This window comes from Nostoc sp., assembly GCF_036919555.1.
In the GTDB taxonomy this organism is placed as follows: domain Bacteria; phylum Cyanobacteriota; class Cyanobacteriia; order Cyanobacteriales; family Nostocaceae; genus Nostoc.
Window position 1 is genome coordinate 1 of record NZ_JBALCS010000073.1, and the last position, 57,671, is coordinate 57,671.

General features: G+C 41.6%; 44 protein-coding genes and 1 pseudogene (1 of these 45 running past the window's edge). 16 read left to right on the top strand and 29 right to left on the bottom strand.

The annotated features are described in order from the left end of the window. The 7 genes from V7K36_RS19825 to V7K36_RS19855 form a co-directional block, all read left to right on the top strand. Positions 1 to 213 (top strand): hypothetical protein (locus tag V7K36_RS19825; RefSeq protein WP_335118776.1); only part of this gene is annotated, 213 nt, incomplete at its 5' end. A gap of 172 nt (positions 214 to 385) precedes the next feature. Next, on the top strand, positions 386 to 634 hold the full coding sequence (locus tag V7K36_RS19830; protein WP_335118504.1) for a helix-turn-helix domain-containing protein: 249 nt from the start codon (positions 386 to 388) through the stop codon (positions 632 to 634). A 138-nt stretch (positions 635 to 772) separates the two neighbouring features. Further along, on the top strand, positions 773 to 1,051 hold the full coding sequence (locus V7K36_RS19835; protein ID WP_335118506.1) for a hypothetical protein: 279 nt from the start codon (positions 773 to 775) through the stop codon (positions 1,049 to 1,051). 84 nt (positions 1,052 to 1,135) lie between these two features. Beyond that, positions 1,136 to 1,423: a hypothetical protein gene (locus tag V7K36_RS19840; protein WP_335118508.1), complete on the top strand. Its 288-nt coding sequence runs from the start codon at positions 1,136 to 1,138 to the stop codon at positions 1,421 to 1,423. A gap of 117 nt (positions 1,424 to 1,540) precedes the next feature. After that, positions 1,541 to 2,536: a hypothetical protein gene (locus V7K36_RS19845; RefSeq protein ID WP_335118509.1), complete on the top strand. Its 996-nt coding sequence runs from the start codon at positions 1,541 to 1,543 to the stop codon at positions 2,534 to 2,536. 229 nt (positions 2,537 to 2,765) lie between these two features. Then, the gene (locus tag V7K36_RS19850) at positions 2,766 to 3,245 is read left to right on the top strand and encodes a hypothetical protein (protein ID WP_335118511.1); all 480 of its coding nucleotides are present in this window, start codon (positions 2,766 to 2,768) and stop codon (positions 3,243 to 3,245) included. Positions 3,246 to 3,687: 442 nt separating this feature from the next. Next, positions 3,688 to 4,935, top strand: a complete 1,248-nt coding sequence (locus tag V7K36_RS19855; protein ID WP_335118513.1) for an alpha-L-fucosidase — start codon at positions 3,688 to 3,690, stop codon at positions 4,933 to 4,935. Between the two features lie 147 nt (positions 4,936 to 5,082). Here the strand turns inward: V7K36_RS19855 and V7K36_RS19860 are convergent, their stop codons facing one another. The 3 genes from V7K36_RS19860 to V7K36_RS19870 form a co-directional block, all read right to left on the bottom strand. Further along, the gene (locus V7K36_RS19860) at positions 5,083 to 5,490 is read right to left on the bottom strand and encodes a hypothetical protein (protein ID WP_334825935.1); all 408 of its coding nucleotides are present in this window, start codon (positions 5,488 to 5,490) and stop codon (positions 5,083 to 5,085) included. 123 nt (positions 5,491 to 5,613) lie between these two features. Further along, a complete protein-coding gene (locus tag V7K36_RS19865; protein ID WP_335118515.1) occupies positions 5,614 to 6,264 on the bottom strand; it encodes a hypothetical protein in 651 nt (216 codons plus the stop codon). 200 nt (positions 6,265 to 6,464) lie between these two features. Continuing rightward, entirely contained in the window at positions 6,465 to 7,565 is a 1,101-nt protein-coding gene (locus V7K36_RS19870) for a D-alanine--D-alanine ligase family protein (protein ID WP_335118517.1), read from the bottom strand. A gap of 315 nt (positions 7,566 to 7,880) precedes the next feature. Between V7K36_RS19870 and V7K36_RS19875 the strand changes: the two genes are divergently transcribed. Further along, a complete protein-coding gene (locus tag V7K36_RS19875) occupies positions 7,881 to 9,572 on the top strand; it encodes a potassium channel family protein (RefSeq protein WP_335118519.1) in 1,692 nt (563 codons plus the stop codon). Between the two features lie 667 nt (positions 9,573 to 10,239). Here the strand turns inward: V7K36_RS19875 and def are convergent. After that, positions 10,240 to 10,770: a peptide deformylase gene (def, locus tag V7K36_RS19880; RefSeq protein WP_335118757.1), complete on the bottom strand. Its 531-nt coding sequence runs from the start codon at positions 10,768 to 10,770 to the stop codon at positions 10,240 to 10,242. 95 nt (positions 10,771 to 10,865) lie between these two features. Then, a complete protein-coding gene (locus V7K36_RS19885) occupies positions 10,866 to 12,125 on the bottom strand; it encodes an HhoA/HhoB/HtrA family serine endopeptidase (protein ID WP_335118521.1) in 1,260 nt (419 codons plus the stop codon). Positions 12,126 to 12,288: 163 nt separating this feature from the next. On the opposite strand from V7K36_RS19885, the gene dnaA reads away from it, so the two are divergent. After that, positions 12,289 to 13,671 carry a chromosomal replication initiator protein DnaA gene (gene dnaA / locus V7K36_RS19890; RefSeq protein WP_335118523.1) on the top strand — a complete coding sequence of 461 codons (1,383 nt, stop codon included), beginning with the start codon at positions 12,289 to 12,291 and terminating at the stop codon, positions 13,669 to 13,671. 608 nt (positions 13,672 to 14,279) lie between these two features. Here dnaA and V7K36_RS19895 read toward each other — a convergent pair. The 3 genes from V7K36_RS19895 to V7K36_RS19905 all read right to left on the bottom strand — a co-directional run bounded on the left by V7K36_RS19895 (position 14,280) and on the right by V7K36_RS19905 (position 15,707). Next, complete coding sequence (locus V7K36_RS19895; RefSeq protein WP_335118525.1) at positions 14,280 to 14,648, bottom strand: DUF5615 family PIN-like protein; 369 nt, start codon at positions 14,646 to 14,648, stop codon at positions 14,280 to 14,282. Continuing rightward, on the bottom strand, positions 14,645 to 14,941 hold the full coding sequence (locus V7K36_RS19900; protein WP_335118527.1) for a DUF433 domain-containing protein: 297 nt from the start codon (positions 14,939 to 14,941) through the stop codon (positions 14,645 to 14,647). Before V7K36_RS19900 ends, V7K36_RS19895 begins: the two co-directional genes overlap by 4 nt. A gap of 304 nt (positions 14,942 to 15,245) precedes the next feature. After that, positions 15,246 to 15,707: a hypothetical protein gene (locus V7K36_RS19905; protein WP_335118529.1), complete on the bottom strand. Its 462-nt coding sequence runs from the start codon at positions 15,705 to 15,707 to the stop codon at positions 15,246 to 15,248. 608 nt (positions 15,708 to 16,315) lie between these two features. On the opposite strand from V7K36_RS19905, the gene V7K36_RS19910 reads away from it, so the two are divergent. Beyond that, positions 16,316 to 18,766: an ATP-binding protein gene (locus tag V7K36_RS19910; protein ID WP_335118759.1), complete on the top strand. Its 2,451-nt coding sequence runs from the start codon at positions 16,316 to 16,318 to the stop codon at positions 18,764 to 18,766. A 243-nt stretch (positions 18,767 to 19,009) separates the two neighbouring features. Continuing rightward, the gene (dnaN, locus tag V7K36_RS19915; RefSeq protein WP_335118531.1) at positions 19,010 to 20,173 is read left to right on the top strand and encodes a DNA polymerase III subunit beta; all 1,164 of its coding nucleotides are present in this window, start codon (positions 19,010 to 19,012) and stop codon (positions 20,171 to 20,173) included. Between the two features lie 441 nt (positions 20,174 to 20,614). Here dnaN and V7K36_RS34200 read toward each other — a convergent pair whose 3' ends face one another. The 5 genes from V7K36_RS34200 to V7K36_RS19935 all read right to left on the bottom strand — a co-directional run bounded on the left by V7K36_RS34200 (position 20,615) and on the right by V7K36_RS19935 (position 26,475). Then, a complete protein-coding gene (locus tag V7K36_RS34200; protein ID WP_442948491.1) occupies positions 20,615 to 20,839 on the bottom strand; it encodes a DUF6888 family protein in 225 nt (74 codons plus the stop codon). A gap of 176 nt (positions 20,840 to 21,015) precedes the next feature. After that, positions 21,016 to 23,793, bottom strand: a complete 2,778-nt coding sequence (locus tag V7K36_RS19920) for a GAF domain-containing protein (RefSeq protein WP_335118533.1) — start codon at positions 23,791 to 23,793, stop codon at positions 21,016 to 21,018. 255 nt (positions 23,794 to 24,048) lie between these two features. Continuing rightward, the gene (locus V7K36_RS19925) at positions 24,049 to 25,236 is read right to left on the bottom strand and encodes a TRC40/GET3/ArsA family transport-energizing ATPase (protein WP_334942964.1); all 1,188 of its coding nucleotides are present in this window, start codon (positions 25,234 to 25,236) and stop codon (positions 24,049 to 24,051) included. Positions 25,237 to 25,370: 134 nt separating this feature from the next. Next, positions 25,371 to 26,114: a peptidoglycan-binding domain-containing protein gene (locus tag V7K36_RS19930; protein ID WP_335118535.1), complete on the bottom strand. Its 744-nt coding sequence runs from the start codon at positions 26,112 to 26,114 to the stop codon at positions 25,371 to 25,373. Positions 26,115 to 26,337: 223 nt separating this feature from the next. Then, complete coding sequence (locus tag V7K36_RS19935; RefSeq protein ID WP_335118537.1) at positions 26,338 to 26,475, bottom strand: hypothetical protein; 138 nt, start codon at positions 26,473 to 26,475, stop codon at positions 26,338 to 26,340. 8 nt (positions 26,476 to 26,483) lie between these two features. On the opposite strand from V7K36_RS19935, the gene V7K36_RS19940 reads away from it, so the two are divergent. The 5 genes from V7K36_RS19940 (at position 26,484) to V7K36_RS19960 (ending at position 30,275) form a co-directional block, all read left to right on the top strand. Further along, positions 26,484 to 26,624 carry a cadherin repeat domain-containing protein gene (locus V7K36_RS19940; RefSeq protein ID WP_335118539.1) on the top strand — a complete coding sequence of 47 codons (141 nt, stop codon included), beginning with the start codon at positions 26,484 to 26,486 and terminating at the stop codon, positions 26,622 to 26,624. Between the two features lie 590 nt (positions 26,625 to 27,214). Further along, a complete protein-coding gene (locus V7K36_RS19945) occupies positions 27,215 to 27,733 on the top strand; it encodes a hypothetical protein (protein WP_335118541.1) in 519 nt (172 codons plus the stop codon). Positions 27,734 to 28,464: 731 nt separating this feature from the next. Then, positions 28,465 to 29,529 (top strand): HlyD family secretion protein, encoded by a 1,065-nt coding sequence (locus V7K36_RS19950; RefSeq protein ID WP_335118543.1) that lies wholly within the window; start codon positions 28,465 to 28,467, stop codon positions 29,527 to 29,529. 207 nt (positions 29,530 to 29,736) lie between these two features. Beyond that, complete coding sequence (locus V7K36_RS19955) at positions 29,737 to 29,895, top strand: hypothetical protein (RefSeq protein WP_334968125.1); 159 nt, start codon at positions 29,737 to 29,739, stop codon at positions 29,893 to 29,895. A gap of 254 nt (positions 29,896 to 30,149) precedes the next feature. Then, entirely contained in the window at positions 30,150 to 30,275 is a 126-nt protein-coding gene (locus tag V7K36_RS19960) for a hypothetical protein (protein ID WP_335118546.1), read from the top strand. Positions 30,276 to 30,720: 445 nt separating this feature from the next. Here the strand turns inward: V7K36_RS19960 and V7K36_RS19965 are convergent, their stop codons facing one another. The 16 genes and pseudogenes from V7K36_RS19965 to V7K36_RS20040 all read right to left on the bottom strand — a co-directional run. Continuing rightward, positions 30,721 to 31,068, bottom strand: a complete 348-nt coding sequence (locus tag V7K36_RS19965; protein ID WP_335118548.1) for a hypothetical protein — start codon at positions 31,066 to 31,068, stop codon at positions 30,721 to 30,723. Positions 31,069 to 31,087: 19 nt separating this feature from the next. Further along, the gene (locus tag V7K36_RS19970) at positions 31,088 to 32,443 is read right to left on the bottom strand and encodes a pentapeptide repeat-containing protein (protein ID WP_335118550.1); all 1,356 of its coding nucleotides are present in this window, start codon (positions 32,441 to 32,443) and stop codon (positions 31,088 to 31,090) included. Between the two features lie 20 nt (positions 32,444 to 32,463). Next, positions 32,464 to 32,781, bottom strand: coding sequence for a hypothetical protein (locus tag V7K36_RS19975; protein WP_335118552.1), 318 nt, complete (start codon positions 32,779 to 32,781; stop codon positions 32,464 to 32,466). A gap of 54 nt (positions 32,782 to 32,835) precedes the next feature. Next, a pseudogene (gene cobW, locus V7K36_RS19980) lies at positions 32,836 to 33,672 on the bottom strand (cobalamin biosynthesis protein CobW); the annotation flags it as partial. A 55-nt stretch (positions 33,673 to 33,727) separates the two neighbouring features. After that, entirely contained in the window at positions 33,728 to 35,860 is a 2,133-nt protein-coding gene (locus V7K36_RS19985; RefSeq protein ID WP_335118554.1) for an acylase, read from the bottom strand. A 37-nt stretch (positions 35,861 to 35,897) separates the two neighbouring features. After that, positions 35,898 to 36,677 (bottom strand): thioesterase II family protein, encoded by a 780-nt coding sequence (locus V7K36_RS19990; protein WP_335118556.1) that lies wholly within the window; start codon positions 36,675 to 36,677, stop codon positions 35,898 to 35,900. Positions 36,678 to 37,517: 840 nt separating this feature from the next. Then, a complete protein-coding gene (locus V7K36_RS19995; RefSeq protein ID WP_335118558.1) occupies positions 37,518 to 37,745 on the bottom strand; it encodes an MbtH family protein in 228 nt (75 codons plus the stop codon). 54 nt (positions 37,746 to 37,799) lie between these two features. Beyond that, complete coding sequence (locus V7K36_RS20000; protein WP_335118560.1) at positions 37,800 to 39,302, bottom strand: aspartate aminotransferase family protein; 1,503 nt, start codon at positions 39,300 to 39,302, stop codon at positions 37,800 to 37,802. 113 nt (positions 39,303 to 39,415) lie between these two features. Then, a complete protein-coding gene (locus V7K36_RS20005; protein ID WP_335118562.1) occupies positions 39,416 to 40,180 on the bottom strand; it encodes a class I SAM-dependent DNA methyltransferase in 765 nt (254 codons plus the stop codon). A gap of 30 nt (positions 40,181 to 40,210) precedes the next feature. After that, positions 40,211 to 41,140: a cupin-like domain-containing protein gene (locus V7K36_RS20010; RefSeq protein WP_335118564.1), complete on the bottom strand. Its 930-nt coding sequence runs from the start codon at positions 41,138 to 41,140 to the stop codon at positions 40,211 to 40,213. Between the two features lie 82 nt (positions 41,141 to 41,222). Continuing rightward, positions 41,223 to 42,095: a TauD/TfdA family dioxygenase gene (locus V7K36_RS20015; RefSeq protein ID WP_335118566.1), complete on the bottom strand. Its 873-nt coding sequence runs from the start codon at positions 42,093 to 42,095 to the stop codon at positions 41,223 to 41,225. A 220-nt stretch (positions 42,096 to 42,315) separates the two neighbouring features. Next, complete coding sequence (locus V7K36_RS20020) at positions 42,316 to 47,553, bottom strand: beta-ketoacyl synthase N-terminal-like domain-containing protein (RefSeq protein WP_335118761.1); 5,238 nt, start codon at positions 47,551 to 47,553, stop codon at positions 42,316 to 42,318. Positions 47,554 to 48,025: 472 nt separating this feature from the next. Further along, on the bottom strand, positions 48,026 to 52,903 hold the full coding sequence (locus tag V7K36_RS20025) for an aminotransferase class III-fold pyridoxal phosphate-dependent enzyme (RefSeq protein WP_442948492.1): 4,878 nt from the start codon (positions 52,901 to 52,903) through the stop codon (positions 48,026 to 48,028). Between the two features lie 12 nt (positions 52,904 to 52,915). Beyond that, positions 52,916 to 56,185 (bottom strand): non-ribosomal peptide synthetase, encoded by a 3,270-nt coding sequence (locus V7K36_RS20030; RefSeq protein ID WP_335118570.1) that lies wholly within the window; start codon positions 56,183 to 56,185, stop codon positions 52,916 to 52,918. A 175-nt stretch (positions 56,186 to 56,360) separates the two neighbouring features. Continuing rightward, on the bottom strand, positions 56,361 to 57,116 hold the full coding sequence (locus tag V7K36_RS20035; RefSeq protein ID WP_335118572.1) for a class I SAM-dependent methyltransferase: 756 nt from the start codon (positions 57,114 to 57,116) through the stop codon (positions 56,361 to 56,363). 113 nt (positions 57,117 to 57,229) lie between these two features. Further along, positions 57,230 to 57,671, bottom strand: partial view of a TauD/TfdA family dioxygenase gene (locus V7K36_RS20040; RefSeq protein ID WP_335118574.1) — the 3' end only. 605 nt of this gene lie beyond the right edge of the window; the window shows 442 of its 1,047 coding nt (coding positions 606-1,047); its start codon lies off the right edge, out of view — the gene reads right to left on this strand; it ends in the stop codon at positions 57,230 to 57,232.

The following is a 57,671-nucleotide window of genomic DNA, read 5'->3' on the forward strand; positions in this document are numbered from 1 at the left end:
GAGATTGAAACATTATTGGCAAACCACCGTGTTGAAATTGAGACAGGAAAGTTGAGGGTATTCCTGATTGATGAGTGTCATTTAATGTGGGGAGAGTCCTATATTGTATTTAGAAATATTAGGACTTCTGCGGATAAAGCGATCGCTTCCCATGTTTGCAGAGCAGTTCTGGGACAAAGGAGAGCGATCGCTGTTTGGCAACTTTTCCTCTAAGAATTCAAGTTCGGCATCACTTAAAAAATTACCTTCATTAAAGTAAGAAATTTTTATTAGAAAAACATAAATTAGGCGTATTTACTGATTGTAATGGAGATTTTGCATGGTTAAGATATAGCAAATAATACAGCATCGGCTGCTTAAGCTAGAAGGTAAAGTTTCAAAGTAAATGACTATCAAAAAACCCTTGGCCATCAAACAGCCAGAGGTGGGGCGGATCATGCGTGATTTGCGGCTTGCCTTCGGGCTAACGCAAGAACAGTTTGCAGCCCAGTTGCGTGTGACATATAGCACAATCAACCGTTGGGAAAATGGACGCTCTAAACCCTCGCCGTTAGCGATGGAGAAGATTGAGGGGATGTTGGAAAAGATGGGCGGCGAGGGTCAGGATTTGTTGGCTAAGTATTTGCCGAATTAGCTCCTTGCTCAGTTTTGGTGTGAGCGATGGCGATTTAAGCTGCCAAGAAAATTAGCGCAATTATTTTAGTTTCTATATCTAACTGTTGACAGCAATTTTAAACATCATGTGAGGCATCTAATGAACGGTGATACAAACATGAGAACTAATCAGCAAGTCGTTGAAATCACAGGCGCTCCCGCCCAAGTTTGGGGAAATATCTTAGTGCCAGCAAGAGGAACAATTATTGTCAAAGTTACAGGCGATACTCTTGTTGGGACAGCAAAAACTGGGTTAGAAAAGAGAGACACTTGGATACGCATTCAAAATATTGATTCAGTAGAAACATTAGAAGCCCCTATTTATGCATTATTGGGTTTTGGAGGATTCCTAGCTTTTTCAGCTTTGGGTGCATTTAGTAACTCTTCTGTACTATAGGACTCCTATTTGATTTTTGAACAAAATTAGGTATTGTAGAGTGTGTTAGAACGGAGTTCGTAACGCACTATTATCACGGGTTTGATGCGTTACGCTGTCGCTAACACATCCTACGCATATTTTCAGAAATCAAACCGGATTCCTATAGGTTTCATTTTACTTGTTGCCGCAGTCGCCCTAATTGTCTATGCAATAACTAATAAACGTCGATATTTAGCATTTTACAGTCATCGCAATGCAATTGTTATTTTTATGAATAAGTCCCCAGAACTTTATCAACAGTTTGCTATGAATGTATTGGCATTATCTCGCAAGTTAAATACACCTAGCAATACACCAACAAAACAAGCTCAAACTTCAATTCAAGCTTAGATATTTATCAACGTGTACATGAGTTGAGAGGTTAGCGATCGCGCTTGGCCTTTTTAGTAGTCAGTTCATATTCCGTCCGCTCAATGTTTAGCCTGAAATTAGAAGGGTGAGTAATTAATGAAGAGACAAACATTGGTTGGGATGATAGCAAGCTTAACAGTTTTGGGTGTAAGCTTCCTACCAGTTATAGCTCAAAAAACAACAGCCAGTCAACCAAATTCTAACTTGGTCAATGGTATCGCAGAGACTATTCGTAAAGAATTTGCAGATTCTGATTGGAATGAGATTAAAAAGGATATTACATTTAAATATACTGAAATAGATTTAAATAAAGACGGTACTAAAGAAACTCTTGTTAGCATTCAACACGGTTTTCCTTGTAATAATCGTCATTGTCCCGTGTATATTTTTCAAAAAAAAGGTAGTAATTATCGCTTCATTTCATATATATTTACCTCACGAGGTGAATTGCAAGTAGCCATACTTCCCAGTCACAGCAAAGCTTGGATTAATATTGCTGCCCCCGTGTTCACCTATGAACCAAGAGAAATAGCTTGGAGAGTCTTTAAATTTGATGGAAAAAAATATCAACTTACTTCCCAAAAATTAAGTTCAGCACCTAAGCAGATTGTGTTGGGAAAAAATCTTATCTCTACATTTAATCTAGCAGATTTCGCAGAAAATAATCAAAGCTATATTGGTCTACGCTACTACGATAGAGATTTACGTAAAGGTCTTCAATACTTAGGAGGTTGGATAGTAGGAGAACCTAAAGATAATCCTACCTATTCAATAAGCCAGGTTAAAAATATAAATCAGGAAATGTTGTGGTTTGAAACCCTTGTAGCACTGGATAGCCAGGGAAAAGTAACTGCTCAAGTAGTAGATGTACTTAATTTACCTAGACTAGGAAAATCAGAGCAGATTGGACATGGTGGATCATGTATGCGAAGTGGAGTACGTGACCCTGAGTTGATAACAATTGCTAAATATGAAGATACTGAATATTGGAAGCAGATAACAAAAGCATGGCGTTCTAATCGGAGCTTAGGCAAGTTTGAAGAAGTTTCTACTGGCAACATTGTATGCGAAAACCCAGGATGGGGAGTATAAATTGAAGCTACACTGAAAAAATTGCGTAGATATAGACATCGTTCTCCCCATTCTTAGAGGAAATTTAAAGATGCGATCGCTGCCTTTAGGCTAGAATCCCCTAGCCTAAAGGCAGGGGTGTTGACAGGGAATTTCTAATTTTTGGCTCATGTCACCTGATAATTCAGGTTTTATAATTAAAGTTAAAGGGCTTAGAGCATTAAGCAAAGCATAAATGAGGTTAAAGGCTGTGAAGAAAATAGTTGTTGCTGCAATATTTAGTTTAATCGCTGGCTCAACATCTTTACTTTTTCCCCAAGCCGCTAAAGCTGATAGGGTTGTTTATTGTCATCCTGTTACTGACAATAGGGTGCTCAAAGAATCGGCGGCTGACCACCCCCATGCTTATGCAAATGGTTTTCGAGAAGGAGAACAAAGCGCTCGGAATAGAGTTGCTTATAAACCTCGGACTGCGGGAGGTGAATTTGCTCGTGGTTTTCAGGATGGTTATTTGAATCTACCTTATGCTGGGCAAGAGAATGTTGTACCTAAAACAATTGTGCAACAGACTACTCAGGTTTGTAATGAAGATGGTTATTACACCGTAGCGCCTCCTCCTGCTTACATCTACAACCCCTATGCCATCTACGGGTCGCCCTATCCTACTTTTGGCATCAACTTCGGATTTGGAAGAGGGGGCTACAGATGGGGTCACTATCGAAGATGGTAGAGGGTGGGGAATTCCGCACTAGCCAGTTGTGGCGTTCGCGCAGCGTCTCGTAGAGAAGCGATGACCGAGGGCTGTGGGTTAGCTGCTGAGTTATTCTACAGCTTTGGGTCAACAACTGGGGATTTGTGACTGTTGCGTTCTCTTCATATCTCATTTAAATGGTAATTCAGAGACAAGTGATGCCAAATTGCCAGAACTTTTGAACCTGGCGCTGTAACTTCAACTTTTTCAAGCGTTCGCGAGTAGCGTCTCGTAGAGAGGAAAACAGACATAGCGACGCCGAATAGCCCTGTTTCGTTAAGTGTTTCCTCGCTTGAAACTGAAGGGGGCGATCGCATTTTCACCTCAGCCAACAAATAATAGCAACCAAAATCTGTATATGTACTAAAATGCATTCGGAGCTATTTCTCCGAATTAAGCAGAATTATTGCCAAATTTAACCATGATGAATAACTGGTTTGATACAGCTCGATTGGGAATGTTTATTCATTGGGGACATAGTTCTCAACAAGGATGTGAGTTATCTTGGCCGTTAGTTGGGGGTGTATTCAGCCTTCCCTTTTGCCAAGATATTCCAGTTGAGAAATATCACTACACAGCTAATACTTTCAATCCACAACAATACAATCCTCAAGAATGGGCACATTTAGCAAAAAGTCTAGGAATGAAATATGCCATATTAACAGCCAAGCATCATGATGGTTTTGCCCTATTTCATACCCAACAATCAGACTTTTCAATTGCATCTGCACCTTATAAAAAAGACATTGTAGGTGAATTTATCGAAGCGATGCGCTCTGTAGGATTGCGTATTGGTCTTTATTTTTCTCTTAGTGACTGGCATCATCCTGACTATCCGGCTTTTACAGAGGCAGATAAACCTTATCGCTTTGACCAACTACCTCAACCTACACCACAACAGTGGGAGCGATATATTCAGTTCCTGTTCAATCAGATACGAGAATTATTGACCAACTACGGTCAAATTGACATCATTTGGTTTGATGGGAGTTGGGAACGCACTCCAGAGCAATGGCAAGCTCAAGAATTAGCAAAAATGATTCGTGATTTACAACCTAATATTCTCATTAACGATCGCCTACCTAATTGTGGAGACTTTGAAACTCCTGAGCAGTTTATTCCTCCTCACCCACCTGCTCATCCTTGGGAAACCTGTCTGACTATTAACGAGAGTTGGGGATATAACCCAGATGATTGCAACTTCAAATCCTCTCGTCAATTGATTCATACCCTTTGCGAAGTAGCAGGCAAAGGAGGCAACCTCTTGCTCAATGTTAGTCCAATGGGTAATGGACAAATCCCTCCTGAGCAGTTAGAGCGTCTCAAAGATATAGCCGATTGGATGTCTAGCCACTGTGAAAGTATACTTGATACAACCCCAGGATTAGAACCGTGGCAATTTTATGGCCCCTCAACTCGTAAGGGCGATCGCATTTATCTACACCTATTAATGAAACCTTACGAGACAATATCAGTTAGGGGTATACCAATCAAACGAGTAAAATCTGTGTTTGTTCTTGCTGACGGCACAGCACTAACCTATACAAGTCGTTGTGCAATTATTGATTCTATCTTCAATTCTAATCCGTTAGGAGAATTAACAATTGATGTACCTGAATCAGTAATTAATCCATACGTTACAGTGATTTGTATTAATATTGATTCTTGAGTAATTAATGTAACGTCAGTTCTGGTTAAGGACTCAAATTTGATTACTTGGACAAAAGAATAAGGCTTTTACACTGTCAAAACTAACGACAGAATAAAGGTTTCAGCTTATCCCGAACTCAGGTTAATTTCTATCATTAAGTACCAATTACTGGATGAGATAGCTACGCCAAATTGATTGAGTACCTTTACTACCTTTTTCTGGAATTAGCGATCGCCAAGTTTTACCTTCTTGCTGAATTTGCAGATAAACGTCAAAGGGTTGTTGTGGTTGCGTCAAGCGCCGTTTTGGTAGCTTGAGAATCAAGTCGTAGGTTCCCCGAACCCGGAAAGCTGGTAAATTTTCAATCGTCAGGGGTTGTTCCTGGGTAATTGATAGCCGCTTGATTTCAAATCCTTGAAAATCTAGATCCAACTGTTGGCTAAGTTTTTGTTGAGTTTGCTCTAGCCCAAGTGCGATCGCTTTTTGCACTAACTCGTTAGTCGGTAGCAGTCCAATACTGCCACAAGCTGTCACTAGCACCAACAATATTGCTGTCAAAACTAACCGCACTATGTTATTCACTCTAATCATTCGTCATTAGTTATTGGACAATATAGACACTAGTAAAGGCACAGTAGAACCGTGCCCTAATTCGCAAAAAGTATTATTTTGACAGGTTTTTGCTTTACAGTAAATTTAATACTGGCGTAAAAGTGCAGATAATGAACTATCTTTACGAAGATCCATCAATTCTGCCAAAGGTTCTGTGCGCTTATCCAAGTGGTGCTTGTGTTCTGCTGGTAGAACTGTCACCAGATGTTTTGTTTTCGGTTGCATCTGCATAAGGGGCATCAGTTGTTGCTGTGGCACAAAAATTGGCTGGTTCTTGGGAAGCTGTGGTTCCAATTTTTGGTAATTGCTCTGTGCCAAGCGTACCTGATGGCGGTTAATCTGTTTTTGGACTTTTTGCGGCTGCTTCATCCACTTGAGCATTCGGAAAATGAGCAAGCAACCACTACCACAACTGAGGACGATCGCCGCCACCATCCATAAAGGTGTAGGATTACTGTTCTCAGAGGGCGCATTGATTGGTTCTTCAACTATAACTGGGATTTTTTCTGGTTCTTCTTGTGCTACCGGGCCAGCGTTACCTAAGCTATACAGCGCAAAGGCACCACCTGCCATAAACATGGCTAAAAATCCAGTTAGCAATAGCCAAGGATGATGTGCAACCAAATATATCAGAACATTCGAGCTTTTTCTTAGTCTCGATTTCCTGTTTGTCAGCTCTGGAGTAGCCCGTCTTAGTTGGGTTGGCTCGCGCTGTACACTCTGACTTTTTTCCATGATTACTTTCAGATTTGTACCCCTCTAGTCAATAAATTGTACTGGAGGAGTCAAGCATCAGGTATCCGTAAAAAAAATTCAGATTTCAGTAGCTTTTTTGTAAAATATACGTTACCAAATCTGGCTAACTTTTGCCACAATTCTGTATTTCTGATGACTTTTTGCCGTAATAACTGAAATCAGTTCGCTTATTTTCTCCATCAGCTAGGAGAATGCCTAGCGATCGCCAGTTGAATTAACCGATCAACTAATTCTGGAAAGGAGACTCCACTATCAGCCCAGAGTTGGGGATACATACTCGTCGCAGTAAAGCCTGGTAAGGTATTGATTTCGTTAATCAAAACTTCTTTTGTCGCTTCCACATAGAAAAAATCTACCCTTGCCAACCCCGCAGCGTCAACAGCTGCAAAAGCTTGCAAAGCCATGTCCTGAATTTGACGAGCGATCGCATCTGGAATTGGTGCAGGTATCAGTAAATCTGCCTGACCTTCAGTATATTTAGTTTCATAATCATAAAAATCGCTGTCATAAGTAATCTCTCCAATGACAGAGGCTTGGGGTTGATCATTACCTAAAACGGCACACTCGACTTCCCTGGCGACGACACCAGCTTCTACAACTAGCCGTCGGTCATAACTGGCAGCATTATCTAAGGCGGCTTCTAATTCTGGACGCGATCGCACTTTGGCGATACCCACTGATGAACCCAAATTAGCAGGCTTGACAAAAGCCGGATAACCTAATGCCGCCTCAATTTCATCACAGAGTTTCGGAAATACGCAAGGATTAGACCAAACCTGCGCTCTAGTTATTGCCTTGTATTTTACCTGTGCTAGTCCGGCTTGCTCAAAGGCCATTTTCATGGCAATTTTATCCATTCCCATTGCCGAACCTAACACCCCAGAACCAACAAAGGGGACTTGCATCAAAGTGAGTAACCCTTGAATTGTCCCGTCTTCACCGTTGGGGCCGTGGAGAATGGGAAACCAAACATCCACTTGGGCAACTTGAGAGGGAGATTGCCATTTACTCAGGATTTGGGCTTGAGGGTTGGATGTCAAATGTCCTTCAGAAGTTGATTGTTCAGATTCCAGTAGTGGACTGCCGGTTTCCAAAACCTTTTGGGGTGCTTCTCCGGCAAGCCAGTGTCCATCTTTTTGGATGTAAAAAGGCAGTATTTCGTACTTACTAGTATTTTCCTCTGCACTTAAGGCTTTAGCGATCGCCCGTGCTGAATTGATTGAAACTTCATGTTCTCCCGAACGACCGCCAAACAGTAACCCCACGCGCAGCTTAGTCATTTTCGGTTCCTCGACACTTCTCAAGGAGATAGCGTATCACAACCTACAAAAGTTGCCATATTTTTCTATATTATTTTATATCCCCGTCTAAAACTCTCTTCTCTACGAGACACTGCACTTCGGCAAGGTGACACAGTGAGCCTGTGGAACTGCTCTGTTACCACCCGAACAATTTTGAATTTTGAATTGTTATTGCCTCTTGCTTCCAATTAAAACAATCGTGTTATCAGCTACAGTTATATTGCAGGAAAAAGGGCAACAATATTGATAAATAACTAGAAATGCAGCTTTAACTATAAAAGATGCTGCCGTTTCATGAAACCCCGAATTATTGTTTGTGGCTTAGGACGTACCGGATATAAAACCTTTCGTTTGCTGAGACACCAGGGAGCCTCCGTTGTTGGCATTCATCACCAATCTATCCCTGGCGAAACAGCACCAGATGTAATTGTTGGCGATTTACAAGCAGCTTCTACCCTAACAGCAGCCGGAATTCAACAGGCAGACACTTTAGTAATCGCTGGATCTAAAGATGCTCTGAATTTGTCAATAATGATGCAAGCGCGGGTGCTGAATCCCCAGATTCGGATTATCAACCGTTTTTATAATACAAATTTGGGGGAGCGCCTAGATCAAAGTTTGCCAGATCATTTGAGTCTGAGTGTTGTAGGATTAGCAGCACCCGTATTCACTTTTGCAGCACTGGGAAACCGAGCGATCGGACAAATCAAATTATTTCAGCAAACTTGGCCAATTCATGAAGAATACATTGATGAAAACCACTTCTGGAAAGGTCGAAAGCTGAGTGAATTGTGGGAAGATCGATCGCGGATGCTAATTTATTACTTGCCAGTAGAAGGTGAGATGGATTTGGTGTCAGGTGTAATATCTGGACAAGAGATCAGGATGGGCGATCGCTTAATTATTGGTACACAACCCCGTATCCGTTCTCCTCGAAGATCATTAATTAAGAAACTGCTGAAAGTCCTAACTAATCTGAGGCAGTTTCAGCAACACGGGCGATCGGTAATCGTGGGTGCGATTGTACTATTGGCGGTTATTGGGATTGCGACACTCACCTATATGTCGGCTGAGTTGAGTGTGTCTCCTGTCGATGCTCTATATTTTTCTGTAGGCATGGTTACGGGAGCGGGTGGTAATGACAAAGTAGTAGAAAATGCTCCTAACAGTATTAAGTTATTTACCGTTGTGATGATGCTGGTTGGAGCAGTGGTAATTGGTATTTGGTATGCAATGCTCACCGATTTTGTCTTAGGAAGCCGCTTTAAGCAATTTTGGGATGCAGCCCGAATTCCCCAGCGATCGCACTATATTGTCTGTGGATTAAGTGGTATTGGGCTAAGAATTGTCCAGCAACTCCACGCCAGTGGACATGAAGTTGTAGTAGTTGAACCCGACTCCAACAACAAATATATCAACACCGCCCGCGAACTCGGTATTCCTGTGATTCAGGGTGATGCCAGTTTCCGCACAATACTTAAAGCCAGCAATATAGACTCTGCCGCCGCAGTCCTTGCTGTTACTAGCAATGATGCTACCAATCTGGAAATTGCCCTCAAAGCCAAAGGCTTGACACCCAGCATTCCGGTGATTGTTCATTATGCCGATCCCGATTTTGCTGGCATAGCGCAACAGCTATTTGGCTTCGAGGCCGTACTGAGTTCGGCTGAACTAGCAGCCCCAGCTTTTGCTGCTGCTGCACTAGGGGGACGCATCCTTGGCAATGGCATCACAGCAGATAGTCTTTGGGTGGCTTTTGCAACTGTGATTACACCTTCACACGCCTTTTGTGGTAAGTGGGTGAAAGATGTAGCTATGTCTGCTGAATGTGTCCCTTTGTACGTAGAGAAAAACCACCAAAGCCTTCACGGCTGGGACTTATTAGAAACTAACCTCGATATTGGAGATGTTTTATATATGACGATGCCAGCAACGCGGCTATATCAATTGTGGCGCGACGAACGAGTTTGCGAATCACAGACTTAAGGCGATTTTCACAGTCATTGCACCCCACCCCGCTTGTGGGGCTACGGTGTAAGTGGTTATGTAAAATTTTATATATTTCTTGAACCTGGAATCACGGTTTCACAAGTATTTCAGGCGACGTGGATATAAAATTAATTTTGTGTAAGTACTTAGACACAAGTCCGCAGCCATATCTTTATTTATTAATTTAGGACTTACGCACTGTACAAAATAATCATGTTGTGTATTAACGTAAATACGCCGTTTCAGGTTTTTATTAATCAATTCATTGATGGTAAATAGACCCGCGTCGTAGGGGCAATTCATGAATTGCTCCTACGACGAATGTGGTTTTTCAAATCATCTATACTTGGTCTTTTCTGTCAATGCGTAAGTCCTATAATTAATAAATCTCGCACTGCGTTTCTATCCCGCCTCGGAATGAATTCCGAGTCTCATAGCTGAAGTCCACAGAAGTGGACTAAATGATCAATTCAGTCCACTTCAGTGGACTTTCGCTATCAGCCCAGAACTAAAGTTCAGGGCGGGATTGCCTGTCTGCGTGACAGACAGTTTTTAACGCACCACCCGAAGGTTTTGGTGCCGTACTCTCGGCGATAATACACCCTACAAGAATCATCCCTTGATTCAGCAACGCCAGCAATCCTTATTTCCCACCTACTCTCATTTAATTTTTAACGACTCGTTCTTGGTATTCCTGCTCAGTGATCAGATCGAGAGTGTTTTCTAGGCGATCAACAAATACGATACCGTCGAGATGATCATACTCGTGTTGAAAGATCCGAGCGATAAAATCGGTTAATTCTTGCTTTTGTAAATTGCCTTGAGAGTCAGTGTATTCGACTTCAATAGCTTTATACCGAGGAACTAACCCCCGAATTCCTGGAACACTTAAACAACCTTCCCAATCTTTGACAACTTCAGTTGAATGAGCAATGATTTTGGGATTAATCATGGCAGTAGGTTCCATTTTCGGGGCGTTGGGATACCTAGCATTAGGATGGGAAGCCACAATAAATAAACGATAGGATTGTGCTACTTGAGGCGCAGCAATTCCTACGCCGTTAGCCTTGGCAACAGTGGCGATTAAGTCTTCAATTAATTTTTGGATATGCTCATCTTGAATATTCTCTACCCGAGCAGCTTTTTGGCGCAATGTTGGATTGCCTAATTGAATAATTGGCTCTAATTCAGTCATCATAAAACTCCTTTAGGTAATGGGGCATTGGGCATTGGGCATTGGGCATTGGGCATTGGGAGTAGGAAAATTTTTATAACTTTTAACTCCTAACTTTAGCCTTCACGTCTCATGGGCAAAGCAGCAGGTTGGACACCTACTTGGACAATTTGCCCATTGCGTTCAACTTCTAATGGTAACTTAGTACCGATTTTGCTATTTTCTACTAGCTTTTGTACTTGTTCAATTTTAGTAACAGGCTGGTTATTAATGCTTTTAATCAGATCACCAACTCGTAGTCCAGCTACAGATGCAGGCGATCGCGGCACAATTTGAACCAGCAAAACGCCCTGATCTGCTTTAAGATTTAAGCGATCGCCTGCTTGATTTTTTATTCTTTCTTTAATTTCTGGTGTCAGTGTCACCATCTGAACACCCAAATAAGGATGATCAACTTTGCCTGTAGCAATTAATTCTTGGGCAATTTTTTGCACAGTATTAATGGGAATAGCAAATCCTAAACCTTGAGCGCCTTGAATAATCGCTGTGTTCATCGCAATTACTTGGCCACGCGTATTTAACAGCGGGCCACCAGAGTTACCAGGGTTAATCGCAGCATCCGTTTGGATGTAATCAACCCGCTTGTCACTAGCACCGATATCGCTACTAGAACGACCTGTAGCACTAATAATCCCAGAAGTGACGGTATTATTCAAGCCTAATGGATTACCAATGGCAATTACAGCCTCTCCTGGTTGCAAAGCATCGGAGTTACCCACAGATAGAGTTGGCAGATTATTAGCATCAATTTTGATCGCCGCCACATCCGTTACTGGGTCTTCACCCAACACTTTACCATCAAAAGTCCGGCCATCTTTGAGTGTGACAGTCACTCTATCAGCACCATCTACCACATGAGAATTGGTCACAATTTGACCTGAAGAATTAATGATAAATCCAGAGCCACTACCCCGCTCTACCCGTTGTCTAGCTTGTGGCGTACCGTCTCCAAAAAACCGCCGGAAAAATGGATCTTCGTTAAATTCGTCTGGTACGCGAGAAGTGATTGTTCGGGAAGAATCAATGCGAACTACCGCAGGTCCCACCTGTTGCACTACTTTCACGATAAAATTAGGATCTCCAGAAGAGATAATTGGCGGGGCGACAATTAGTGGATTAGGTTCTATTGTCTTTTGGGCTTGAATATCGCTTGGCTGAGTCTGAAAGGTCTTGGCTGGTACAAGAGAGCAGCTTCCCAAGAACACCACTGCTATCCCATATGAGAGTATCCCCAGAATATTATTTGCTCCCCATCTGTGGGGCAAACCCCTGGTATGAATATTTTTGGGCGCTGAGTGATGGTTTGTGATCTTCATGTGTCCTTGCTTCTCCGTGTCAGTCGGTGGGTGTTAGGATCTTGCCTACTGAGTGTGTCCCAAAATCATTACAACTTAAAGCTTATTCTAGGTCTAGCGTGTCTCAATGCTAAATTAGTGCTTTCTCTTCTATTGTGACGATTAGCAGCAAAGGTGGTGGATAATGGAAATTCCCATAGAAAGTCTGTGGAGTCAGGTACTAGAGCGCCTACAGCTTGAACTATCTCGCCCCACCTTTGAAACTTGGATCAAAACTGCTAGTGCAGAGCGATTAGAAAATAATTGCTTGGTAATCCGCACTCCTAACCCATTTGCTCGTAATTGGTTACAGAAGTATTACATCAACACCATTGCTCATGTAGTACAAGATATTCTGGGTCATCCTGTGGGAATTTACATTACCGTTGCTCAAGGTGATGAAGTTTCTCATTTTAGTGAACGAGAGGTTTCTTGGGAATCACTAAATCCCAGCAGTATTTCTGAAGCTATTCCTAATCACAATCAAAAAACTACTCAATTAAACTCTAAATATGTCTTTTCGAGATTTGTAGTTGGTGCTAACAATCGGATGGCTCACGCTGCTTCTTTGGCAGTTGCAGAATCTCCAGGTAGGGAGTTTAATCCTTTATTTTTATGCGGTGGCGTAGGTTTAGGTAAAACTCATCTTATGCAAGCTATTGGTCATTATCGCTGGGAAATTTCTCCTGATTGTAAAATATTTTATGTTTCAACTGAGCAGTTTACTAATGATTTAATTACAGCAATCCGCAAAGATAGTATGCAAACGTTTCGAGAGCATTACCGTGCTGCTGATGTTTTATTAGTTGATGATATTCAGTTTCTTGAAGGGAAGGAATACACCCAAGAAGAATTCTTTTATACTTTTAATACTTTACATGAAGCAGGTAAACAAGTTGTGATTGCTTCCGATCGTCCTCCTAACCAAATTCCTAGTTTGCAAGAACGTCTTTGTTCTCGGTTTTCTATGGGGTTAATCGCAGATATTCAAAAGCCGGATTTAGAAACTAGAATGGCAATTTTGCAGAAAAAATCCGAGGATGAAAATATTAGTCTTCCCCGCGATGTAATTGAGTATATTGCTTCTAACTATACTTCTAATATTCGAGAATTAGAAGGAGCTTTAATTCGGGCAGTGGCTTATATTTCCATTTGGGGCTTACCGATGACGGTGGAAAATATCACACCAGTTTTAGAACCGCCTAACGAAAAAATAGCAGCTACCCCAGAAGCCATTTTAAAGGTTGTAGCTGGTAATTTCGATCTTTCAATAGACGACCTCAAAAGTAACTCACGACGAAGAGAGATTAGCTGGGCGCGTCAAATAGGAATGTATCTCATGCGTCAACACACGTCTCTGAGTTTGCCGAGAATTGGAGAGGAGTTTGGTGGTAAAGACCATACGACGGTGATCTACAGTTGCGATAAAATTACCCAACTTCACCAGAGCGATCGCACTTTAGCACAAACCCTACGCCACCTGAGCGATCGCATCAATATGACTAGCCGTTCTCAAAAACCATCCTGAAGATGTATTTTAAGTTTTCCACAACCAGCACTCTGATTATGAGCTTTGACGGCTAAATAATTACTCGTAAATATTAAGTAATGTATAAAAATTGATTAAATTTAACTTAGATTAGGGAAAAAACATTACTTTTTGTGGAAAAATCTGTCGAAAACTTGATATTTTCTAGTAAAACTTAATTAAGTATAATTACCTTGTGGAAAAGTATCTGAGTTTTTCCACAAGTTTTCCACAAGGTAAACTTGCCTAATATCATATCCCATTGAACACAAATTCCTGACTTTAATCCCTCTCCTTGGTAAGGCTACGGTGTACACACTAGTATTGTCCGTATAGTTCTAGCCCCATAAATACCACAATTTTAGGTGACTTGAAACTCCACTTCTCCTTAGAATTTAAAGGTTAGGGCAACGAAACCAAGTTTCAGGTGGAGTTTTAGACTTATGTGTACACGTACAATTTTCAACACCATAGAGAAGAGGATAAGCGCAGCTTTGGCGGGGTGGGGTTCAATGGGTATTAAGGGTAAGTTAGCAAAATTGAAAGTGCGATCGCGCTGACTATTCAAAGCATACAGAGATTGTGAGTAATTGGCTATGATATTACGTTTATTCCCCTATCCAAGTGCTAAGAAACTCTACTTGGTTTTCCATTGACTCTGCTGACTTAGCTGTAACTAATCTCAAAATACCACGCATCAGTTCTCCGATTGAGTAAAGTTGCTGCTGTACTAAAATCATTCCTGAGTGAGGTTGTTCTTGAGTCAAGAAAGCTGTGTGTAAACTATAAAAATCTCGAATATTAGAACTATACAAAACGCGACCTTGCGACCTTGCCCAGATTAATTGTTCTTCATCAGGAAAGCTCAATCTGTTAACATTTAGAGTCGTGATCACATCTATATGCCGATTTTTCAGAGCTAACACCAATGCAGTATCACCAGAATCCTCATCCATATACAAACGAATTCGACTCACGACTGTCTGCTTGCTCTATGTAATGATTCTATCCGGTCAGCTTCTGCTTCTTCTTCAGCAATATCATTATCAATTTCTTCTCGATTTATATGATAGTAAGTTAATGCCGCATAAACTTGTGCAATGCTTAAATGCCCAATTCGTACAGCAATCTCTTCTGCTCTCAAACCTTGCTTATACCAGATGGCAATTCGTCGCACTGTCACACCAGTTCCAGCAATAATCGGACAGCCCCCATGAATTCCAGGGTTGCGGGTAATGAGAGTCCCAATATCAATAATAGTAGTTGACATAGTTGATAATAACTGTTATTTTACTATCTATTTTAGTCTCATTTAGGAGATTGTGACGATACCTTCGGTGAGGTTCGCTAACGCTTTGAAGTTGATGGTTTTTCAAATAATCCATATTTGGTCTTTCCTGTCAATGCGTAATATCATGTCCGCTGAATTGCTCATAATAAAAGAACCTCACCCCGCCTGTAGCTTTAGCTATAGGCTCCCCTGCCCTACTAGGGGAGGGGCTGGGGGAGAGGTCAGGCAGGAATCACAAGTAATTTACCGGACATGATATAAGTCCTATCCTATTGGATTTTAGCTAACTTACGATCGCAGGCGATGCCCCATTCATAGATCCATTTACAGAAGAAAGCTGAACAAAATCAATTGTTAAAAGATTAGTGAGTTTGGAATTGCCTAGTGTACCTCGTTTCTTTTTGGTATTACCTCGTCGCGCACCACCCGCCATCTCGTATTCCTGGCTGGTTTTACCGTAACGGCTGGCAACTCCTAGTAACATTTTTTCTGATATTGCGATTACAGCCTGTTCTGCGTTCTTCACGTCATCTGTGAGTTTGTCAATGGTAGATAAAGCAGTGTTGTAGGCAGCAAGCTTAGACCGTAGATCGTTAATTGTCACGGTGTAAGCTTGTATAGTCAGTCCCTCTCTACGAGACGCTGCGCGAACGCCAAAGTCAAGTTCTACACTGATAGATTGTAAACTTTCAATTCGGCGATCGCCTCGTTCTAAAACGCTGGAATTTCTTTTTCGAGGTGCCATAATGCATCTCTGCTACTAGGTTTATAGTACTATTTTATACAAAATATCTTTGATTGTCATGGGAAAATATAACAAATCAGTTGCGTAGGCGTAGCCCGTCGTAGACATCGCATCTCAAAAAGTTTAGTTAATTTCACTTAGACTTTTTTGATGTTTCAAGTAGCTAATAGATTTATAAGTTCATTACAATAATTGCTGCAATGATTTAAGTGTTTCTTATACATAAAAGAGACTTTGTTGCAAAGTATTAAGTATTTCCAGCAACTGCTTATAGATTTGTCAGAAATTCTTAAGTGTTTCTTATATATGAAAGAGACTTTGTTGCAAAGTATTAAGTATTTCCAGCAACTGCTTATAGATTTGTCAGAAATTCTTAAGCGTTTCTTATAAATGAAGCAATATTAGCTGCAAACGTTTAAATTTTCTTAGAACTACCAACATATATATGGCTTTTATCGTGCCGACTACTTAATTCTTGCAATTGCAGATGAAGCAAACGGTGAATTTTAGGGAAAACTGAGCTTATAAAGAAAGGCAGTCTCGGTGAAACTTGTTTTATCGTAACTGCCTTCTGAATGCTTTATTTTCCCTATTTTCCGGCGCTAATTATGAGTCAGCAATCGGTTTCAATGTCTCCCCTGTCCCAGAGTCTCACTTCACAAGAAACTTGGGGGTTCGGATTTAGCGGTTTGCTTTTATGGTTAGGGACAGCTCCTGCTATGCATGCCGCACTAGGCCCACAGGCGCTCTGGGTGTGGTTGCCTGGAACCATCATTGGTATGCTGCTCAACCTGCAAGTTAAGCGGTTAGGAACCTATTTCCCAGAGGTGGCTGGAGGCACCCCCAACTATATGACCCGCTTGCTCCACCGATTACCAAACTTGGCTCGCTATGGGGCGATCGGCTACCTGCTCGGCTGGGTCTCTGTTCCGCCCATGAATGCGATTATTCTGACCGATTTAATCAAGACGAATCTAACTCCACTGGGCATTACCTGTCCAGAGACCCTACTCAGAATCGGGTTTACAGTTCTGCCCTTCATCGTTGCCTTTAGTGGAACTCGCACGCTAGGCATTTTGCACTCTTTCTTTGTATTTCCGGCGATCGGGTTTCTTCTGACCTTTTGTCTCCAAGGCATTGTTTGGTTGAGTTTTGCCCCCACTAGCCCTGGGGTGTTGCCCGATCTGGGAGCAGGCATTTCCCTGATCGATTGGATGAAATGGTTCTTTATCGCCGTCTATGCGGTTTATGGTTGCGAGACGGCATCTTCATTTGTGGCAGATAGCCGCCAACCCAGCGTTACCTTACGGTGCTTGCAGGTGACTGCTGGATTGATTCCAATCGTCTATCTCGGTGGATCATGGGTTTTAATGCGGTTAGCCACAGCCCCCGGATTAGGGGATAGCCCCTATCTCAATCTAGTGGCAGCAACCCAACCATTCTGGGGCGCATTCGCCCCCGCCCTTGTCACTTTTCTAATTACGTCAGGGTGTCTCCTCAGCTCTGCAACCGCTGTTTCTAACTGTCCCCGGATTTTGTATCAGTTAGCCAAAGATGGCTACTTACCGCCCGTATTTGCCGTACTGTCTCGCCAGGGAGTGCTCAAACCCAGTTTAATTTTTACCCTCGGGCTGAGTCTAATTTGCTTGGGGTGGGGCAATGTGGCACGGATTGTGATGGTGACGGGCACCGGCTACCTGACTTCGATGATGGCAATTCACTTAGGTGAGTGGGTCAGTCGGCGGCGACCAGAAGCCCAATACCCCTGGTGGTCGCTGGGTTTCTTTGGCATTGAAGCGGCTGTTTTAGTAGTAGGTGGGTTGGCATGGGGCTGGCAAGACTTAGCTATTGGATTGCTCCTGCCTGGGCTGGTAAGCATGGCAGGCACTCGATTACCGCGCCTAAACGTCTCCCTATTCCATCCCGATGGATGGATGCAACGGTATCACCAGCAAACACATACCGACAAAACAGATTGGTTGGCATTTCAGGTGATGATCTTAATTGGCTTAGTGTGCAGTGCGATGAGTATTGGCTGGTGGGTGAAGGCGGCTTTAGATCATGTGAATATGGGGCAACATATGGCGTTGTTTAGCATTTTGTTCGTGACGATTGCCTTCGTGGGAGTGGCGATCGCCTGTTGGACAAGTCTGCCCCAAATTGCCGCCATTACTGAAGCCCGAGAACAGGTCGAACGCACACTGCTGGATTTGCAACAGTCCCAAACGCAACTCGTGCAGGCAGAAAAAATGTCAAGTTTAGGGCAATTAGTGGCAGGGGTCGCCCATGAAATCAATAACCCCCTTAATTTCATCTACGGCAATCTGACCCATTTGCAGGAGTACACGCACAATCTGATGGATCTGATTGAACTCTATCAGCAGCACTACCCTAACACTGCCCCTGATATTCAAGCTATGGTGGACAACATCGATTTAGAATTTTTGCAGAAAGACCTACCGCAAACCCTGGATTCGATGCAAATCGGCACTGATCGCATTTGTCAGATCGTGCTGTCATTACGCAACTTCTCCCGCCTCGATGAAGCTGACTTGAAAGCCGTTGATATTCACGAAGGGATTGATAGCACCCTCTTGATTTTGGGACATCGCCTAAAAGCCAGAACCGATTTCCCGGAGATCAAGGTCACTAAGGACTACAGCCTCCTACCCTACGTTGAGTGTTACCCTGGACAACTCAACCAGGTGGTGATGAATATCCTGGCAAATGCGATCGATGCGCTCGAAGAAAAAGGCATCGGAAAAACATATGCACAACTCCAAACTAATCCGGGGCAGATTACTATTCGCACCTCACGGATAGAGGCTGAGTGGGTAGAAATTGCGATCACTGACAACGGAGGCGGTATTTCCGAACAGATTCAACAACGCATCTTCGAGCCGTTCTTTACAACCAAGCCTGTGGGCAAAGGAACCGGTATGGGTATGTCCATCAGTTATCAAATCATCACGGCAAAACATGGTGGTCATCTCAAGTGTTTTTCTACGATCGGGCAAGGAACTGAGTTCGTGATTCAGATTCCGATCGTAACTGCCTAGTACCGCAAGGCGGAAGTCAAAAGTCAAAAGTCAAAAGTCAAAAGTCAAAAGAATTATATTCCTTGCTCTTGCACGATTTTGAATGGTAGGTTTATTTACGCCGTGCTGTACTAGCTGTAGCGAACTGCAAACATCGAGGCGAGATACAATTGTGGACATAGCTAAGACACCCTTGAATTTTTCTTCTTATTCCAGTCTCAGTTTTTTTGCACCTTTTTCAACCCGTCGAACTCCCATTGACTTATGAAATTAGTTTGCTCCCAAAGCGATCTCAGTACAAACCTCTCACTCGTAAGTCGTGCTGTCCCTTCACGACCAACTCATCCGGTACTCGCCAATGTGCTGCTCCAAGCGGATGCTGAAACTAACCAAGTAAGCTTAACAGCCTTTGATCTCAGCTTGGGAATCCGCACCAGCTTTAACGCAGAGGTATGGCAAGGAGGTGCGATCGCACTTCCTGCTAAATTACTTGTAGACATCACCTCTCGTCTTCCAGAAGGCGAAATTACTCTAGATGATGAATCAGCCCTCACAGGTGCAACATCCGGTGGAGAAGGTTTAATTGTCACACTCACACCCAAGAGTGGGCATTACCAAGTACGAGCAATGGAGCCTGGAGAATTTCCCGAACTACCTATAATTGAAAATACGGAAGTAATCTATCTCACCACCGCCTCATTAATTGAAGGCTTACGCGGTTCATTATTTGCTACTAGTGCAGATGAAACCAAGCAAGTATTAACTGGCGTGCATTTAACAGTTAAACAAGATACCCTAGAATTTGCAGCTACTGATGGACATCGCCTAGCAGTGGTAGAAACTAGCAACGAGCGTCCTTTAGGCGGAACTAGTGAACTAGAAGTGACAGTACCAGCTAGAGCATTACGCGAACTCCAACGAATGCTAGCTCATAGCGCCTCATCAGATGAACCTGTAGCTTTATATTTCGATCAAGGTCAAGTTGTGTTTGCATGGCAAAATCAACGCTTGACTAGTCGCACATTAGAAGGGCAATATCCTGCTTATCGACAACTAATTCCGCGCCAATTTGAGCGACAAGTGACAATTGAACGGCGACAATTTGTCAGCACTTTGGAGCGAATTGCTGTACTAGCCGATCAGAAAAATAATATTGTTAAACTCAGTATTGATAGCGAAGCTCAAGAAATTACCTTATCTTGTGAAGCTCAAGACGTGGGAAGTGGTAGAGAGTCAATGCCAGCACAGATTTCTGGGGAAAACATTGAGATTGCCTTTAACATTAAATATTTAATGGAAGGCTTGAAAGAATTGCCATCTTCCGAAATTCAAATGCATTTAAATCAAAGCCTGACTCCAGTGATTTTTACACCACTGGGTGGTTTGAAAATGACCTATTTAGCTATGCCTGTGCAACTTAGAAGTTAAAAAGAATCGTATTGAAAACACTTTGCTGATTTCATGGTCAATCATGGTAATATATAGATAAATTCCCAGAGCCGATGACCTAATTTAGTCAGGTGAAAATCCTCTCTAGTTGGCGTTTGGCATAAGCCTATAATCTCTCAGTAGTTAACCTATAGTCTAGAAAAAAACTTAAACTAAATTAGCGAGGTAATCAAATCAGGAATGGTCAAAAGCAGTCCTTAATACATTTGTAGATAGGATAGAGGCTGTGTAGTTCAGTCATGAAGGTAAAACTTCTAAACTAATAATCTGGATATTTGTCTATATTGTTAGCAACTATAAACCCAACAAATGCTTTATTACCCAATACGCTGGGGTTAAGATTTGATCCTCCCTATCCCTCCTGAAAAAGGCTACGGTGTACACACAAGTCATCGAATTACCCAAAACAAAAGAAAAACCTCACCCTGCTGTCCTGACTTTAATCCCTCTCCTTACTAAGGAGAGGGACAGGTTTTGCACAAGCAAAACCAGGGTGATGTTTCTTTGGGCTATTCGATAAACCGTAAATTGCCTCATCAAAGACTTGTGTGTACATCGTAGCTGAATGTAAATATTACCAGTGCGTTCATCGATTCGGACTATAAAAATCGGCAACAATAGACTTGTAACATTTTGACAAAGGATAAAACACGTTTCGTTCTACTCTGAAGTGGGATAAAGTGGGCTTCTCATTATAATTGTTGCAATATTTTTCTCCACAATAATCAAATTCCCATAAATTGCTCGCATTAACTAATGGCTTTTGTGCGTCAAACGCCACTCGCATCAAGCCTCTTAACCCGTGGCAGTGGCTGCCCAACCTACGGAAGTTGATGGTGCGATTTAGTGATTTGTTTAATCGGAATTTCAATCCAAAATTCTGTACCTAACCCTGGCTCTGAATCACATTTAAACACACCACCGTGTTTATCTACGATAATCTGATAACTAATTGACAACCCCAAGCCAGTGCCTTTTCCCACTGCCTTAGTAGTGAAAAATGGGTCGCAGATTCTTGCCTTCAGAGCTTCGGGTATTCCTGGTCCATTGTCTGCAATGCGAATTACTACACTCTTGACATTGCCTTCCATCTCTCCAAGAGCAGTACTGATGGTAATTTGACTGCTATGAGGATTTGATTGAGATTCGCTGTAATCTTCTAGAGCATCGATCGCATTGCTTAAAACATTCATAAATACCTGATTGAGTGGTCCGGCATAGCACTCTACTAAAGGAAGGTCGCCGTACTCTTTGACTAATTTAATATCCGGGCTTTTCGGTTTTGCTTTCAAGCGATACTGCAAAATTAACAAGGTGCTATCAATGCCCTGGTGAATATCTACTGGCTTCATTTCCGCTTCGTCAAGGCGAGAGAAATTCCGTAAACTCAAGACAATCTGCCGAATGCGATCAACCCCAACTTTCATGGAAGATAGAGTTTTGGGCAAATCTTCTTTGAGAAATTCTAAGTCGATCTCGAATATGCGATCGCTAATTTCAGGGCTGGGGTTGGGGGTATTTTGCAAATAGAGGTCTAGTATACTCAGTAAATCTTCGGCGTAATCGTTGACATGATTGATGTTGCCATAAATGAAGTTCACCGGGTTATTAATTTCGTGGGCAACACCAGCTACCAGTTGACCCAGTGAGGACATTTTCTCAGTTTGAATCAGTTGGGTTTGAGTTTGCTTTAAATCATCCAAAGCTTCAGCCAGCTTTTCTGTCTGCTCCTTGGACTGATTATGCAATTGGGCCTGTTGGACTGCAACCCCCATTTGGCCTGCAATCTGACTGAGAAAGTTAACTTCAGAGGCTTTCCATTGCCGAGATCCAGTGTGTTGATAAGTTGCCAACAAACCCCAAAGTTTTTGTCCAACAAAAATCGGAGCAAGCACAAAAGCGTAAATTTGAAACTGCTCTAGATTGTCGATATGACACTGAGCAAACCCCATCTTGTAGATGTCATCGGCTGCAAATGTTTCATTGTTGCGGTAGCGTCCTCCCTCTGTATCTTGTAAATAGGTGTCATTCCAAATTGTATTAATACCTAGTTCGGACTCATTCGACCAGTGTGGACTAGCAGCCTCGAAATCCCCGACAAATTGACCACCCCAATCAGAATCGAAACGATAAACAGAAACGCGATCGGCTTTGATTAATTGACAAACCTCTTTAGTAGTGGTTTGAAAAATAGTAGCTGTGTCAAGAGATTCCCGAATCTCGGTAATAACTTTAAACACAGCCTGTTCTTGTTCAGATGTTCGTTGTAACTCAACTGTGCGTCTTTTAACTTGTTTTTCTAAATTTTCATTGAAGGCTTGTACTTGTTGGTATAGTTCATACTGCTGAACTGCTGAACCAAAGTGTTTACCCAGTTCTCTAGCCAGTTCAATCTCTTCAACCGTCCATTTTTGAGCTTGTGCTTTTTTAGATTCGCGCCAAACCTCAAAGGATAAACGGGGGTACAGTTGCCTTTGATCGCTGTCATACTGCCCCGCCCAGAGAGTCTCTGTATCTATTTCGTCACGGAAAATACTTAAGTAGCCCAGCAACTTCTGACGATACTGGAGTGGGATAATCAACATACTGCGAATTTTAGTTGGTTGAAAAGCAACTTGCAAAGTTCGCAAACTAGAGGTTTTATATATATCTAAAATCGCCCAAACATCGTAGTTACTGGACTTGTAGTGTTCCTGCCAAACACTATACTGCTCGATCAGTGGATATATAGTTTGTTGTGGCAGCACAGGTTGCTGTCCACAGATATAAAGCTTGAGACAATTATTTCCTGGTATTAAGCATTCTGTTAAACTGGTGACGTTGCTATTGTCGGAATCAAAAGCTGCATTTCTAATGCAAAGCCTGCCACCAACACCATTAAAGGCAGCAACAACCGCTTCTAGGGCTGGTTGTAATACAATTGTCGGTAATGAATGTAATAGGGTAGCAACGCGGTTAACGATCGCTTCACGTTCGGCTGTTTTGCGGACTTGAGTCAGAAGGGTACTTTGAGCGATCGCTATTGACAGTTGATCCACTACCATCTGTAATGCTTCTAGTTCATATTCTGAAATCAAACGCGCTTGGGAATTATGAGACACCAGTAGTCCCCAGAGTTGATTTTGATAGAGAATAGGCGCTATTACAGAGGACTTTACCCCCATTGCCGTCAAATATTCAACATGGCATAAGTCTACAGAGCGGTAACGGATCTCCTCTGATATAGTTTCTCCATTATCCAAATCACGCAGGTGAATTTGACCAATTTCTTGAGTATCAACATTCACAACAGAACGCACCCGTGATTTAATAAATAATTCACGGGCGGTGAGTGGAATATCCTCAGCAGGAAAATTCAGCCCCAGTAGCGATGGCAACCGATTTTCGTAAATTGACTCAGCAATCACTTCACCACTGCCATCGGCATGAAATTTGTAAATCATCACTCGGTCAGTTTTTAATAGCGATCGCACTTCTGCCGTTGTCACAGTGATAATTTCTTCTAACTCTAAGCTTCGTCGGATACGGTTTGTTATGCGGCGTAGTAAACTTTCTTCATGGCGACATAAGGACAAATCTTGTTCAGGGTTCGAGGTCATCGCTTACAGTAAAATAAATTAATAATTTGCAAACTAACATAATTAAATCTAAAGCTATTTTGGTTGTTTTTTAATCAATTTGTCTTCAGTAAAAACACGGACAAATCATTACTAAAAATCTTTATTTACCTTTTATCAAGCTTTACCAAAACATCACAAAAACAGACGCTAAAAAATTGCGTCTGTACTAGCTAAAATAAAAGATTTTTGCTTTTTAGTTTTAAGTTTTTGTGGAACATTGCCCTAGCAACAAACTTAAACTCTTATATTGTCACCAAAGCGGATTTTAAGATAGTCATCTTCCATCTTTGCCCCTCCTGGTTGTAGTGCTGCTAAGGCTTGCGGTAAAACTAAGTTACGACGGTGGTTGCCAATAGTAATGTTTAATTCATCTCCATTCTTACTCAGTTGAATTTGGTTTTTAGGAATCCCAGGTAAGTAAAGTTCTAAGCTGTATTGGTTCTCCTCTTGTACAATCCTCATAGTCGTTTCTTTATAATAAACCTGAGTCGGATCTTCATCTTTATAGAGGGTTTCCTTCAGGCGTTCTAATGCAGCCAATCCGCACATTTCCTCAGAAAATAGGGGAACTTCTTTGACAGGTAGAGGATGAAAATTATCATGAATTTCCTGGCGATATTGCTCCTGACTTTCCTTCCAACGTTGGAAAAATGGGTCTTGGACAACGCTAGGAATAATCCGATTAGCCACTATTAAATCTGTTGCAACATTATACAAACTCAGATAAGCATGGGCACGTAAAGACTCTTTAATCACCATCTTTTCGGGATTTGTTACCAGACGCACTGAGGTTTGAGTATTGTCTGTTAATACTTTTTCCAGAGCTTCAATTTGTTCATAAAACTCATAAGGTGCATCCATCACCTCTTTGTCAGGTAGCGAAAAACCGGCAATAGGTCTAAAAAAAGGTTCAACCAGAGGCCGAAGTGCTACGGAGATGTTTTGAAATGGTTTGTAAAAACGGCGCATATACCAACCACCAACTTCAGGTAAACTCAGCAAGCGCAGTGCAGTCCCGGTGGGGGCTGAGTCGATAATTAAGACATCAAACTCACCTTCATCGTAATGGCGTTTCATCCTTACCAAGCCAAAAATCTCATCCATTCCTGGTAAAATTGCCAATTCTTCTGCCTGTACGCCGTCTAAACCCCTGGCCTGTAAAACTTGAGTAATATAACGTTTCACAGCACCCCAGTTTCCCTCTAGTTCTTGCAGCGCATCCAGCTCAGCACCCCACAGATTTGGGCGAATTTTTTGGGGTGCATGTCCCAGTTCCATGTCAAAGCTGTCTGCTAGGGAGTGAGCAGGATCTGTACTTAAAACCAATGTCTGATAGCCTAGTTCCGCACAACGGAGTCCAGTTGCAGCCGCAACGGAAGTTTTGCCCACTCCGCCTTTCCCAGTCATTAAAATTACACGCATAAATGCTTCTGTCCTGCCTGATGATTTTTACATTTATTTACATTATCGACTGTTTAACGAAAATAAATGCTCTTTCACCACGTCTAGGCGTGAACAATATTCTCAATATAACCGTTAAGTTGACACTAATGAGTTTACTTTTTATTCCAGAGACTTAAAAATGCTTGAGAGATGGCTGGGGTCATCTGACTTTGTAAGTGAGTTAGTGCATCACGATGGTTTTGATTGTTATCATCATAATAAGTGAAGACATTTGTCAGCTTGACAAGCTCAGGATTTTGATCATTTGTCCCCCTCCATTTGTTAGTAACTTTGTGTAAAACGTCCTGGGGTAGATTTTGTTGTAAGTTATTTAGGGCTGCGATGTAAGAAGGATTTTGAGGATTCTTTTTGAATTGCAAGCACAAATCTATCAGCTTGAGTTGGGTCTGTGGCTGAGGCTGCGGCTTATCTGTTAGACTCGATTGTTGTAGAATTTGACGCTGTTCAGTAGTGGCAATGCCATTTTGAGTTAAACCCTGAGATTTCTGAAATTTCTTGACTGCTGTATAAGTGGCTGGTCCATAAAGAGGCAAGTCTTGAGGAATTTCGGCATTGGTTGCAAAACCGTGAAACTTCAATCTATTCTGAAGTCCTTTGACTGTATCTTCCATTACAGTTCGAGTCTCAGAGTCAGCGTTACCATTAACCACAAGTTTTTGTGAGTACTGTTTCTGAAACTTTTTAATTGCTTCTTCAGTAGGATCATCTGTCAAGGAGTTGTTATTCCGCTTCCAGGGAGCAAATTTTGTGAGATCCGGTTTAGGATCAATCTCAGGAGCTAAATATCCCAGCCCGATCAATATATGACGGATGACTTCAGGGCTACTAATGGCCATTTTTTTTGGTTCCTTTGCTACTAAACTAGCATTTAATGTATCTTGTTTTACAAAAACTACGTGCGTATAAATAAACAAATTTAACATATCTTGTTTGCAAGGCGTTCCAAAAGTTAAGCGATGTGTGACGACAAGCTGCAACTCTTTGAGACGTTCGGCGTAGGCGACTACACACCGGGAAAAAGAAAGATGGTTTTAAGTCTTGGTGGGCGATCGCTTCTTCTCAACTATTGATGATGATACTACGCAATGTTTCCTTGACACCAGTTTGCAACCGCTCTCCGTACTTGTGCGATCGCATTACCTTTGACCCCACAATTACCAGAACTGTCATTGATGCTAGTCGTATAGTTGAGTTCAAAGCAGCTTTTGACAGTTGCAGAAAACAGTTCTACTGGAACAGTCATTGGTCAATTTAGTACTACTGACCCAGATGCTGCTGATACCTATACTTATACTTTAGAAGATAACGCTAGTGGACGCTTCCGCATCGTTGGCAATCAACTATAAGTAGCTGATGGTACGTTACTTAATTTTTAAAGTAGGACTCAGCACTCTATTCCTATTACCAGTACTGATGCTAATGGCTTAAGTTATCTTCAAGTATTGGCGATCGCTGTAACTAACGTCAATGAAGCTCCCAGCTTCCTTAGCACACCTATATCTACAGCCAACTCAGCTAGTCTTTACACCTACAACATTGTTGCCATTGACTCATGCGATCGCCTTCCCTATATAAAGTAGGACTTAGGCACACTCTACGATTCTTCTCTACGAGACGCTGCGCGTTCGCGTAGCGTTCCGTTGGCGCAGCCTCTCGTAGAGAAAGAAAGGCGGTTCGATAAATTAAGCTTTTTGGCGATTTTTGCGTAAGTCCTATAAAGGTAAAAGGTAAGTCTGTGATCAGGCATGGTTAGATCAGCAGTTGACAAATAGGTTATGAGAGTAAAATAAATATAATCCCATAGGGCTATGTTTTTACCCTCGATAGAAAGACAGTAATTACACTATCCTAAATCTTGCAGATTAATTGGTAAAATCTAACACTATATATTTTTGATAAAAAGTATTACCATGTCAAATTCAATATTTATTCGGATATGAGTATTCTTTCATTTAGACCTCTGATTTTAGGCATCAGTATTGCTTTACTGCCTCTGTTGTCCAACTGGCGCATCCAAGCACAAAATAACTCACAAAACATTGAGTTAAAAGTTTATAGTGAAAACGAGCAAAAACAAAGCTGTCCAGATAAAGTGATTGTCACTGAAAAACCCCATCCTTATCAAGAAGGCAGTTTTGCAACAGATGGCTCTGTTAATCTGAGTGCCTACGCTAGTAGCATCTCTGTTAAAGCCAGTAATAGCTTTAGCGTTACATGGGTTGGCACACTCAAGCCGAAATATGCCTTATGCTTTGCATCTGCTGGAATGACTAAGGTTGATGGACAAGACTACTCTGGACACGTTAATTATTTACGGATGCACTTTGTTAAAGGCAAGGTTTACTTAATCTTGGATTTGGCAGGCAGCTTTGATCCTAATGATTATCCCTTAGTCGTGCTAAAAAACAGTTTAAAGAATGGCAATCCTGCCTGGACTTGGGGTGGAACTGATTAGCCAGGATTTCTCACAAGATTTCTCAAAGCCTTATAAAATCTAGATTCAAGAGTTTCACACTGGCTGCAAATTTTTAGTCGTCAGAAATGTCCAAAAGATAGTTTGGGTAAAGGTTATGAAGAAAGCGACGCTGATAGCGTTCGCGTAGCGTCTTATAGAGAAGCGTTAGCGAGTCTTCTCCCTTCGCGCAGCGTCTCATACAGAAGGGGAGACCCCAAAGGCGAACGAGCGTCATAGCCCGTCGCAGACATCGTGCGACTTGTGAGAAATGCGGGTGAAGCGATGGCTGTTTAAGCAAGCCAAGTGATGCTACTTCTAACCTTACAGCTATTTTCAGGTAAATAGACCACACGGTAGGGGCACAGCATTGCTCATTGGTGTCAACTTAAGCCCAAACCCTTTTAAAACCTCGTTTCCAGCCTCTGGCTGGAAATGCAAATCAATTGCGGCTTTGCCGCAAGTCTTGAGGCGGAGCCTCTCGTTAGAGAAGAGCGCCTTCTCTGCAAGAGGCTGACGCCAACGCGAACGCGCAGCGTCTTCAAGAGTTGCGTCTCGTTGGCGCAGCCTCTTCAAAAGTTGAGAAGAAAAGAAAGAGAAGCATTCATATATGATTTAGGACTGCTATATTTGAGACTAACTATGCACTCAAGTAATATTTGCCGTATTCTGTAAGTGGACTAGTTAAGTAGTGCCAATCTTTTCGGAAAATTTTGTTGACATCAAGAACACTGATGAAACGCTTAAATTTTTTACAACAGTCCCAAAAAGTTACAACATTATCAGAACAAAAAACTCCTGTGTTGTCGCAACAGGAAGCAACTGAGACTTCTACTGAATCGAACAACGCTCTCAACAAAAAATTATCATCTTCTTGGGTACGGTATCTGCTACTGCTTACGGGATCGGCAGTATTGTTGAGTGTAGTTGCAACTTATGTAGGAAATTATGCTTACCATGAATGGCAATACAGGCAAAGATATTTACAAACAGATAATGCTCATGTCACCGCAGAGATCAACCCTGTGACTACTCGTGTATCAGGAATAGTCACTGAAATTACATTTAATGATAATCAAATGGTATCTCCGGGCATGGTGTTAGTCAAACTTGATAAAAGCAACTATCAATTATCTCTAGCACAGGCAAAAACATCTCTAGAATTAGCTAAACAGCAAGCAGCATTGGCACGGGAAAAAATTTCCAAAATTGTTATTGATATTCCTGAATTACAACCAGATCCCAAGAACAAAAATGCTCAGGTAGAACAACGAGCTTTAATTAAAAAAAGAACTTTACAAGCACAAATCCTCAATCAGCAAAAGAAGCTAAATGAGCAACAATATAAGATAGCGTTGGCTACTTTTACTCAAAAGCAAATAGAGGTAAAAAAAGCGGAAATGGAGTTAAATTACACTAACATTGCAACTACTGTTGGTGGACTAATTGGGAATAAAAACGTCCAAGTAGGACAGCAGGTGCTTCCAGGGCAAACTCTCTTATCAATAATGCAGCCACGTCCTTGGATTATTGCCTATTTTCCAGAAAAGCAGTTAGAAAAGATACAGCCAGGGCAAAAGGTGAAAATTACAGTCTCAGCCTTTGCTAATCGGCAGTTTCAAGGCAAGGTAGATAGTATCGCCTTTATGTCAGAAGATAATCTTACGAGTAATTCAGCTTCTAATAATTTACTACATCAAATTCCCGTCAAGATTGTATTTGATGGGTCAAGTATTCAAGGTTATGAATCCCGATTTAATCCGGGAATGTCAGCAATTGTAAAAGTTGAAACTAAATAAATGGTCAGCCCCAACTCTAGGAGACGCTACGCGAACGGGGAAATCAAAAGTCAAAAGTCAAAAGTCAAAAGTCAAGTGAAACTGGTAACATACTCGTTGTAGTTTGCATTTGCGAGTGAAAACGTAAAAACATTTATTTACCGAGGTGATTGTTTACTTGTGGCTAAGTAGAGCAATTATCTACTTTTTTGTATTAAGAGTGTTGGGATGAGGGGGCTAGCACTGCAATCGTTAAAGTATTGCGACAAATATAATTGTCATAATCAATCCCTGTGGTTAGGGATTAATCATGGCGATCGCTCATACGGAACTGCGATCGCTTTTCTATTGGATCAACCCGCCATTACTTCTATAGTTTCAACTTAGACTGCATATTTTTTATGCAATTGTGGCAGAAATTATGGCGTCAATCTGCAATATTTTCAGAAGAAAACCAAGTCTGTGACGAGGAACCGAAGAACTGTCATGTCCTTTGCGCGTCTGGTAGAGAAGGCATATTTTACGCGCCACCCTTTACTCAAAATGAATTTTCTTCAAGTTCAGCGATGTCTAGCGACAAGCCGTTTCACGTCTACGCTTAAAAAACACGGGAGCAAGTAGAACAGGGTTATTCTGGTTCCTTGTCAGCAGAAAACCAAGTCTCTGGCGAGGAGGTGAAAGAATGTTTTGAAGGCACTTGTTCCGCCGCGCCTGTCGCTCAAATTGAAAAATCCTCAAGTTCAGCAGCGATCGCATTGCAGGGGTAGTGGGTCTGTACAATAGCCTATAGCGCTTCTCAATTGAGTCGAATACAGACCTAACCCCCAGCCCCTTCCCTACAAGGGAAGGGGAGTAAGAAATTCAAAGCCTCTCTCCTTTTAGGCTACGGTGTACACACAAGTATGACCAGCATAAGTTTTAACTCTTCTAGTTATTTCGTAGGGTGCGTTATAGAGACGCCAAAATAACCAATGCGCTCGCCGAAATAACCAATGCGCTCGCCGAAATAATAAATGCGCTCGCCGAAATAACAAATGAGTTCGCCGAAATAACAAATGCGTTGGTGTAGCCCGCACTTCGACACCTTTCGGCTTCTACAGGCGAAACCAGAACAGCGAAACCACTGGGGGAGCAGCTTTTTACCATCAGTGAGCAAAGCAGTCAAGGCGAAAAAATCTTTGCAACTGTCCTTCAATTGCATCTAACTTGTCACTAAGCTCCTTCAGGGTGCCTTCTTCTTCCTGAAGCTGGTGTATCATATTGAAACTTGCGTGATGGATCTGTTTCAATAATCCATGCATTTCGTATCCTTTCAATCCTCTGGCTTTGGAGTGCGTAGGCTTTTTCGAGTGAGTCTTGTTCTTGCTGCGATCGCTCTCTTTGATTTTGTGATGGGGTCGGACTACCTGATGCCGCTGTCTGCTGCCCAAGGTGAATATTGTAGATGTCACCGCCAATTAGCCCAGCATTTACAGACTCAGCATTAATCAACCCACCGCCAAACTGGGAATTGCGTAAGTCATTACTGGAGACTTGCTTCGGGTCTTCTGAGTCGGGCATGGGTTTGATTTGAGCGTTCTTAAGCGTCTCTGTTCTGAATGTTACCACCTAATTGCTGTACGTCAACATTGTTGGCATCTGCTATTCCACCTGCAAACTGCGAGTTAGGTTGGTAATAAATCGAGAGTTGTCCTGAAGTTTCTGCTAATAACTTATTTTGCTGGTTGATTGTAAAAAATAACTGATTGATTACTGTATCTTTATCTTCAAGTCTTGCTTGGTACTGTGGTTCTAATGCTTTATTCGCAAATTCATAGCCCTGCATGAAGTCGTTGTGGATTTTCGCTTTGTCCGCATCAGGGGCAACAGCTACTCTGACTAAAAGAACACCATCGCCTTTCTTCTCGATGCTTTGAACATCTAGTTGAGCACCTTGGTTTTCAACTTCTAATTTTTTGAAGGAGTAGGCGAAAGCATCCCAGTCGATACCGTTGCGGAAGATTAAATCAACTGTTTCTAGCGATTTCTGGAATAGCTGGGTGAATTCTCTTGGTGCATAGTTACCACTGCTGGGACGACGTTCTTGTTGATTTTGGCGGAGGTAGATATAGTCACAGATTACATCATCCAACCTTGTAGCACTATTAATATTCCAATCTTCTAAACAACTACCAGTAAAATTTGCCGAAGTAAAATCTGTCGATAAAGCTTGAACTCTAGTAAGGTTTGCTTCACTTAAGTCAGCTTTACTTAAATTAGCATGGCTAAGGTTTGCATTACTAAGGTTAGCTCCTTTTAAATTCGTTTTCAGTAGATTAGCCTCACTAAGGTCATAGCCCATTAGATTCGCTTCACTAAGATTTGCCTTACTTAGGTTGAATTTAAATACAAATTTTTGTAAAGAAGAATAGTCTGTTCTTGGGAGATGAATCGCATCTACATTAAACTTAACTCTAGCAAATTTAGTACCATTTAACATAGCTCCAGTAAAATCACTATAACCGATATGAGCACCGCTTAAATCAGCATTAGTTAGATTAGCCCTAATCAGGATGGCTCCATCGATTAAAGCACCTATTACGTCAGCATTAGTTAAATCAGCATCCGTGAAATCTGTTTCATTAAGGTTAGCTCCACTCAAATTAGCTCCATTCAAATTAGCCTGCTTTAGCTCGATATTACTAATATTACTCCTACTTAAATCAGCTTTATTTAAATTAATACCATTTAAATTTTTAGGAAAGTATTTAGATTGATTATCTGAAACATGGATACCTGAGCTAACTAGAATCCCTTTAAATTTAGCTTCTTGAGAATACCAATGATGTATAACATTTCCGCTTAAATCAGGTATTATATATGGGTTTTCCTTTCTCCAATCATTCCAAACCTCTACCCCTTGGTTAAGTATTGCCAGATGTTCTTCATTCGCCATTTTTAGTTAACCCCTCTGCTTTATCTATGCAAGTAAACTACTCTGCCTCCTGCCAACCTTCTAAAGTTGCCACAAGTATTATCGCCTTGGACGTTGTTGACGTTGCCGCCAACTGAACCACCAACTGAAAAGCTACCAGGATTGTTAGTCATAGTACCTACCTGTTCAACATTTGAATAAAAGCTAAAATGCTCTAACGCCGTCATCACCATATTTTCTAATCTGCGGATTTGATTATCTTTTTCTGCTAGCAGTAATTTAATCTGCCGCTCCGGCAAACCTTTTATCTGATTATACGTGGTAAAATCTTCTGCGCTCAGTTCCGACTTATCAGCCATAGCTGCGGTTTTGGCATGAAGCAAGAACTTGATTCGGTATATTTCTTGTTGTTATACCAATATTTCTAACTGCTGTTGCAGCTTTTCTGGGTCAAAGGTACGATCCAAAATTAAATTAGCTGAGGTAATTTCTTCGTCGTGGTTGTGGTCTTCTTCGGTATCGTGATGACTGGGACGAGAATCTAAATTGTCTTCGACTGCGGCTTGGAATTCTAATAATATAGATGCATCAAGTTGAGAAAAATCGCTCTCGATAATCTTCACCACTCTGGGCAACTCTTGCTTAATCAATTCCTCAACTCTGGCTTTTGTCTCGGCATCTACCAAGTCAATTTTATTCAACACCACCAAGTCTGCACAAGCAAGTTGGTCTTTAAACAGTTCTTGCAAGGGTGTTTCATGTTCTAGATTATCATCTGCTTGCCGTTGGGCTGCGATCGCCTCTGGATCGCTAGCAAATGTCCTTGCTGCTACCGCCGCACAATCTACCACGGTAATCACAGCATCCACAGTGGCGGCGTTGCGGATTTCTTGCCAGCGAAAAGCCTTCACCAATGGTTTTGGTAAGGCTAAACCAGAGGTTTCAATCAAAATGCAGTCGATGCTATCTCGCCGCTTGATTAACTCTTGCATCGTTGGGTAAAACTCTTCCTGCACGGTGCAACATAAGCAGCCGTTGGTTAATTCAAAGATATTAGTGTCGCCATCGCCATCTTCGGGACAAATTTGACAGGATTTTAACAATTCGCCATTAATTCCCAGTTCGCCAAATTCATTGACTATAACGGCAATCCGCCGTCCTTGGTTGTTTTGTAGCAGGTGGCGAATTAGGCTGGTTTTTCCACTACCTAAGAAGCCTGTGATCACTGTGACAGGAATTTTTGTTGCCATTATTTAATCAATTGTGCTTGTTTCTATTTCCCCTGATTACTGACTAGATTAGGAATCAGGGGAAATAGAACACCTTACGCTCTTCTAAATGAGCTAAAATATCTGAGCGCTGACGCCAAACTGGACGCAACTGTTTGAGAGTGAACATCTGTAACTGATCGCTAATATGGGGCGAACCCGGTTGAGTAGCATTACCGTAGCTAATGAGTGCCATTGCCTTTAATGGTTGAGAAAACTCAATGGCCGCGACGAAGGAATCACCAGCAACTGCTTGGAAGCGACTTTGTGATCCTGGAGCAAAATGGAGAACGCGGAAAATACCGAGTTCTCCATCGCCACCATTAGCAGGCAAATCCTTATTGTTTACCACCACCCGAAAAACATCTCCCCATGCCACATTTATTGCCCCGTATGCTTTTTCAACTTTGGTAGCAGCAGCTTCTAGTGTTGCGACTGCACTAGATGGATCGACTAAACCGTCTGGCGTGGTCATCGGGGATTTTTCACTCCAAGGTTTGCTAAACCCTTTATCCCAGTTCATCTGTTCTGTCCAAGCAGCAAAGAGTACCGCACCCTTGCTATCTGCATTGGCTTGCCGATCCCAGGCTTCTAGGGTATCAGCAGCTAGCCGCCCTAAGGAACTTCCCTGTTTGCGTGCTGCCGGGATTAAGTCATTCAAGATGCGATCCGCTAGTTCCATCCGGGTGGAATGTTTGTATTGCACCATTTCATCAAAGGAGATTTTTTTATCCTCAAAGAGCATTTTTAGAGAACGCTCTGTCCGAAAATTCATCGGAAAATAGAGGGAACGAGGTGCCATGTATGAAGGGTAATTATCTGCTTTAATAGCAGCAGGAAATGTGGTTGTCCAAGGCGGGTCGTTGGTATTTTGCAACCATCCGCTTTTCGGGTTAATAATGCGTGGTAAATCTTTATAAGGATGGATTTTCGTCCATAATGTTTTGGAAGTATCACCAGGAATAATTCCTTCCCAGTATTCAAAATTACCTTGAGAACGCACTGGAACATTACCGTTGAACAGGTGCATGATATTCCCATTTCTATCTGCATACATGACGGTGAACATTGGCAGTTGCAAGCGTTGGAGTACGGTTTGAAATTGTTTCAGGTTTTGGGAGCGTGCCATATCCCACCACTGTTCAAGCACCTTTGGTCGATCGAGACCGACAACCCGTAGTGCTATAGCTTTACCGTCTTTCTGTGTCAGCACTGGACCGTGGATAGAATGTTTTACAACTAGAGATTGGTTGCGTATTGTACCGTCTTTTTGTTTTACCTTCAAGGAAAGGGTTGTGATCTGAAAGGGACGAACTTTGCCGTCGAAGCGATAACCATTGTCAACTAATTTTAGTTTGTAAGCATCCCAGCCATCGAAAGTGTTGACGGTGTGAGTCCAGCCCAAATTATCGTTAAATGCGATCGCCAACACCGGAAGTCCCACAAGTGTTGCTCCGTAAGCATCAATACCTGGAGCAGTCACCTGGGCTTCGTACCATAAGAATAAATCCGCCCAAGGCAAGTGTGGATTTGCAAGTAGCATCGCTTTACCACTCGCAGAATGTGATGGAGCGATCGCCCAACCATTAGACCCGGCTTTTGGCTTATGCTGAGTATCGCCCGCAACATCTGCTGCAACATCTTCTGGGTTAACAATAAAAGTAAAATGCAGAACTCGGTGTAAGTGAGCCAAAACATCTTCTGCTTTGACTGGCAACACTAACTCTACTTCATCATCAATCAGTTCGCCATGCTCCCGAGCATAAGCATTAATTCCAGCAGCAAAGGCATTCAGGTAGCTACGAAAAGCTGGACTTTGGGAAGTGTACCAAGAACGAGCGCGTTCTGGAACTCCCATAGTCTGTACCCAACGGTCTGATTCTAAATATTTCTCTCCCCAATATTCGGCAGCTCGTCCTCGTGCTTGACCATAAAGACGCAAAAGCAAGTTACCATGACTTTGCATCTGCGCCCAACCAAAGGCTTGAAATGCACTTGGGACATCCTTACCATATATGTGAGGTATGCCATAGGTATCCCAGAGTATTTCAGTGGATTTTGTGACCTGTGCAGGAGTGTAGCTTCCAACAACGAGAGTAAATAAAATACCAAGTATAAAAGCTAAAAGTCGAAATAATTTTTTTTTGAAACCTTTATGTAAATAGCTCATAATAACCTGGTTTAGATTTCAGAAGTGAGGCAAAGGATTAAGGGAGCAACTGTATCTCACTGGTAATTTGCCACAATTTTTGAGACAAAGACTCTAGCAGGAGTGATTGGGGTGAGTGCAGGAAAAAATGGTTCCCAGGAAACATTTGTAGTAAAAATGCAGCATTTGTCTGTTCCCGCCAAGCTTGGAGTTCATCGTAACTAACCTTGTGATCTTGTAAACCACCAAAAGCAGTGATGGGGCAGTTAAGTGGTGATTCGGTAGTGTATACATAAGTTTCCAGAACTGTAAAGTCGGCTCGCAGAATCGGAATCAGAAGTTGCATCAGTTCGGCATTTTCCAGCACTGCCTCAGGAGTCCCGTTGAAACGGCGTAGTTCTTCTTTGAAAGCAGGTTCGCTTAGAGCATGGATGGGTGGATCTAAAACGGGAATTTGCGGAGCGTGGCGACCCGAAACAAACAAGTGTACAGGTGACAAACTGTAGTGTTTGCGAAGTAAACGGGCTAGTTCAAAGCTAACGAGCGCTCCCATACTATGGCCAAAGAAGGCGAACGGTTTATCTAAATATGGAAGCAGGACTGGAGCGATCGCACCGATCAGAGGTTCTAACTGCGAGAATAGGGTTGTCCTCATTTGCATACCTCGTCCAGGTAGTTCTATGGGACAAACTTCGACAGTTGTGGGTAGACTGTCTAACCATCTGCGAAAAACCAGAGAACTACCACCTGCATAAGGGAAGCAGAATAAACGCAGCGAAGCTTGAGTATTTGGCTTGGGACAGGTAACGCAGAAGTTAAATGTTGGTGTACTTGTCATGAATAAAACAGCCCTACAGAGCGTCTTTGGTAGGCATTCTTCCTTGCAGTTAAAACTTCTTATATAAAAGGGCTAGGGCGTGTTTTCAAAGTCTTAGATCCCCCCAACCCCCCTTAAAAAAGCAGGGCTGATTCATTTCCCAAAGAGCTTTAAAAATCAAGGGTTATAGCGATTAAAAATTAGTTATTTTGTTACCGACATGCCGATGAAACCAACTATTTTACTGATATTTCAGTGCTTAAATGTTCATCTCTTCGTCACGCTTACTTACAATTTTCTTGCTAACCATCTTAACAAATCCTGTTTGAAATGGAATGAATCAGCCCTGCCCTTAAAAAAGGGGGCGAAGAGTCTCTTAAAGTCCTCCAATTTATCGGAGAACCACTGCGGTCTTCTCCCTTGGCGCTAGCATCTCCCTTTGGGAGTTATCCATTAGTCACATCTTTCTTTACAATCTTAAAACGCTTGTTTTACAAGTATCTTGAACACTGAGGTGTCAGGCATACTTGACAAATTAGCTTTTTGTCTTCTCGCTAAAATTAGGTTTTTATTGAGAATGAACAACGAACGAATCAGGCTTAGAAAAAACGTGAGCGATCGCTCTCACAAATGTTAAGAAAGATCCGGGTAATGGATAGGTTTGGGAGAAGGGGAGACGCTAAAAGCGATAGCGAGTCCGCGAGCGTCTGGGGTCTCCCCAAGTAGAGGAGCCAGCCGCGTGGGCGGGTTTCCCGACTTGATCGGACTAGCATCAAGTGGCGTGGATTTAGGGGGATCTCAAAAGTTAGAAGGCTAAAAAATAGTTTGAAAACACGCCCTAGCTCTTCCTAATCGGTAGCGTTATGTCTGGCTATGAGCCGCTTCTTCCATCTTCTTCCTTAAACTGAGTGGTCTCATATCCGTCCATACTTCCTTGATGTACTCAAGACATGCCGCCTTTAAACCACTATGACCTGCATCTCGCCAACCAAGAGGGTTTTCTCGCTCAATAGGCCAAATGGAATATTGTTCCTCATGATTGACTACCACTTTGTAAATTGTCGTGTCTTCTTTGTCATCTTGATACATAATTTATCTCCTGCGATTTGTCTTGCACGATGTAAAGTTTATACCGAATAGCTTTTATGTTTTAGCGAATTTTTCAGAGGGACTAGGCAAAAAACCTCCGTCTCGCAGTTCCCTTACACTATCCTTAATAGCCTGAATAATGAAATCAAGGTCTTCATCTGTATGGGCTGTGGATAGTGCATGTAATGACGATCGCAGGTAAACTCCTTTATCGAGAAGGTGATGATATAGTAATAGATTTATCAGTTGCATCTTCTCTAAAGCATCCGAACTAACCGATGAAGCTGAATTTCCAAAACGAACAGAGTTAAATATTGAACCAAAATTCGCAAGTCTGATGGGTACTTCATCAGCTTCAAAGTAAGTATTCAGTGTTTTAACGAACTGCGATGTGCGTTGATTCAACTGTTCCTGAAGGGCAGTTCCTTCACTCTTAAGACGCTTTAGTACAGCTCGTGCAGCAGCCATAGCTAACGGATGCTTACAGAAGGTACCAGAAAAAAATGTCATTTCTCCCTCTGGCTGAGGATAAGATAGATCCCCATAGTTCCACATACCACCGTCGATTCTATCCATGTAGGTAGCCTTACCAGCAATGATACCAATTGGCATGCCGCCCCCGACAATTTTTCCATAGGTAGCTATATCGGCTTCAACACCAAACCAAGCCTGGGCACCACCTAGATGAACCCGGAAGCCAGTAATTATTTCATCAAATATTAAAACTATCCCTGATTTTTTTGTTAATTGCCTCAATTGCTGGAGAAACTCTTGAGGTTGTAAGTCTGGGCGGCTACTCTGTACTGGTTCAACGATCACAGCTGCTAATTCGTGCTCATGCGCTTTAATGATTTCAAGCGACTGAGGATTCACATAGTCCAGAACTAAAACATCAAGAGCAACATTTGGCGGTACTCCTGGATAACTTGGTACTGAACCTGAGCCTTCTGCTTTCTCTGCTTTAATTAAAGTGCCATCAGAATGCCCATGATAAGAGTCTGAAAACCGAACAATCTTATAGCGACCTGTTGCTGCTCGTGCCAAGCGTATTGCTGTCATTACAGCTTCTGTGCCTGTATTACTAAAGGTCACTCGCTCCATCCCCGTTAGTTCACTGACTAATTCAGCAACCTCACCAGCAAGATCTGATTGTGGTCCGAAGTGTATACCTTGTTCAAGTCGCTGTTCCAGAGCTTCCTTAATAAAGGCGGGGTTGTGACCAAAGAGATTCACCCCAAACCCCATTACTATATCTATATATTCATTGCCATCAATATCCCAAACTCTAGAACCCGAAGCGTGCTTACCAATAACGGGATAAACCATCTCTTTTACGAGAGGGTAAAATCCTTCTAAACCTCTTGGATCAGCCAAAACCGAACGATAGGCTTGCATCTGTTGTTTTGATGTTTTTGTGCGCTCGGTGTAGCGTGCAATTAAAGTTTCTAAATGTTTTTGTTGACGGTCATTCAGACCTTCTGTTGATATCTTGTCGGAAGATTGTATCGAATCCGTCTGCGGTTTTATCTCTTGTAATTCAGATTGTTTTGTTTTCATATTTCTATTGATTGACCTGCATATAAAGAATAGATATTCCCAAAGTTAAACATATTACTCTGTCAAAATAGACAGTAATTATTCATGAATTAAGTCAATTTTCTGCTAAATATTTAACTTGGCTTCCGACAAACAAAGCAGACCATATCACCCTCAGTAATTAATCCTAAATCAAGTTTTAGATCATAGATAATAACTTCTGTAAAGCCAACATTTTCTAGAGATGACTGAACTTCATCCTTTGAATAACTCATCAGTGAAAAACTAGTGTCTAGGCGTTTCCAGCAATCTATGTCTCTTAATTGAAATGTCGTTACAAAAACTCGACATTCTTTGCTTTCTGGATGATAAATGTTTTTCATAGCCCAAGCATAGTCATCCTTAACATCGCCTAATACACGATTGTTCAAAGTGGAACTATATGCATCTTCTAGACGTAAGTCGAATACAAATATACCGTTGCTATGAAGTGCGTTGTATACATTGTTGAAAGTAGCTGTTAATTCTGACAAACTCAGAATGTGATTGAAACCCAGACCCATTGAAGAAACTGCATGGAAAGTAGGCAGTAATTCAAAGAAGCGCACATCGCTAAGAATCAATTTGCAATTAGGTGCATTCTGACAAGCATACTCCAACATTCTCTGGGAGCGATCAATTCCAGTTACCTGATAACCTTTATTTAGCAGCCATTGTGACAGTTCCCCTGTACCACAACAGAGGTCAAGGATATTCGCTTTTTCAGGAATATAAGGTAATAGTAATTTTTCTAAAGTTGGCAAGGCTATTTTGTTATAACTTGGACCCAAGGTCTCGTTATATATTCGGGCAAATGGTTCATCAAATTTGTTATAACTAGTTGCTGAAGACGAAGACATAAAAGATTTATCCTTGCTTGACGTTTAGTGTTAGACCAAACCAACAGCCAATAAAGCTTTGCCTAAAAACGGAAATTTCACAATTAGCGGAAAAAGATGACCTTTTATTGGATTCCGCTCTAAAAAACCTTGACGAATTAATTCATAACTCCATTCATTCATCGTGTTGATAGCCAAGCCAATTGTGTTTTCGAGGTTTTTTAGATGATGCCACCAATCTGGCGGTATGTAGAGCATTTCTCCCTTATTTAGTATGCATTCCACTGGTTTGGCATTGGCGTACAGTGGAAACTTTTGTAAGTCTGGGTTAAAGCAATCAACTTGACCTTCGTACAAATATTTTTCTTGATCTGGTGATAACAATACAACTTGCTTCTGCCCAGAAATCACTGCAACCCATGCATTATCATGACGATGATCGCAGTGAAGACCTACCGATGTATTTTTCTGACCTATCTGGATGTCATAGGTATCGTTGATATATTTTTTAAAAATTTCTAATGGTATTTTCCTATACCAATCATTGAAATATATTGGATCTTTGCAATCTTCCCAAAGTTCGGGGTGATCGCCAACATGGAATTCCGATAGGTAGAGCAATTTATCACAAGTAGCACTAGTTATCACATCTATATAATCAGCAATATTCATTGACATATAAGTTCGACCCCACATCTTAGTTTCAGCCTTATAATCTAATACAAAAGCATCGAATGAGCCGTACTCTGACTTGAAGAAATCCATATTCCACTTCGTTAAGGCTTTCCAGTTTTTCATCGCATCAGTGATGATCACAGGCTTTCCCATAGATGCGTACTCTCCAACAAACTCTTCATAGGAGAGGTTACTACGACGTTCAACAGAATTAACTGGCGTCCATATCAACTTAGATTTGTTATTGTACCGATGAGATGTGGAATAGCTACTTTGAGAATAGCTAGTTGCTGAAGACGAAGACATAAAAGGTTTTTCCTTGCTTAATAATTAATTAAAAATGACTGTCTACTCGCGTAAATATGCAAGTTAAATGTGAAACAGCTTATCAAAACTTAAGGTTACTTAGGGTAGTAAAAACTTGCCGTCGGTTATCGTTAAATGCTCCACGACCGTGTAAAAATCTTGAATTATCCATCATCACCAGATCACCTGCTTCCCACGGGATCTTTTCTGTTAACTTGTCGAAGATTGTCTCTATTTCGTTAGCGACTTCATCAGAAGCCCTTGACCCGTCATCAAAAATTGCCTCTTCTGTCTTTTTCTGATATACCCAAAAGTGATTGGCAAATGCATTTTGATGATTATATTTGTTTTTTACCACAGATGAGCAAGTATATTCTACAGAAACAGTATTATCATCGTTAAACTGATAACTCACACCATCAAGACTGTCCAATATTCGCTTGATATCATCTATTGTATTAGCATTTGAACCTATAAATACCTTCAATCTATCAAGCGGAACATTATTATAAGAAAACTTTAGTTGCTTGGAAAGAAATAACTGTTTTGACTCTTGACTCAGTTCCTCCCACACTCGGACACCATCCCAGAATAAAGTTTCGCCTTCTTGTTCGGCTGGTACAGTACAGCAAAACCAAATAATATCAGGTCGAAAGGGAAAACAAGAGTTTTCACAATGAGGAATAAGACCATCCATCCCCCCATCTACAAAATTAACGAACTTGTCAGAATCAATGCTGACTTTTGTAAAGTCTATGATGTGTCTGCCACTAAATTGTTCTGAAAAATCTTTCATCTGCTTAGGAGTTACCCCAAAACCTCGAAATAGAATAACTCCAGATGACTTAAATATCTCCATAGTCTCTGCTAGGGAGAGGTCAAGAATATTTTGACAATGACTACTATATACTATCTTTCCTGTGCTAGTGCCTAGTGGCTCTATTTTACTGATCATATCATTCATTTCTCCGATTTTTTAGGGGATTTATGTTAAATTTGCTAATATAGATATCGCTTCCAGACAAAAATACATTTAACATATTGTAACAATCAAATTTTTTAAGAAATAGTCAACAGTAAATTATGATGCTTAAAAACCATTTTATTAAATAATTCAACATTTATTCTTTCCGAGTCAACTAGCATTTTTTTGTTAACAATTCATTCTGTTTGTTTTAAATCTGACTCATAAAAACATTCAAATGATCTAAAACAGTCTGGATATGAGGCTTGGTAATTATTGTGTAATGATTGCTAGGGATAGTAATAATCTCTATTGGCTTGCCTGAAAGTCTACCCCAAATAAAAGTTGGATTAGAAAATTCATTAGATACTTCATCGCTTGCATGAAAGTATATAATTTGGTTTGGATAAACTTGTGGTGTATAGCTTTGTAGAGCGAGTACGTTATTCTTAAAAACCTTCAGAAGACAACGAAGCTGTTCTAGTTCAAAATCCCAAGGCACGAGGTTAACTATCCTTGCTTGCTCTAAAAAATAGTTTAATTGCTCGTCCAGCGTCAGTCCCTGAAGTTGCTCAACCGAACCCGATAGGTTTTTGCCAGCAGACTGTGCCATATCTATGGCAAAATCAACTAATATTTTGACATCGTTGTAGTCATCAATTTTTGCAATTTGCTCACTGTTAACTGGTGCTGGGCTGTCTAGCATAGCAAGCATATCAACTTGATCGCCATGTCTTAGTAACTGAGTTGCCATTTCAAAAGCGACAATACCGCCCATAGACCAACCTCCCAGAAAATATGGGCCATTCGGCTGAATCTCGCGTAGTGCTCCAATATACTTAGCTGCCATATCTTCTATCCGGGTATAGGGTTGCGATTCCCCATTCAAACCTAGTGCTTGTAGCCCGTAGAATGGTTGATCTGAACTCAAATGAAGTGACAATTCGTAGTAGCAGAGAATATTCCCACCTACTGGATGCACAAAAAACAGAGGTGGCTTGGAACCCTGAGATTGAATTGCAACTAAGGGGGACGAGGTTTGGTAATTAGCCTGCTCGTGCAGAATTGCTAACTGTTTGATAGTTGGACTTTGCAAAATGGCAGATAATTGAATATTTTTACCAAACTGTTTATTAATTTTTGCTATTAAGTGTACAGCTAAAAGCGAGTGTCCCCCAAGCTCAAAAAAGTCGTCGTTTATGCCTAAGCTCTCAATACAAAGAATTTCTTGCCAGATATGAGCAAGGGTTTGTTCAATATAAGTGCGAGGAGCGACATAATCATTTCCTAGATTGGGGCGGGGATGAAGTATCCTAGCAAGACTTGTTGAAGCTAATTTCTCTTTTCCGTCCCCAGCAAAAGAGGTCTGCTCAACATCGCCTAAAGATTCTAGCTTCAGCCATTGATCGAACCTAGCTTGTAAATCTCCTGTGGAGAGAACAACTTGAGTGATTTTACCACTTTTTAAAATACGTTGAAAAGCTTTTATGCCTTCTTGTGGTGTGATAAATAATTCAGATAATGTTGTTCTACTAGTTGTATTTTTTTCTTCTCCAAGTTGCCAGGGACCGCAATTAACACTAATCCAGGGGACGGGGTTTGTTTGATTTTGTTTTTGAGCAAAAATATCCATAAAGATATTCGCTGCTGAATAAGCGACGGATCTTAATCCTCCCAAAATGGATGATAAAGAAGATATCAACAGATAAAAATCAAGCTCTCTCCCCTGCAAAACTTTTTCTAGTACGAATAGTCCATTAGCTCTTGATTTAAATTGATACTGGCAATCAGTTTGAGAAATTTCTTGAACAGATTTTTGTGAGTTTTCGTCCACAATTTCTGGTACGTAAATAACACCATTTATGTCGCCAAAGTGCTCAGTAAGAAAGGCGATCGCTCTTTCCATCTGTTCAAGGTTGGTTACATCTGCGCTCAAAACTAAAACCTCAGATCCTAACTCCTCTAAAGCCTGCACTTTCCTGATTTTGCAGCTCACCTCATCCTGATCATCATGAGTTTCCAACCACGCGAACCATTCACCTTTTTCTGGAAGATTCTTCTGTCCAATCAACACCAGTTTTACCTGCACTGTCTGGGCTAGAGACTCCGCCAGTATCACTCCAATATTTCCCAGACCCTCAGTAATTAAGTAGACTCCGCCGTTGCGTAATCTTGATGTTTTTCCCTTAGCTGCTGACAATCGCACTGGCTCAAAAGTTTGCACCCAACGATTCAGACCACGGTAGGCTATAACCAACTCCGGGGATTTAGTTTGTAACTCGTCCAGCAAATAATCTACAAGTTTCTCCTCTTGCCAACTTCCTGGTTTTGCAAGAGCAACATCAATGCTACGACAGCTGATGTTTGAGTATTCTTGAGGAATCACTTTAACAGGCCCAAGTACAGTCGCTTTCTCTGGGCACAACATTTCTTCTGCTGTTACTGACTGTATGTTGTTGGAGACAACTGTGATTTGAAACTTATCAGTCCAATTCTGTTTTCCAAGTGCCTGGGTGAGAAACAGCAGGCTGTAGAATCCCAAATATTGAGCGCTGTCAAACCACTCAAGTTCTGATTCTGCGCGGTAGTCTGGTGTGACACTCCATAAATGAATAATTGTTTTCGGGATCTTGTTTTGTGCTAGAAGTTCATTGAGCAAGGCGTCGTAATCATTACTTTGTCGAGGATTGAGAGTATATAGGCGACCACTTAGTTTGGAGAATTCTGACCCGATCTGGATTGCGATCGCATCTTGTCCCTGCTGTTCGAGTTTTTTTACCATTTGAGAACCCAAGCCGCACTCATCGGTAAACACAAGCGTACAGAACTGTTGCTCTGCCAAGTCTTCTTTACCGAGCAGCCCTGGAGGTGCAGATTGCTTCCAAAAAGGTAGATAAAACCAGTCAGCGATATCCGGTTTTTTACTCAATGACACTTTTGCGCGGATATCGCGTGGCTGTGGCGAAATCCAGTAACGCTGACGCTCAAATGGATATGTTGGTAGAGGGATGCGATAACGCTGTTCGTTCGCGTAAAAGCTAGACCAATCTACTTGAACTCCAAAAAGCCAGAGGCGACCCAAAGTATTGAGTAAAAATGCTACATCTGACTGTTGCTCCTGGGGATGGCGGATTGAAGTCAGCACGACAGGTTCCAAATTATCATGCTGTTTGGCGAAGGCACTCAATGTCCGCCCTGGCCCAACCTCTAGTAAGATTCGCTCTGGTTCTTTAAGTAATTCAGTCATCCCCTCGCTAAAACGCACAGTTTGCCGTAGATGCCTTGTCCAATAGTGAGGGTCTGTTGCCTCTGCTGTGGTAATCCAAGTGCCAGTGACATTGGAGATAAATGGAATTTGGGGGGGATTTCGCTTGACTTTTTGTAGCTGCTGTGTATAAGGTTCAAGCAGGGGTTGCACCTCTTGTTCAGAAAGTTCAACGGAGAGCATCGCACCTGTTGGAAGTTGCTGCATCAGTTGTCCTCTAGCAGCTACTAGCGCCAAAGCATCTTTGAGGGAGAAAACCCTAGAAAGAGTTGCTGCCACATATTCCCCAATGCTATGACCAATCATCGCTTCTGGTCGCACGCCCCAAGCTATCCACAATTTGGATAAGGCGTATTCAATGACAAATAGCGCACTTTCGGTAATAGAAGTTTGTTTTAATTGTTGTGTAGCTGTTTCAATTTGTGCTTCACTGGGATAGAGAATATCTCGTAAATCTAGCCCCAAGTGAGGTTTTAGAATTAGGCAGCAGCGATCGACTTCCTCAGTAAATTGGGGTTCGCTGTGGTACAATTCCCGCCCCATATTCACATACTGCGCTCCCTGTTCAGGAAACATAAATACAATGGGTCGATTACAGGGTTGTTGGTAGTGGGTGAAAACTCGTTGAGCTTCCAGAGTATGCACTGCATCATTAATATCATCACACACCAGTATCCGGCGATGGTTGAAAGTTTGACGACCAACTTGGAGAGTGTAAGCCACATCAGCCAGATTCAAATCGGGATGCTGTTTAAGATGATTTGTCAGATTTACTGTGGCGGTTTCTAAAGCAGAACTGGTTTTTGCAGACAGCATTAATAACTTATGGGTTCGCCCAGCGTTAGATGCTTCGACAGGAGGGGCTTCTTCCAGAATCACATGGGCGTTGGTTCCACCAAAACCAAGAGAAGTAATTCCAGCTCGACGAGGAATTCTGCCCGATTTCCATTCCGTCAGTGCGGTATTAACATAGAAGGGACTGTTGGCAAAGTCGATCTGGGGATTGGGCTGCTCACAATGTAAGCTAGGTGGTATTTGTTTGTGTTTGAGGGCCAGGATGGTTTTGATTAAGCCTGCGATACCGGCAGCCGCATCCAGATGTCCAACATTGGTTTTCACTGAACCAATAGCACAGAAACCATGCTTGAGTGTACTGATACGAAAAGCTTTTGTCAGAGCTTTAATTTCTATAGGATCGCCTAATGGTGTTCCTGTTCCGTGTGCTTCTACGTAAGTGATAGTATCAGCTTCTACCCCAGCAGCAGCAATGGCTTCTGCAATTACCTCTGTTTGACCTTCTACACTCGGAGTTGTGAATCCAGCTTTCAAAGAACCGTCATTGTTGATGGCAGAGCCTTTAATTATTGCATGAATGCGATCGCCATCAGCAAGAGCATCTTTTAACCTCTTGAGAACCACAATTCCGACACCGCTACCGAAAATAGTTCCTTTTGCTTTAGCATCAAAGGCGCGGCAATGTCCGTCAGGAGACAAAACCCCATCTTTTTGATAGAGATAGCCACCTTTTGGTTGCATATCCAATATCGAAATCCCACCCGCCAAGGCTATATCACATTCGTAATTGAGCAAACTTTGGCAGGCAACATGGACGGCAACTAAAGAAGTAGAACAGGAAGTTTGAATTGCATAACTTGGCCCAGTTAGATTTAATTTGAAAGAGACACGCATGGGAAGATAATCGGGATGATTTCCCAGACTAATTTCCACATCGCTTGCTAATTCTCTAATATTGGGGTTTGAATAAAGATTGAATAAATAGTTACTTATAGTTGAACCAGCATAAACCCCTATTGAACCAGAGTAAGTTTGAGGGTTATAGCCGGCATTTTCAAGGGCACCATAGGCACACTCCAAAAAAATGCGGTGTTGGGGGTCTATAATTTCAGCGTCTCTAGGGCTATAGCCGAAGAATGACGCATCAAACAAATCTATATGTTCTAGTGGAACTGCTGCTTTTACATAGTTGGGGTTACTGAGGGTTGCAGAGTCTATACCCGTAGACTCTAATTCTTGAGCGGAAAAGAATGAGGCTGATTCTACTCCGTCTCGTAGATTTTGCCAAAACTGTTCAATATTTTCTGCTTTAGGAAATCGCCCAGATAGACCGATAACAGCTATATCTGCCTCATCTACGTTATTAATTTTTTCTAATTGGTTCATCATCATTTATATTTTTGTTAATTAATAATTAGTTGTAGCTGCTATGTATAGCAATTCTTGTAGGAGTTGTGAAAAATAGTTTTTTAATCGAACCACAGAGACACAAAGAGATAAGAAATAGAGATTTGAAGAAATGATTTAGGACTGCTATAGTACAATACGGTTCAGTTAAGGCTTTACTCTTTGTCAAAGTGAATTTTTTTAACGAACCGCAAAGGACGCAAAGAAAGAGGAAGAAGAGAAGCTTAAGTGAACTGTATTGTGTTATAGGACTCATATTTGATTTCTGAACAAAACTCCATACACTTTCATTTATTCTTCCCTGTTCCCTCTCTACGCAAGTAATTTAAGAAATCAAATCGGATTGCTATATAGTATTATGACTTACGCCAAAACTCTCTGAAACTCTTATTTCTTTGTGTCCCTTGCGTCCTTTGCGGTTCGTTTTTTCATGATTTTGTGTAAGTCCTGAGTATTATCGTTCATTTAATTTTTCCCTTCGTCTTTGACCACGAGAAATACTTTGTTTAGCAGAAAGTATTTCATTCTGCTCAGGGCAGATAATATTAGTAAGGGAGTTTATGGTTGGTGCTTCGTAAATACTCTCTATAGGAATGTCAACATCTAATTTTTTGTTTAATAAAGAAATAGCTTGAAGGGCTGTTAGAGAATCACCACCTAAATCAAAGAAATTATCATGGATGTTCACGTTGTCAAAACCAAAGAGTTCTTGCCAAATGTCAGCAATAATTTTCTCAACCTTTTTACGGGAAGCGGCATACGTATTCCCCAAAGCATCAGGTATTTGCTCAATCAGGGTTTCAAACAACTCATCAGCAGACTTTGCGTTTGAAGTAACTGGGAGGGATTCAGTAACTAAGTTGAAGGATGAGCTAGTCAAAGTTTGATTGCTCTTCATCTGTCCGCCATTTGTTGAAATCTGTTCAGATGTAAAAAATCCTCCTTCTTGCATTTCAACTACGCTTTCTTTGACTGCCAAAACCACTTGCTCAATATCTTCATCAGTATGAGCAGTAGATAGATAAAGGGTACGTCCTTCCCAGACATAAATCCCTTTGGCAAGCAAGTGATAGAAAAGTAAATTACTCAGTTTAGTCTGGCAATTAAAACGGAAGAGTGAGCCAAAATTAACAACTCGAATTGGTACTTGCTTTTGTTCAAAGTAACTATTAAGAGTCTCGGCTAATTGTGTTGTCCGTTGATTTAACTCCTCCTGAAGTTTGGAACCACTGTTTTTTATATGATTGAGTGCAGCCCAGGCGACAGCCATAACGAGAGGATGCTTGAAAAAAGTACCCGCGAAAAAAGTTGTTTTCACCTGGGGATAAGACTCATCTCCATAGTTCCACATACCTCCGTCTAATGCATCCATGAAAGTAGCTTTACCAGCTACTACCCCAATAGGAATACCAGCAGCAACAGCTTTACCATAAGTCGTGATATCTGCTTGAATACCCCATAAAGCCTGAATACCGCCTGGGTGCATCCGAAAGCCAGTAACGACCTCATCGAAAATTAAAACAGTTCCAGTTTCTTGAGTTAATTGTCTGAGTTGAAAGACAAACTCTTTGGGCTGAAAATCTGGCCGACTGCTTTGTATCGGCTCAACTAAAATTGCTGCTAAGTTATGAGCATGATCTTTAAGAATATTGAGAGATTCGGGAGTACCATACTCCAGCACCATCACATCCTCAGCCAAGTATGATGGAATACCTGAAGTCATCGGCACAGAACGCAGCGTTCCGTCGTTGGTTGTTACTCCTTTAACTAGAACTCCGTCAGAACCGCCGTGATAAGAACCAGCAAATAAAGCAATTTTTGAGCGTCCTGTAACAGAACGTGCTATGCGTACAGCCCCCATGACTGCTTCTGTGCCATCGTTACAAAAAGCTGTCCGTTCGGCACCCGTCAACTCGCAAATTAACTCAGCTAGTTGACCTGCAAGACGCGATTGTGGGCCGTTTAGTATACCTTGCTTGCTTTGCTCTTGAATGGCTGCGATCGCAAAAGATGGCGAATGACCAAATAAAAGCGTACCAAACCCCATTGAAATGTCTACATATTCGTTGCCATCGACATCCCAGAGTCTAGCACCCTCTCCACGCTCTGCATGAATTGGATATATCATCTCCTTAATAAAGGGAAAGAACCCTGATACTGCCCTGCTATTGGCATGGCAAGAACGATAAGCTTGGGTGAGTCTTTTGGATTCTTGGGTACGCTTGACAAAACGTGCAATTAAAGCATCCAGATGTTTTTGCTGGCGGGGACTCAACATCATCGATTCTTTCTCGATTTGTTGAGGAGCAATTTTCCGGTCTTTGATTTTTTGCTCAGGGTTTGCCTTAGTAGATGTAGACTGATTTACACTAAACGCAGAGCCATTGGTTGAGCTTTGAGCAATTTGCCCATCTGGATGCATAGCTTCCAATGAAGGCAAAACTTCTCTGGGCAAACTTCCCTTTGGTAATAAGTCTACCAGTTTAGACATAACCTGAAGATGCTGTGAAATTATCTGTTCAATGGCTGTATTTGCTATAGGTTGGTTGACTATTTGCGTATCTGGAATTTTGATTGAGTTGGTAATGACATCTTCTGGTTGAGAAACAGGAATTTCCTTTTTAGGTGATGGATTGTCATCATTAGCTAAGATAGGCTCAATCCAGTATCTTTTTCGCTCAAAAGGATATGTTGGCAAGGGAATACGATGACGTTCTTCATCAGCATAAAATTCTGACCAATCTACATTTATTCCTTCCAGCCAGAGTCTACCCAATGTATTTAGTAAAAACGCCACATCTGATTGTTGATTCTGTGGATGTCTTAGTGAAGAAAGAATTACTTGCTGGGCTGCTTTTTGCTTATTAGCTAAGGTACTTAATGTCCGCCCCGGGCCAATCTCTAAAAGAATTCGCTTTGGCTGTTGCAGCAATTCGGCAATTCCCTCGCTAAAACGTACTGTTTGGCGTAAATGTTTTACCCAGTATTTCGGATCTGTTGCTTGGGCTGGGGTTATCCAAGTGCCGGTGACGTTAGATACAAAAGGAATTTTTGGAGAATTAAGGCTAATTCTGCTAACCTGTTCCTGGAATGGCAACAGAATCGAGTCCATCATTTGGGAATGAAAAGCATGGGAAGTATGCAGACGGCGATAGTCTACACCTTCCTTGGTCAATCGTTTTTGTAAGTCATCAACCGCTTCTTCCAATCCCGAAACTACACACATATCTGGGGCGTTGATTGCAGCTAGAGAGAGTTTTTCCCCTAGCATGGGTTGGATTTTTGGCTCTGGTAGTGAAACAGCCATCATTGTTCCCGATGGAAGCTGCTGCATCAGTTGTCCTCGGTTGGCTACGAGTATTAATGCGTCTTCTAAGGAGAACACACCAGCAATACAGGCTGCTACATATTCTCCAATACTGTGACCAATCATTGCATTCGGACGTATACCCCAAGCAATCCACAATTGAGCCAAGGCGTACTCAACTACAAATACTGCGCTTTGGGTAATATGAGTTTGTTGTAGTTGTTGTGTTGTCGCTTCCGTCTGCGGATACAATAATGTCCGCAGGTCTAACTTCAGATAAGATTTGAGAAATTCACAACAGTAATCAACCTGTTTGCGGAAAACTCTCTCAGTCTCGTATAACTCTCTACCCATACCCACATACTGGGCACCCTGTCCGGGAAACATAAATGCAATCTGTTGCCCAGAGGGTTCGGTGAATTTGGTGAAAACCCGCTCCGAAACAGGCGTTTCTAAGACTGTAACTGCATCGTTCAGGTTTTGACAAACTAATATTCGGCGATCGCTAAAACCCCTTCGACCCAACTTCAAGGTATAAGCAATATCGGCTAAGTTAAGTTCAGGATGTTGTTTGAGGTGATTAGCCAAATTTGCTGTAGCTGTTTCTAATGCAGATTCCGTTTTCGCAGAAATAACCAACAGCTGATATCCTCTCCCCCACTCCCTGCTCCTTGCCCCCTGCCCCCTGCCCCCTGCCCCCTGCTCTCCCACCGGGGCTTCTTCAAGAATCACATGAGCATTGGTACCGCCAATCCCAAAGGAACTAACCCCCGCACGGCGAGGAGTACCGTTTGACTTCCATTCTGAAAGCTTGTGGTTAACATAAAATGGGCTGTTAGCAAAATCAATCTGGGGATTGGGTTGCTCAAAGTGTAAGCTGGGTGGTATTTGCTGGTGTTTGAGTGCGAGAACAGTCTTGATTAAACCGGCAACACCAGCCGCCGCATCTAGATGTCCGATATTGGTTTTTACTGAAGCGATGGCACAATAGTTCTTTTTATCTGTGGGACGAAAAGCTTGTGTCAGCGCGGCGATTTCAATGGGATCGCCTAAAACTGTACCGGTGCCATGAGTCTCTACATAGCTAATCGTCTCAGATTCAACTCTAGCCATTGCCAGAGCTTCGGCAATTACTTTTGCTTGCCCATCTACACTAGGAGCCGTAAAACCAACTTTCAACGACCCATCATTGTTAATAGCTGAACCTTTAATCACAGCATGAATACAATCTCCATCTGCTAAAGCATCTTCTAACCGCTTGAGAACTACAATACCCACACCGTTACCGCTAATAGTTCCTTGGGCTTTGGCATCAAAAGCACGGCAATGTCCATCGGGAGACATAATTCCCCCTTGCTGATAGCGATAACCAGTTTTGTGTGGCACTTGGATTGAAACACCACCTGCCAAAGCGATGTTACTTTCGCCATTTAGTAAGCTTTGACAAGCTAAATGAACTGCAACTAATGAAGTCGAGCAAGCAGTTTGGACGTTAATGCTTGGCCCCTTGAAATTTAATTTATATGAGATATATGTAGGCAGAAAATCTGGACTATTGCCAATGGACATTCGGTAACTGCCCACCGATTCTATAACTTTTGGTTGTGTATAAAGTTTTGTCAAAAAATACGTATTTAAACTGACACCAGCGTAAACACCAATCCGACCTGTATATATTTCAGAATCATAGCCAGCGCCTTCCAGAGCTTCCCAAGCACACTCCAGGAATAAACGGTGTTGTGGGTCAGTGATTTGGGCTTCTTTCGCAGAAAAATCAAAGAAGGAAGCGTCAAATAACTCAATATCTTCTAATACAGATCCTGCTTTTACATACTGAGGTTGACTCAGCGTCGCTGGGTCAATTCCAGAAGACAACAATTCTTCATCACTGAAAAAAGAAATTGACTCAACACCATCTCGAAGATTCTGCCAAAACTGTTCGATATTTTTGGCTCTAGGAAAACGACCAGCCATACCAACGATCGCTATTTCATCGAGGCTATCAAATGCATTTGGTTGATTCATCATAGCCTCCTCCTAATGGCTTTTTTCTTGATGTTTTTGTCGGAGTTGTCTTTGTTGTTTCTTGGATTCTCTACGAGTATTAACTAAATCATGGCTTGGTTGCAAATCAGGTTTTTCTACTAATTGTTGACTTAAATGTTTCGCCAAGGCGCTGATAGTTGGATATTGAAACATCTCAACAATTGATATATCTTTATTAAGAGTTTGATGCAGTTTGCTGTGTACCTGAACCATCAGCAACGAATGACCGCCAAGATCGAAGAAATTGTGATGAATGCCTACTTTCTCGACGTGAAGTACTTCTTGCCAAATTATAGCAATAGTTTGCTCAAGTTCAGTCTCAGGAGCCACAAGATTTTCTTCCAGATTCATCTGTGGCTGATCGGGTAGCACCCGACGATCTACCTTGCCATTGGGCAACAGTGGCATTTCCTTGAGCAGAACAAAGGCTGACGGTACCATATATTCAGGCAGATGATCCAACAAATACCGCCGAAGTTCACTAATCAGAATAAGTTGCTGCTGCTTAGGAACCAGATATGCCACGAGGTGCATATCCTGAACTTCCTGCTTTTGGGCTATAACTACAACCTCCCGCACCTCTGGATGTTGATCCAGTACCGCCTCAATCTCCCCCAGTTCAACACGATAACCCCGGATTTTAACTTGCTGATCAAGCCTTCCCAGAAATTCAATATTGCGATCGCTCTGATAACGAGCTAAATCTCCCGTTTTGTAAAGGCGCATTCCGGGGCGATCGCTAAATGGATTAGGAATAAACTTTTCGCTAGTTAAGGCGGCTTGGTTGAGATAGCCTCTAGCTAAACCATCACCACTGATATAAACTTCACCGATAACGCCAACAGGAACAGGTTGCAAATGAGAGTTAAGTAGATAAATTTGCGTATTAGCAATGGGTTGACCAATCGATACTTGCCCTTTGGTTTGTTGAGAGCGACAATGGTATACACTGCTCCAAACTGTGCCTTCTGTTGGACCATACTCATTAAATAAAGATGGTTTTGATGGCAATTGGTAATGACGTTCTACTAACTCTGCTGGACAAGATTCCCCAGCAACAATGACGGTACGAAGTGATGTTAATTGTTCGGGTTTTGCCTCCTCCAATAAAATAGTATACAAAGATGGAAGGCTTAATAAATGGGAAACATTATTTTCGACAATTAACTCTAATAGTTTTGGGATGTCCAGTTGCAAACCTTCTTGGGGAAGACAAAGAATTCCTCCAGAACAAAGAGTCCAAAAAAGACCCGCCACAGAACTATCGAACGCAAAGGAAGAAAGTAATAAGAAGCTGCTAACAGGTTCTTGATAGTAAGTAATCCGAGCGGTTGTAGAGTTTACTAAATGGCGATGTGCAATCTGCACTCCTTTAGGTTTACCTGTAGAACCAGAGGTATAAATGAGGTAAGCTAAGTTTTCACTATGGGTTTTAATCGGGGGATTTTCTTTACTCTCCTGAGCAATAATTTCCCAAGCTGTATCCAAGCAAATTGTTTGGGCGTTGTGAAGATGATCCCCCCAACCCCCCTTAAGAAGGGGAGATTTTTCCAGTAATCGTTGTTGAGTCAATAATACTGGTGTTTTGGTATCTTCTAATATGAAGGCTAAACGCTCTGATGGATAATTTGGGTCGAGTGGAATATAAGCTCCACCAGCTTTGAGAATCCCCAAAATACTAACAATCATTTCGAGCGATCGCTCGACACAAATTCCCACCAATACCTCTTTTCCAACTCCTAACCTTTGGAGGTAGTGAGCCATTTGATTTGCACGAGCGTTTAATTCATGGTAGGTAAGTTTTTGATCATAAAATGTAACGGCAATATTGTTAGGTGTCCGCTCTGCTTGTTCTTCAAATAAGTGGTGAATACACTTGTCTTGGGGATAATTAGCTTGTGTTTGATTGAACTCAAATAGAAGTTGATGGAGGTGGCGATCGCTTAAAATTTCTAATTCACCGATTGCACCTTCTGGATGATTTACCGCACTTTCTACTAACTTATGGAATTGCTCTGCTAAACCTTCAATATCTTCTGCACAAAATAGGTTGGAATCATAATGAAACTCTGTCTTAAAAAAATTATTCTCTTGCTGACAAGAGAGCTTTATTTTGAAACGGTCAATGCAGGTGTAACGCTTCTCAATTGAAAATACTATATTATCCGCTAAATACTTTGGATATTCTGACTCTAAATCAAAGCTAATAGGGAAAAAAGGTAGGTTCTCTAATTCGGTATCCGACTCTGATATTTGTTCCCAACTAAAACACTCCTGCCATTTGTAGATAGATTCTACCGATTCATCAACTTGTTGCAACATTTGGCTGAGTGTAAAATTATCTTCTAAATAACAATGAAGTGGTAAATATTTGGCAAACAACCCCAATGCTCCTTTGAGTTCCTTATATTTTCTGCCATCAACGGCTTTGGCTACGATAATCTCAGATTGTCCGATAAGTCGGTGGAGCAGAATCAGCCAGCAAGTTAAATAAAAGATATAAGCAGAAATATTATACTTTTGTGCTAATACTTCGATGCTAGTTACTAGTTCAGAGTCAATTATTGAATTTACTAATTTTGGTTCAAACTTATGTTTTTCACAAATAGTATTTTCATAAGGAAGCTTTAAAGTATTAATAGCAGATAAGTCTTGATCGCGCCAATATTTTCTTCCTATTTTTGTTTCTTCTGCTTCCAGTATTTCATTTTGTAATTCGGAAAAATCGACGTATTGCAGTGGTAATTCCGATAATTCATGGTGCAATTTTCCTGAATAACTAATAGCAAGTTCTTGCACAAAATTATTGAGACTTATACTATCTACACAGAGAGCAGGTAAACCGATAAATAACAAATGCTTCTCGGACGAAAGACTTAATATTAATATACGTAAAAGTGAACTTTGCTCAAAGTCAAAAGGTAGCTGGTTCAATTGCTGAAAGATTGCCTGAATCTTAGCTTCTTGTTGTTGAGGATTCAAACTACTAAGATTGTGCTGTTTGTCTAATATGACTTTTCCGTTGGTCATAACCTGCACTGGGAGATTCATCCCAGCTAAACAAGGAAAATAGGTGCGGAGTATCTCATGGCGATTGACAACATTTTGTAATGCTAATTCTAGGTTATTTATATCAACATGACCTTCAATTAAAATAGAACAATTGCTCCAATAAGCCTCACTATCATCAATTTTTTGTAGTAGCCATAGATGCTCTTGCTGAGGCGAAAGTCGAAATCCCTCCATACTTTCTGCTTGCATATTTATACCTCTATATTTATCAGTTGATTTTCTGGAAAGTGGGCATTAAGATGATTATTCAATTAGCCAAAATTTGAATTAGTGAATTTCAGCAAGCCAAGGATTACATGAAACACAAAAAATTAATATTCAATGCCACCCTTTCTAACTCCAAGCTATCTTCAGCTTTTCAGGCTTAGGTATTTAGCTGTTTCCGGCAAACAAAATAGGTACTACCAGCCTCCCCGTGTATTCTAAAATCACGTTTTGCATCATAAATACTAACTTCCGCAAAGCCCACATTTTCCAGAGTAGACTTAATTTCGGTGTTGGAATGACATTTCTCTAGTAGAGTAGTATCTGAACGCTGCCAGTTTCCTTCTACCAAATTGAATATAGTTAGTTGGCGTCGGTTTATTTTGTTTTCTGGATCATATCTCTGTAGCTCCGCCCAAGCATACTCGTCTTTGACATTCCCAGTCAGGGAAGGTTGCAGATATTTCTGATACGCTTTTTCTGCATCCAAGTTAAAGACGAACAGACCATTTTCCACAAGTGCTGTATGTACGTTACAAAAGACTGACCTTAATTCCTCAAGGGTGAGGACATAGTTAAGGACACAATTTGTAGAAACAACCGCATCAAAGATAGACAGGAATTCAAAGTAGCGTGCGTCAGCAACAATAAATTCAGCACCTGGCGCATTCTCACGAGCAAAGCGCAACATTTCCTCAGACCCATCGAGTCCTGTCACTTTACACCCTTTTATTAGCAGATGTTGTGCTAGTTGTCCGGTACCGCAACCGAGGTCGAGAATATGTGCTTCTTTCGGTATATCTGATAACAACAATTTGTCTAACGGTAGTAGTGTTGGATTAAGGATTTCTTGAGCCTCTTTGTTATATAGCCAAGCTCGATAATCATAGTCTGAGTAAATAGCTTTTGAAGACATCGAATTTTTCTCCTAAATCTACATAATTTTCTGAAATTAAATTCTGAACAATAGACATGAAAAAATTAACTTACGTAGTTTTTTTACATATCTATTGCTTGATGTTTATGATGTCAATGCAAGGGACTATGGGGTTCAGCCATTCCTACTAAAATTTTTCTGGGAGGGATAAATGGATTGCGGGCATGTATTGATAACATATTGTCTAGCATCAATACATCTCCCTTTTGCCAAGAAAAAGTGATCATTTCCTGTTGATAAGCTTCTCGAAGATGAGCTAACACTAATGGCTCAATTGGTGAACCATCCCCATAATATGTATTAGTGGGTAAATCTTCTTCTTTCAAATTGGTCAACAATGAATCGCGTACTGTTGGTTCCAACGTGGAAACGTGGAAAAAAGTCGCGTGATTGAACCAAACCATTTCGCCTGTGAGAGGATGCTTGATAATAGCTGGGCCAACTTGTCGAGTTCTTAAGCGCTCGTCCTCTTTCCATTCAACCTTAATTCCATTACTTTGGCAATACTCCTCTACCCTTGTTTTATCTGTTGTT

Bases quoted from the DNA above. Each gene is read 5' to 3' on its own strand.
- V7K36_RS19830 (WP_335118504.1), top strand. From the start codon at position 386: ATGACTATCAAAAAACCCTTGGCCATCAAACAGCCAGAGGTGGGGCGG.
- V7K36_RS19835 (WP_335118506.1), top strand. From the start codon at position 773: ATGAGAACTAATCAGCAAGTCGTTGAAATCACAGGCGCTCCCGCCCAA.
- V7K36_RS19840 (WP_335118508.1), top strand. From the start codon at position 1,136: ATGCGTTACGCTGTCGCTAACACATCCTACGCATATTTTCAGAAATCA.
- V7K36_RS19845 (WP_335118509.1), top strand. From the start codon at position 1,541: ATGAAGAGACAAACATTGGTTGGGATGATAGCAAGCTTAACAGTTTTG.
- V7K36_RS19855 (WP_335118513.1), top strand. From the start codon at position 3,688: ATGATGAATAACTGGTTTGATACAGCTCGATTGGGAATGTTTATTCAT.
- V7K36_RS19865 (WP_335118515.1), bottom strand. From the start codon at position 6,264: ATGGAAAAAAGTCAGAGTGTACAGCGCGAGCCAACCCAACTAAGACGG.
- V7K36_RS19870 (WP_335118517.1), bottom strand. From the start codon at position 7,565: ATGACTAAGCTGCGCGTGGGGTTACTGTTTGGCGGTCGTTCGGGAGAA.
- V7K36_RS19875 (WP_335118519.1), top strand. From the start codon at position 7,881: ATGAAACCCCGAATTATTGTTTGTGGCTTAGGACGTACCGGATATAAA.
- def (WP_335118757.1), bottom strand. From the start codon at position 10,770: ATGACTGAATTAGAGCCAATTATTCAATTAGGCAATCCAACATTGCGC.
- V7K36_RS19885 (WP_335118521.1), bottom strand. From the start codon at position 12,125: ATGAAGATCACAAACCATCACTCAGCGCCCAAAAATATTCATACCAGG.
- dnaA (WP_335118523.1), top strand. From the start codon at position 12,289: ATGGAAATTCCCATAGAAAGTCTGTGGAGTCAGGTACTAGAGCGCCTA.
- V7K36_RS19900 (WP_335118527.1), bottom strand. From the start codon at position 14,941: ATGTCAACTACTATTATTGATATTGGGACTCTCATTACCCGCAACCCT.
- V7K36_RS19905 (WP_335118529.1), bottom strand. From the start codon at position 15,707: ATGGCACCTCGAAAAAGAAATTCCAGCGTTTTAGAACGAGGCGATCGC.
- V7K36_RS19910 (WP_335118759.1), top strand. From the start codon at position 16,316: ATGAGTCAGCAATCGGTTTCAATGTCTCCCCTGTCCCAGAGTCTCACT.
- dnaN (WP_335118531.1), top strand. From the start codon at position 19,010: ATGAAATTAGTTTGCTCCCAAAGCGATCTCAGTACAAACCTCTCACTC.
- V7K36_RS19920 (WP_335118533.1), bottom strand. From the start codon at position 23,793: ATGACCTCGAACCCTGAACAAGATTTGTCCTTATGTCGCCATGAAGAA.
- V7K36_RS19925 (WP_334942964.1), bottom strand. From the start codon at position 25,236: ATGCGTGTAATTTTAATGACTGGGAAAGGCGGAGTGGGCAAAACTTCC.
- V7K36_RS19930 (WP_335118535.1), bottom strand. From the start codon at position 26,114: ATGGCCATTAGTAGCCCTGAAGTCATCCGTCATATATTGATCGGGCTG.
- V7K36_RS19945 (WP_335118541.1), top strand. From the start codon at position 27,215: ATGAGTATTCTTTCATTTAGACCTCTGATTTTAGGCATCAGTATTGCT.
- V7K36_RS19950 (WP_335118543.1), top strand. From the start codon at position 28,465: ATGAAACGCTTAAATTTTTTACAACAGTCCCAAAAAGTTACAACATTA.
- V7K36_RS19955 (WP_334968125.1), top strand. From the start codon at position 29,737: ATGAGGGGGCTAGCACTGCAATCGTTAAAGTATTGCGACAAATATAAT.
- V7K36_RS19965 (WP_335118548.1), bottom strand. From the start codon at position 31,068: ATGCCCGACTCAGAAGACCCGAAGCAAGTCTCCAGTAATGACTTACGC.
- V7K36_RS19970 (WP_335118550.1), bottom strand. From the start codon at position 32,443: ATGGCGAATGAAGAACATCTGGCAATACTTAACCAAGGGGTAGAGGTT.
- V7K36_RS19975 (WP_335118552.1), bottom strand. From the start codon at position 32,781: ATGGCTGATAAGTCGGAACTGAGCGCAGAAGATTTTACCACGTATAAT.
- V7K36_RS19985 (WP_335118554.1), bottom strand. From the start codon at position 35,860: ATGAGCTATTTACATAAAGGTTTCAAAAAAAAATTATTTCGACTTTTA.
- V7K36_RS19990 (WP_335118556.1), bottom strand. From the start codon at position 36,677: ATGACAAGTACACCAACATTTAACTTCTGCGTTACCTGTCCCAAGCCA.
- V7K36_RS19995 (WP_335118558.1), bottom strand. From the start codon at position 37,745: ATGTATCAAGATGACAAAGAAGACACGACAATTTACAAAGTGGTAGTC.
- V7K36_RS20000 (WP_335118560.1), bottom strand. From the start codon at position 39,302: ATGAAAACAAAACAATCTGAATTACAAGAGATAAAACCGCAGACGGAT.
- V7K36_RS20005 (WP_335118562.1), bottom strand. From the start codon at position 40,180: ATGTCTTCGTCTTCAGCAACTAGTTATAACAAATTTGATGAACCATTT.
- V7K36_RS20010 (WP_335118564.1), bottom strand. From the start codon at position 41,140: ATGTCTTCGTCTTCAGCAACTAGCTATTCTCAAAGTAGCTATTCCACA.
- V7K36_RS20015 (WP_335118566.1), bottom strand. From the start codon at position 42,095: ATGATCAGTAAAATAGAGCCACTAGGCACTAGCACAGGAAAGATAGTA.
- V7K36_RS20020 (WP_335118761.1), bottom strand. From the start codon at position 47,553: ATGATGAACCAATTAGAAAAAATTAATAACGTAGATGAGGCAGATATA.
- V7K36_RS20025 (WP_442948492.1), bottom strand. From the start codon at position 52,903: ATGAATCAACCAAATGCATTTGATAGCCTCGATGAAATAGCGATCGTT.
- V7K36_RS20030 (WP_335118570.1), bottom strand. From the start codon at position 56,185: ATGCAAGCAGAAAGTATGGAGGGATTTCGACTTTCGCCTCAGCAAGAG.
- V7K36_RS20035 (WP_335118572.1), bottom strand. From the start codon at position 57,116: ATGTCTTCAAAAGCTATTTACTCAGACTATGATTATCGAGCTTGGCTA.